Origin of the sequence: Saccharothrix sp. HUAS TT1 (assembly GCF_040744945.1) — a bacterium.
Taxonomy (GTDB): Bacteria; Actinomycetota; Actinomycetes; order Mycobacteriales; family Pseudonocardiaceae; genus Actinosynnema.
Genome location: NZ_CP160453.1, coordinates 7,293,884 through 7,351,554, shown reverse-complemented (window position 1 = coordinate 7,351,554; position 57,671 = coordinate 7,293,884). Strand labels below are relative to the sequence as shown.

General features: G+C 72.4%; 39 protein-coding genes and 1 pseudogene (2 of these 40 running past the window's edge). 24 read left to right on the top strand and 16 right to left on the bottom strand.

The window, feature by feature from the left end; genetic code table 11:
• The 6 genes from AB0F89_RS32195 to AB0F89_RS32170 form a co-directional block, all read right to left on the bottom strand.
• Positions 1–1,260, bottom strand: the 5' portion of a protein-coding gene (locus AB0F89_RS32195; protein ID WP_367129411.1) for an RICIN domain-containing protein. The gene continues 843 nt to the left of window position 1, outside the view; the window shows 1,260 of its 2,103 coding nt (coding positions 1–1,260); it begins with the start codon at positions 1,258–1,260; the stop codon falls past the left edge of the window.
• Between the two features lie 75 nt (positions 1,261–1,335).
• The gene (locus AB0F89_RS32190) at positions 1,336–2,760 is read right to left on the bottom strand and encodes a non-reducing end alpha-L-arabinofuranosidase family hydrolase (protein WP_367139079.1); all 1,425 of its coding nucleotides are present in this window, start codon (positions 2,758–2,760) and stop codon (positions 1,336–1,338) included.
• A gap of 103 nt (positions 2,761–2,863) precedes the next feature.
• A complete protein-coding gene (locus tag AB0F89_RS32185) occupies positions 2,864–4,243 on the bottom strand; it encodes an endo-1,4-beta-xylanase (RefSeq protein ID WP_367139077.1) in 1,380 nt (459 codons plus the stop codon).
• 415 nt (positions 4,244–4,658) lie between these two features.
• The gene (locus tag AB0F89_RS32180) at positions 4,659–5,507 is read right to left on the bottom strand and encodes a carbohydrate ABC transporter permease (RefSeq protein ID WP_367129410.1); all 849 of its coding nucleotides are present in this window, start codon (positions 5,505–5,507) and stop codon (positions 4,659–4,661) included.
• On the bottom strand, positions 5,504–6,346 hold the full coding sequence (locus AB0F89_RS32175; protein ID WP_367129409.1) for a carbohydrate ABC transporter permease: 843 nt from the start codon (positions 6,344–6,346) through the stop codon (positions 5,504–5,506). The genes AB0F89_RS32180 and AB0F89_RS32175 overlap by 4 nt, the downstream gene beginning before the upstream one ends.
• Positions 6,347–6,353: 7 nt before the next feature.
• Positions 6,354–7,700 (bottom strand): ABC transporter substrate-binding protein, encoded by a 1,347-nt coding sequence (locus AB0F89_RS32170; RefSeq protein ID WP_367129408.1) that lies wholly within the window; start codon positions 7,698–7,700, stop codon positions 6,354–6,356.
• A gap of 106 nt (positions 7,701–7,806) precedes the next feature.
• Between AB0F89_RS32170 and AB0F89_RS32165 the strand changes: the two genes are divergently transcribed.
• The 8 genes from AB0F89_RS32165 to AB0F89_RS32130 all read left to right on the top strand — a co-directional run bounded on the left by AB0F89_RS32165 (position 7,807) and on the right by AB0F89_RS32130 (position 18,723).
• The gene (locus AB0F89_RS32165; protein WP_367129407.1) at positions 7,807–8,913 is read left to right on the top strand and encodes a LacI family DNA-binding transcriptional regulator; all 1,107 of its coding nucleotides are present in this window, start codon (positions 7,807–7,809) and stop codon (positions 8,911–8,913) included.
• Between the two features lie 282 nt (positions 8,914–9,195).
• Positions 9,196–10,833 (top strand): ricin-type beta-trefoil lectin domain protein, encoded by a 1,638-nt coding sequence (locus AB0F89_RS32160; protein WP_367139075.1) that lies wholly within the window; start codon positions 9,196–9,198, stop codon positions 10,831–10,833.
• 47 nt (positions 10,834–10,880) lie between these two features.
• The gene (locus tag AB0F89_RS32155) at positions 10,881–12,362 is read left to right on the top strand and encodes a family 43 glycosylhydrolase (RefSeq protein WP_367129406.1); all 1,482 of its coding nucleotides are present in this window, start codon (positions 10,881–10,883) and stop codon (positions 12,360–12,362) included.
• A 52-nt stretch (positions 12,363–12,414) separates the two neighbouring features.
• Entirely contained in the window at positions 12,415–13,791 is a 1,377-nt protein-coding gene (locus tag AB0F89_RS32150) for a glycoside hydrolase family 43 protein (protein WP_367129405.1), read from the top strand.
• Positions 13,792–14,087: 296 nt separating this feature from the next.
• Positions 14,088–15,353, top strand: coding sequence for an ABC transporter substrate-binding protein (locus AB0F89_RS32145; RefSeq protein WP_367129404.1), 1,266 nt, complete (start codon positions 14,088–14,090; stop codon positions 15,351–15,353).
• Complete coding sequence (locus tag AB0F89_RS32140) at positions 15,350–16,309, top strand: carbohydrate ABC transporter permease (RefSeq protein ID WP_367129403.1); 960 nt, start codon at positions 15,350–15,352, stop codon at positions 16,307–16,309. Before AB0F89_RS32145 ends, AB0F89_RS32140 begins: the two co-directional genes overlap by 4 nt.
• The gene (locus tag AB0F89_RS32135; protein WP_367129402.1) at positions 16,306–17,154 is read left to right on the top strand and encodes a carbohydrate ABC transporter permease; all 849 of its coding nucleotides are present in this window, start codon (positions 16,306–16,308) and stop codon (positions 17,152–17,154) included. The genes AB0F89_RS32140 and AB0F89_RS32135 overlap by 4 nt, the downstream gene beginning before the upstream one ends.
• Before the next feature lie 24 nt (positions 17,155–17,178).
• Positions 17,179–18,723 (top strand): glycoside hydrolase family 43 protein, encoded by a 1,545-nt coding sequence (locus AB0F89_RS32130; RefSeq protein WP_367129401.1) that lies wholly within the window; start codon positions 17,179–17,181, stop codon positions 18,721–18,723.
• Between the two features lie 85 nt (positions 18,724–18,808).
• On the opposite strand, the gene AB0F89_RS32125 is transcribed toward AB0F89_RS32130, so the two are convergent.
• The 4 genes from AB0F89_RS32125 to AB0F89_RS32110 form a co-directional block, all read right to left on the bottom strand.
• Positions 18,809–19,471: a hypothetical protein gene (locus AB0F89_RS32125; RefSeq protein WP_367129400.1), complete on the bottom strand. Its 663-nt coding sequence runs from the start codon at positions 19,469–19,471 to the stop codon at positions 18,809–18,811.
• Between the two features lie 68 nt (positions 19,472–19,539).
• Entirely contained in the window at positions 19,540–23,010 is a 3,471-nt protein-coding gene (locus AB0F89_RS32120) for a ThuA domain-containing protein (RefSeq protein WP_367129399.1), read from the bottom strand.
• A gap of 211 nt (positions 23,011–23,221) precedes the next feature.
• On the bottom strand, positions 23,222–24,007 hold the full coding sequence (locus AB0F89_RS32115) for a FadR/GntR family transcriptional regulator (protein WP_367129398.1): 786 nt from the start codon (positions 24,005–24,007) through the stop codon (positions 23,222–23,224).
• Positions 24,008–24,190: 183 nt separating this feature from the next.
• Positions 24,191–27,049, bottom strand: coding sequence for a glycoside hydrolase N-terminal domain-containing protein (locus AB0F89_RS32110; RefSeq protein WP_367129397.1), 2,859 nt, complete (start codon positions 27,047–27,049; stop codon positions 24,191–24,193).
• Positions 27,050–27,400: 351 nt separating this feature from the next.
• Between AB0F89_RS32110 and AB0F89_RS32105 the strand changes: the two genes are divergently transcribed.
• The 8 genes from AB0F89_RS32105 to AB0F89_RS32070 are packed head-to-tail and all read left to right on the top strand — an operon-like array spanning position 27,401 to position 38,988.
• Entirely contained in the window at positions 27,401–30,280 is a 2,880-nt protein-coding gene (locus tag AB0F89_RS32105; RefSeq protein ID WP_367129396.1) for a PQQ-dependent sugar dehydrogenase, read from the top strand.
• A gap of 23 nt (positions 30,281–30,303) precedes the next feature.
• A complete protein-coding gene (locus AB0F89_RS32100) occupies positions 30,304–32,001 on the top strand; it encodes a ThuA domain-containing protein (protein WP_367129395.1) in 1,698 nt (565 codons plus the stop codon).
• A gap of 17 nt (positions 32,002–32,018) precedes the next feature.
• The gene (locus tag AB0F89_RS32095; protein WP_367129394.1) at positions 32,019–33,386 is read left to right on the top strand and encodes an RICIN domain-containing protein; all 1,368 of its coding nucleotides are present in this window, start codon (positions 32,019–32,021) and stop codon (positions 33,384–33,386) included.
• A gap of 49 nt (positions 33,387–33,435) precedes the next feature.
• Positions 33,436–34,914 (top strand): sugar ABC transporter ATP-binding protein, encoded by a 1,479-nt coding sequence (locus tag AB0F89_RS32090; protein ID WP_367129393.1) that lies wholly within the window; start codon positions 33,436–33,438, stop codon positions 34,912–34,914.
• 5 nt (positions 34,915–34,919) lie between these two features.
• Complete coding sequence (locus AB0F89_RS32085; protein WP_367139073.1) at positions 34,920–35,918, top strand: ABC transporter permease; 999 nt, start codon at positions 34,920–34,922, stop codon at positions 35,916–35,918.
• Positions 35,915–36,889, top strand: coding sequence for an ABC transporter permease (locus AB0F89_RS32080; protein ID WP_367129392.1), 975 nt, complete (start codon positions 35,915–35,917; stop codon positions 36,887–36,889). The genes AB0F89_RS32085 and AB0F89_RS32080 overlap by 4 nt, the downstream gene beginning before the upstream one ends.
• 18 nt (positions 36,890–36,907) lie before the next feature.
• A complete protein-coding gene (locus AB0F89_RS32075) occupies positions 36,908–38,092 on the top strand; it encodes a substrate-binding domain-containing protein (RefSeq protein ID WP_367129391.1) in 1,185 nt (394 codons plus the stop codon).
• Positions 38,093–38,094: 2 nt separating this feature from the next.
• Positions 38,095–38,988, top strand: a complete 894-nt coding sequence (locus AB0F89_RS32070; protein ID WP_367129390.1) for a sugar phosphate isomerase/epimerase family protein — start codon at positions 38,095–38,097, stop codon at positions 38,986–38,988.
• Positions 38,989–38,994: 6 nt separating this feature from the next.
• Here AB0F89_RS32070 and AB0F89_RS32065 read toward each other — a convergent pair whose 3' ends face one another.
• Complete coding sequence (locus tag AB0F89_RS32065) at positions 38,995–40,032, bottom strand: LacI family DNA-binding transcriptional regulator (protein ID WP_367129389.1); 1,038 nt, start codon at positions 40,030–40,032, stop codon at positions 38,995–38,997.
• A gap of 483 nt (positions 40,033–40,515) precedes the next feature.
• Here AB0F89_RS32065 and AB0F89_RS32060 point away from each other — a divergent pair, with 483 nt between their 5' ends.
• From AB0F89_RS32060 to AB0F89_RS32050, 3 genes are all read left to right on the top strand, one after another.
• On the top strand, positions 40,516–41,706 hold the full coding sequence (locus tag AB0F89_RS32060; protein WP_367129388.1) for a mandelate racemase/muconate lactonizing enzyme family protein: 1,191 nt from the start codon (positions 40,516–40,518) through the stop codon (positions 41,704–41,706).
• 131 nt (positions 41,707–41,837) lie between these two features.
• Positions 41,838–44,195 (top strand): ricin-type beta-trefoil lectin domain protein, encoded by a 2,358-nt coding sequence (locus tag AB0F89_RS32055; RefSeq protein WP_367129387.1) that lies wholly within the window; start codon positions 41,838–41,840, stop codon positions 44,193–44,195.
• Positions 44,196–44,242: 47 nt separating this feature from the next.
• On the top strand, positions 44,243–45,361 hold the full coding sequence (locus AB0F89_RS32050; protein WP_367129386.1) for an RICIN domain-containing protein: 1,119 nt from the start codon (positions 44,243–44,245) through the stop codon (positions 45,359–45,361).
• Here the strand turns inward: AB0F89_RS32050 and AB0F89_RS32045 are convergent, their stop codons facing one another.
• On the bottom strand, positions 45,362–46,324 hold the full coding sequence (locus AB0F89_RS32045) for a PaaX family transcriptional regulator C-terminal domain-containing protein (RefSeq protein ID WP_367129385.1): 963 nt from the start codon (positions 46,322–46,324) through the stop codon (positions 45,362–45,364).
• A gap of 155 nt (positions 46,325–46,479) precedes the next feature.
• Here AB0F89_RS32045 and AB0F89_RS32040 point away from each other — a divergent pair, with 155 nt between their 5' ends.
• The 3 genes from AB0F89_RS32040 (at position 46,480) to AB0F89_RS32030 (ending at position 50,579) form a co-directional block, all read left to right on the top strand.
• Positions 46,480–47,820, top strand: a complete 1,341-nt coding sequence (locus AB0F89_RS32040) for a PHB depolymerase family esterase (RefSeq protein ID WP_367129384.1) — start codon at positions 46,480–46,482, stop codon at positions 47,818–47,820.
• A gap of 252 nt (positions 47,821–48,072) precedes the next feature.
• Complete coding sequence (locus tag AB0F89_RS32035) at positions 48,073–49,056, top strand: LacI family DNA-binding transcriptional regulator (RefSeq protein WP_367129383.1); 984 nt, start codon at positions 48,073–48,075, stop codon at positions 49,054–49,056.
• Positions 49,057–49,247: 191 nt separating this feature from the next.
• Complete coding sequence (locus AB0F89_RS32030; RefSeq protein WP_367129382.1) at positions 49,248–50,579, top strand: glycoside hydrolase family 6 protein; 1,332 nt, start codon at positions 49,248–49,250, stop codon at positions 50,577–50,579.
• Between the two features lie 126 nt (positions 50,580–50,705).
• On the opposite strand, the gene AB0F89_RS32025 is transcribed toward AB0F89_RS32030, so the two are convergent.
• From AB0F89_RS32025 to AB0F89_RS32010, 4 genes are all read right to left on the bottom strand, one after another.
• Positions 50,706–51,110 (bottom strand): MerR family transcriptional regulator, encoded by a 405-nt coding sequence (locus tag AB0F89_RS32025; RefSeq protein WP_367129381.1) that lies wholly within the window; start codon positions 51,108–51,110, stop codon positions 50,706–50,708.
• Between the two features lie 255 nt (positions 51,111–51,365).
• Positions 51,366–51,785: a hypothetical protein gene (locus AB0F89_RS32020; RefSeq protein ID WP_367129380.1), complete on the bottom strand. Its 420-nt coding sequence runs from the start codon at positions 51,783–51,785 to the stop codon at positions 51,366–51,368.
• Between the two features lie 136 nt (positions 51,786–51,921).
• A complete protein-coding gene (locus AB0F89_RS32015; RefSeq protein ID WP_367129379.1) occupies positions 51,922–52,347 on the bottom strand; it encodes a carboxymuconolactone decarboxylase family protein in 426 nt (141 codons plus the stop codon).
• Between the two features lie 95 nt (positions 52,348–52,442).
• Complete coding sequence (locus tag AB0F89_RS32010) at positions 52,443–54,887, bottom strand: heavy metal translocating P-type ATPase (RefSeq protein ID WP_367129378.1); 2,445 nt, start codon at positions 54,885–54,887, stop codon at positions 52,443–52,445.
• A gap of 180 nt (positions 54,888–55,067) precedes the next feature.
• Between AB0F89_RS32010 and AB0F89_RS32005 the strand changes: the two are divergent.
• A pseudogene (locus tag AB0F89_RS32005) lies at positions 55,068–55,277 on the top strand (ferredoxin); the annotation flags it as partial.
• A 73-nt stretch (positions 55,278–55,350) separates the two neighbouring features.
• Positions 55,351–57,671 carry the 5' portion of an amino acid adenylation domain-containing protein gene (locus tag AB0F89_RS32000; protein ID WP_367129377.1) on the top strand. The gene runs 1,837 nt beyond the window's last position, so only the first 2,321 of its 4,158 coding nucleotides appear in the window; its start codon is at positions 55,351–55,353; its stop codon lies beyond the right edge, outside the window.

Here is a 57,671-nt window from a genome sequence, read left to right as displayed (position 1 = left end):
GAGCAGGACCTGGCGCAGCGTGTACGGGCCGAAGGGGTTGCTGGCCTTGAGCACGTACTGGCCGTTGGCCGGTCGGGTCAACCAGATGTAGTAGCTGCCGTTGCGCTTGTAGAACCGCGCCCCCTCCAGCGTCCCGATGTTCGACGGGGTTTGGAAGACCTGCTGCGCGCGGACCTGGGTGCGGCCGTCGGCGGAGAGCTGGGCGACGCTGATCGTGCCGTTGCCGTAGGCGACGTACATGGTGTCGTTGTCGTCGATGAGCATGCCCGCGTCGTAGTAGCACTGGTCGAGCTGGGCGTGCCGGTTCCACGGCCCTTCGACGCTGGACGCGGTGTAGATGTAGGTGTCGTTGAAGTCGATGCACCCGGCCCAGTAGTAGGTCCGGTTGCTCGGCCGGTACTGCAGCGTCGAGGCCCAGATGCCGTTGACGTACGCGCGTTGGCCGTTGGTCAGGTCGTACTTGGTGCCGAAGTCCAGCGAGGGCACCGAGTGGCCGGCGAACTCCCAGTTGACCAGGTCGTAGGAGCGCAGGATCGGCGCGCCCGGCGAGTAGTGCATGGTCGAGGCGGTCATGTAGTAGGCGTCACCGACCCGGATGACCTCGACGTCGGCGAAGTCCTGCCACACCACCGGGTTGGTGTACTGCCCGCCCGGCTGCTGCGGGGTCGTGGTGGTGGGGTCCGTCCCGCCGCCGACGCGGACCAGCTGCCACTGCTGGTTGGCGCCGCCCCAGTCGGAGTACTGGACGATGTTGGCGCCGTCGTTGGTGGCGGCGTTCTGGACTTCGACCGCTTTGTTGCTGTTGCGGTTGACCAGGCGCACGTAGCCGCTGTCGGAGTCGGCGAGGCGGAACTGCTGGTTGGTCCCGTTGCCGTCGGCCCACTGGACGATGTTGGCGCCGTCGGCGGTGGAGAAGTTGTAGACGTCGAGCACCTTGCCGGAGTGGCGCGACTTGAGCCGGTAGTAGCCGCCGCCGGAGTCGACGAACTGCCACTGCTGCTGGTTGCCGTCGTTGCGGGCCCACTGGGTGATGCGGGCGCCGTCGTTGGTGGCGAGGTTGTAGACGTCCAAAGCCTTGCCGCTGTTGCGGTTCACCAGCACGTACCAGGCGTTGGTGTCGACGGTCGCCGCCGAGCTGGTCGCCGAGCTGAAGACGACCACCACACCTCCGAGCACGACCGCGGCGACCACCGCGGCCAGCCGCGACAACCTGCCACGCCTGCGCACGGTGCGCCGCGTGGGTTGATCGGGGGCAGACATGACAGCTCCTTACCCGCCGCTCCGGGCGGTGTGCGGACCGGCGCCCCGCACGGCTGTGCGGGGCGCCGGGATCGGTCAGCGCTGGAGGGTGAGCACGCCCGGTCGGTAGGGCAGCTTGCCGTAGTCGCCGCCGGAGCTGGGGTTGCGACCCTGGTAGAGCAGCTGCAGGTTGCAGGGGTCGATGGTCTTGGTCTGGTCGGGGTTGGTGCGGATGATGTCGCCGTGGCTGATGTCGTTGGTCCAGGTCGCGCCGCTGTTGGCCTTGCCGGCGAACGGGTTGCTCTCGGTCGCGGCCTGCGGGGTCCAGGAGCCGCTGAGGCTGCTGGAGGTGAACGAGCGGAAGTAGCGGCCGTTCGAGCCGATGGCCTCCACGATCATGAGGTACTGGTTCTGGCCCTGGACCTTGTAGACCTCGGGCGCTTCGAACAGGTTGTTCGTCGTGTCGCTCATGATGGTCGTGTAGGACGAGCCGAAGCTGCCGGGGAAGTTCCCGAGGGGCATGACCTGGCGGTAGATCTTGCCGTTGTCACCGGCGAAGAACAGGTACATGTTCTGGCCGTCGCCGATGAGCGTCTGGTCGATGGGGCCCGTGCCGGAGCCGGTGATGCTCGCCGTGGAGAGCACCTGCGGCGACGACCAGCCGTTGGGGTTGGTGGGGTCGGTCGACGTCCGGTAGGTGAACGCGGTCCCGCCCCACTGGTAGGCGAGCACCCAGATGTTCTTCGGGGCGAAGTAGATCAGCGTGGGCGCGACGGTGCCGGAGTTCATGGCCTGCTGGGGCGCCGAGGCCATGTCGGACCAGTTGGTGAACAGCCCGAAGTTCATCGAGCCCCAGGACGTCCCGGTGTCGTGCGTGGTGGCGTAGACGAGGTGCTTGCCGTTGTGCATGACGTGGGTGAAGTCCTTGAGCGAGACCCAACCCGACCTCGGGTTCGCCAGCACACCGGTCGAGGACCAGCGGTACGTCGAAGGCAGGGAGCACCCGCCACCCGGCTGGCTGGTCGTCGTGGTGGTGGGGTTCGTCCCGCCGCCGACGCGGACGAGCTGCCACTGCTGGTTCGCGCCGCCCCAGTCGCTGTACTGCACGACGTTGCCGCCGTCCGCGGTGGACGCGCCCTGGACCTCGACCGCCTTGTTGCTGTTGCGGTTGACCAGGCGCACGTAGCCGCTGTCGGAGTCGGCGAGGCGGAACTGCTGGTTGGTCCCGTTGCCGTCGGCCCACTGGACGATGTTGGCGCCGTCGGCGGTGGAGAAGTTGTAGACGTCGAGCACCTTGCCGGAGTGGCGCGACTTGAGCCGGTAGTAGCCGCCGCCGGAGTCGACGAACTGCCACTGCTGCTGGTTGCCGTCGTTGCGGGCCCACTGGGTGATGCGGGCGCCGTCGTTGGTGGCGAGGTTGTAGACGTCCAAAGCCTTGCCGCTGTTGCGGTTCACCAACACGTACCACGCGTTCGTGTCCACCGTCGCCGCCGAACTCGGCGTGCCGCCGAGGGCGACCATCACGGCGCTGAGGAACGTGACGATGGCGGCCGCGGCCGCGCCGGTGACCCGGCGTCGTCGCGCGGAGGATCGCTTGTTCACGGATGTGCTCCTTCTCTGCGGGTCAGCCGACGCGGACGAGTTGCCACTGCTGGTTGGCGCCGCCCCAGTCGGTGTACTGCACGACGTTGCCGCCGTCCGCGGTCGAGGCGCCCTGGACCTCCACCGCCTTGCCGCTGTTGCGGTTCACGAGCTTGGCGTAACCGTTCGAGACCGTGACGCTGAACTGCTGGTTGCTGCCGTTGCCGTCGGTCCACTGCACGATCGACGCGCCGTCGGCGGTGGAGAAGTTGTAGACGTCGAGCACCTTGCCCGAGAGGCGCGACTTCACCCGGTAGTAGCCGCCGCCGGAGTCGACGAACTGCCACTGCTGCTGGTTGCCGTCGTTGCGGCTCCACTGGGTGATGCGGGCGCCGTCGTTGGTGGCGAGGTTGTAGACGTCCAAAGCCTTGCCGCTGTTGCGGTTCACCAGCACGTACCAGGCGTTCGTGTCGATGCCGCCGGGCTGGCTGCCGCCCGCGTTGAGCGCGTCGAGGGTGGCCGTGTAGGCGGGCTTCTTGTTGCCGTTGTTGTCGAACAGCAGCGGGTTCTGGCCGGTGCGCCAGGAGTCGCTGTCGCGGATGCCCCAGACCGTGATGCCGGTGCAGCGGGCGACGGCCAGGCACGCGCGGGTGACGGCGGCGTAGGCGTTGGCCTGGTTGGAGCCGGAGATGTCCAGCTCGGTGATCTGCACGTCCACGCCCAGGTCGGCGAAGCGCTGGATGTTGGCCTGGTAGTCCGACGGCGCGGAGTTGGTCAGGTGGGACTGGAGGCCGACGCAGTCGATGGGGACGCCGCGGGCCTTGAAGTCGCGGACCATGTTGTAGATGCCGGTGGACTTGGCGTTGATGCCGTCGGTGTTGTAGTCGTTGTAGCAGAGCTTCGCGCCCGGGTCGGCGGCGCGGGCGGCGCGGAACGCGGCCTCGATCCAGTCGTTGCCGGTGCGCTGCAGGTTGGAGTCACGACGGCCGCCGCTGGAGCCGTCGGCGAACGCCTCGTTCACCACGTCCCACGAGTGGATCTTGCCCCGGTAGTAGGACGCGACCCGGGTGACGTGGTTGAGCAGCGCCTGGCGCAGCGCCGAGCCCTCCATGCGCTGCATCCACCCCGGCTGCTGGGAGTGCCAGGCCAGGGTGTGGCCGCGCACCTTCATGCCGCGGCTGATCGCGTGGTTGACGATCCGGTCGCCGTTGGTGAACGTGAACTGGCCCTGGTTGGGCTCGGTCGCGTCCATCTTCATCTCGTTCTCGGCGGTGACGCTGTTGAACTCGCGGTTCAGGATGGTCGTGTACGTGCTGTCGCCGAGCCTCCCGGCGGCGACGGCGGCGCCGAAGTACCGACCCTTCTCCGCCGCCGCGGCGCCGAGGGTGGTGCCCGCCAGGGCCTGGCCGTTGAGCGCCACCATCAGGGTGGCGACGAGTCCCGCGACGAGCAGCAACGCCGTTGTTCTCGACCGACGCACGGGCGTCGGCCGAATGGCCGCTCGCAGTGAATGGTTCATCACGTGTCCTCACGGATCAGAACACCGCGTGCCTTGGTTTCCGCGGTGGCAGGGGCACCGGCCGGCACCCGTCCGCCAACCGGGGTCTGCTAATTGTTAGCGCTAACAATTTTGAGACCGGGTCGACGCAGTGAAAAGCGGATCGCGGCGGGTGCGATCGTTTCCTCGGTAGGTGCGGCCGTGCTTCTCCGACTGTGAACGATGACACACGCCTGGTCAAGACGTAACGCAAAGGTTTCGGGCAGATGGCCGAAACGGTTCCGTCGGATGTCGCTCCGCGTGGAATAGGTGAGGCGCGCTAAAGTTAACGCAAACATATTTAGCTTCGGGCCGATCCCGGTCGAGGATCGCCGCGGTAGCCGGTCGGCCGGAGGTCGGGCAACCGGCGGTGCAGCAGCGCGAGCACCACCGGCAGGGGTGCGACGAGCAGCAGCGCCCCGGCGCACAGCAGCGGCACGTCGGTGCCCCAGCGACCCTGGAACGCGCCGAGCGCGCCCGCCGCGGTGCGCCGCGCCGGGTCGTCGACCAGCACGATCGCCAGCAGGAAGTGGTTCCACGTCCAGACGGTCAGCAGGACCGCCAGGGACGACGTGGCGGGCCGGGCCAGCGGCAGGTGCACCCGCCGGAACGCCTGCCACGGCCCCGCGCCGTCCAGCCGGGCGCTGTCCGACAGCTCCGGCGGCACGCCCGCGAAGTGCGCCCGCAGCCAGAACACCGCGAACGGCAGGTGCACCGCGACCAGCGCCGCCACCAGGCCCCCGCGCGTGTCGAGCAGGCCGAGGTCCCGCATCTGGTGGTAGAGCGGCGTGACGACGGCCTCCAGCGGCAGCACCAGCCCCACCGCGAACAAGCCGAACACCGCCCGGTGGCCGGTGAACCGCAGGTGCCCCAGCGCGTAGCCGGCCGGGGCGGCGAGCGCCAACGTCAGCGGGACCACGCCGAGCGCGATGAGCGCGCTCGACCCCAGCGCGCCACCGATCCCCGCCGTCCGGAACGCGGCCGCGAAGTTCGACCAGTGCGGGTCCTCCGGCCAGGTCAGCCCCGGTGGGTAGGTCCCGGGCGGGTGCAGCGCGGTGGTGAGCAGGTCGGCGAACGGCACGAGCGTCACGACCACCAGCACGAGCAGCACCAGCCTGCCCGCGACCCGCTCCCGCAGCCCGGTGGTCACCGCGCCCGCCGCAGCACGGGCGCCGCCACCGCGAGGACCAGCACCACGAGCACGACGGCCGCCGCCGACGCCAGCCCCACCTCGCGCCGCGCGAAGGCCAGGGAGAACACCTCCAGGCCGGGCACGGACGTGGCGTCGCCGGGTCCGCCCCGCGTGGTGGCGTAGACGACGTCGAAGCTCGCCAGGGCCGCGATCGTCGTCACCGCCGCGCACACGCCCAGCTCGCGCCGCACACCGGGCAGCGTGACCGCGCGGAACTCCCGCCACGGGCCCGCGCCGTCCAGGCGTGCGGCCTCGTGCAGCGCCGGGTCGATGCGCTCCATCCCCGCCAGCAGCAGCGTGGTGCACAGGCCGAGCAGCACCCACGCCCCGATCAGCCCCACCGCCGCCAGCGCCGTGGACGAGTCGCCCAACCACGCCCGCGTCACCCCGCCGAGCCCCACCGCGTCGAGCAGCCGGTTCACCGCGCCCGTGGACGACAGCAGCAGGCTCCACGCGATGCCCGCCGCCACCAGCGGCACCGCCTGGGGCAGGAGCAGCACCAGGCGCACCGGCCCGCTCGGCGCGGCGCGCCGGACCACCGCGGCGGCCAGCAGGCCCAGCGGCACCGGCACCCCGGTGAACAGCACGACCAGCACCAGCGCGTGACCGAGCGCGCCGCGCAGGTCGGGGTCGCCGACCACCGCGAGGTAGTTGTCCCACCCGACCCAGGTGGCCGGGCCGACCCCGTCCCACCGGTACAGCGAGTACCGGACCGTCGAGGCCAGCGGTCGCAGCACGAACAGCGCGTACACCGCCAGGGCGGGCAGGACGAACAGCCAGCCGACCGACCGGCGCACCGCGGCCTCACCCGCCGATCTGGGCGGTGTAGTCGGCCTGCACCTCGCGCAGCAGGTCCTCCGGCTCGCGCTCGCCCGCCGCCAGCTCCTGCAGGCGCGGCGTCCAGCTCTCGGCCAGGATGGCGCCGGTGGCGTTGGCGATGAAGTCCATGCCCGTGCCGTCCGCGACGACCCGGGCGGCGGCGGCCAGCGTGGCGGCCGTGACCGACCCCGGCTCGACCGGCGGCAGGTGGGCGTCGGCCGGGCCGAGGGGGAGCGACCCGCCCACCCGCACGGTGGTCTCGCGCGCCGCGCGGTCGGTGACGGCCCAGTTCAGGAAGAACGCCGCGCAGTCGGGGTGCGCCGCGCCGGTCGGGATGCCGAAGGTCGGTGGACCGGCCATCGCCGCCACCGGGTCGCCGGCCCGCAGGGGCGGCACGAGGAAGAAGCCGACCCGCCCCGGCATCCGCCGGTCCAGCGCCGCGGCCTCCCAGTCGCCGTCGACCATGAACAGCGCCCGGCCGGAGGCGAACCGGTCGACCATCCGGGCGTAGTCGGTGGCGTTGAGGTCGGCGTCGAAGTACCCGGCGCGCAGCCAGCGCTCCAGGTGCCGCACGCCCTCGGCGTTGGCCGGGGTGTCGATCCTCGCCCCCGGCTGCTGGAAGGTCCAGGCGTCGATGGCGGCGGGGGAGCCGTGGGCGGCCATGAGGGCCTGCAGGGGGAACGCGAGCCCGGCCGTCGCGCCCGCGTTGAACCCCGCCAGCGGCGTGATGCCCGCGTCCTTCGCGCGGGCCAGGGCGTCGTCCCACTCGGCCAGCGTCGAGGGCTCGCGGAACCCGATCCGCGCCGCCAGGTCCTTGTTGTAGAACACGCCGGTCACGCTCGTGGAGAAGCCCATCGCGTACAGCGGGCCCTCGCCGCGCGGCCGCCCGCCCGGACCGACGCGCATCTGCCGCAGCTGCGCCGTAGGCCAGTCGTCCCAGCCGAACCACGCGGCGTAGCCGTCCAGGTCGCGCAGCAGGCCGTCGCCCGCGAGGTCGGACACCTGCGGCAGGCGCGCCAGGTCCGGCGGGTTGTCGGCCAGCAGGCGCGGCGCGTTCTGCGTCAGCACCGCGAACTGCTCCTCGCGCACGTCCCACGTCACGTTCGGGTGCTGCCGGGTGAACTCCTCGGTGAGGGCCTTCGCCAGGGGGAAGCCGGTCTCCAGGCGGGCTCGCAGCACGACCGGCGAGGCGCCGCAGTCCGGTTCGGACACCGCGGTCGCCGGGGCGCCCGCGGGGGCCGGTCGGTCGCCCCCCGGCGGCGCGCAGCCGGCCAGGACCACCGCCGCCAGGGCGGCGGCGGTGATCGCGCGGAACCGTCGTGCACCGGACAACGTCATCTCCCTCGACCTGGCTAAAACGTGTTAGCCTCCCGGAGTTTCGGGTTGGGACGACCCGGTGTCAAGGACAGCGAATGTCCCTTGAGGACGGAAGGTGGCCGTGGGGCGACGACGCATCACGCTGGCCGACGTGGCCGAGGCGGCCGGTGTCTCGACCACCACCGTGTCCCTCGTGCTGGCCGGTCGCGCCCGGGAGCTGCGCATCTCCGAGGAGGTGGAGCGCCGGGTGCGCTCGACCGCGCAGGAGCTGGGGTACCGGCGCAACACCCTGTCGGTCGGCCTGCGCACGGGGCGCACCCGGACGATCGGGTTCGTGTCCGACACCGTGGCGTCCTCGCTGCTGGCCGGGAACATGATCAAAGGCGCGATGGAGGCCGCGCACCGCCGCGGCTTCATGCTGTTCGTCGGCGAGAGCGGCGGCGATCCCGACGTCGAGCGGGCACTGGTCGAGACCATGCACGACCGCCAGGTCGACGGCATCGTCTTCGCGGCGATGTACACCCGGAGGGTCGTCCTGCCCGACGGCTTGGACCACGGCCCGGCCGTCCTGCTCAACGCCCTGCCGGTCGCGCGCTCGTCCGTGCCCGCCGTGCTGCCCGACGAGGTGGAAGCCGGTCGCGCCGCCGCGCGGGTCCTGGTCGACGCGGGCCACCGCGAGGGCGTGCACCTGGTCGGCGCCGGTCCCGGCCTCGACGACGTGCCGCCGAACAGCATCGCCGCCCGGGAGCGCCTGATCGGCATGAGCCAGGTGTTCGACGGCGCGGGCGTCGAGGTGGTGAGCGCGCGCCAGTGCCCGAAGTGGATGCCGGAGAACGGCTACGACACCACCCGGGAGATCCTGCGCCACCACCGCCCGAAGGCCCTGGTCTGCCTGAACGACCGACTCGCCTTCGGCGCCTACCAGGCGCTCGCCGACGCCGCGCTGTCCGTGCCGGACGACGTCTCCGTGGTCTCCTTCGACGACCACCCCATCGCCTCCTGGGTGCGACCGCGCCTCACCACCGTCGCGCTGCCCCACCACGAGCTCGGCGCGAAGGCGGTGGACGTGCTCTTCGCGGTGTCGGAGCAGCGGGGGCGGTCGAAGGCCGCCCCCGCCGTGCACCGGGTGCCCATGCCCGTCATGGTCGGCGAGTCGGTCAGGTCGTTGCGCGCGCCGTCTGGGCGAGGTGTCCGCGGCGACGGTGTTCACGCTCACAAGCCGAAGTGATGATGAGGTGCGGTTCAAGGGGCTGAACGGAGCAATTCTCCGCTTAGGCTCCCTATCTGCGGTTATTCGAATTCGAGCGTCGGTCGCTGCTCAACAAAGCGCTAAAGTTAGCGCTCACAATTTTAGCTTTGACCGCAATCGCGGGGCGTAGTTACATGAGCGTGACACCCAGGCCGCTCCGCTGCGGGCGCGATCCCGCCCCGCCGAGCGCCACCGCGAGCGCCGTCGACGATGACGTGGGGAACTCCGATGCGAAGAATTCCACTGGCGCGGACCGAAGCGATGCCGTCCGCCCGCAACCGGCTCCTCCACCTCGCGGTGGCCGTCGTCGCGGCGCTGGGGGTGGTCACCGCAGCGGGTCCGGTCGCCCAGGCCGCGCCCGGCAGCCCGGCGCTCACCCCGCCGATGGGCTGGAACAGCTGGAACAGCTTCGGTTGCGGCATCACCGAGGCACAGGTCCGGCAGGCCGCCGACGCGATGGTCTCCTCGGGCATGCGCGACGCCGGCTACCAGTACGTGGTGGTGGACGACTGCTGGTTCGACCCGAACCGCGACAGCGCGGGCAACCTGCGCGCCCACCCGACGAAGTTCCCCAGCGGCATGAAGGCGCTGGGGGACTACATCCACGCCCGCGGCCTGAAGTTCGGCATCTACCAGGCGCCCAACGAGAAGACCTGCGCCCAGGGCGTCGGCACGCACCCCGGTTCCACCGGCAGCAAGGGCCACGAGGTCCAGGACGCCCGGTCGTTCGCCTCGTGGGGCGTGGACTACCTGAAGTACGACTGGTGCTCGGGCAGCGGCACCCGCGACGAGCAGGTCGCCCGGTTCACGATCATGCGCGACGCGCTGCGGGCCACCGGCCGCCCGATCGTCTACAGCATCAACTCCAACAGCTTCCACGCGCCCACCGGCGACAAGTACGACTGGGGCGAGGTCGCCGACCTGTGGCGGACGACCGAGGACCTGCTGGACATCTGGCAGAACGGCAACACCAACAGCTACCCCATGGGCGTCGGCAACGTCCTGGACGTCACCGCGCCCCTGGCCGCCCAGACCGGTCCGGGCAACTGGAACGACCCCGACATGCTGGTCGTCGGCCGTCCCGGGCTGACCCTCACCGAGTCCCGCACGCACTTCGCGCTGTGGGCGCTGATGGCCGCACCCCTCATGGCGGGCAACGACATCCGCACCATGTCCGGCGACATCAGCGCCGTCCTGCGCAACCCGAGGCTGATCGCGGTCAACCAGGACCGGCTCGGCGCGGGCGGGCGGCGGGTGCGCGACGACGGCAACACCGAGGTCTTCGCCAAGTCGCTGAGCGACGGCTCGGTGGCGGTCGGCCTGATCAACCGGGGCGGCGCGACCGCCACCGTCACCACCACGGCCGCGCAGGTCGGCCTGTCCGGCGGCTCGTTCACCCTGACCGACCTGTGGACCGGCGGCACGGCCACCACCTCGGGCTCGATCTCGGCGAGCGTCCCGGCGCACGGCTCGGCCGTCTTCCGGGTCTCCGGCGGCACGCCGTCGGCCGCCACCACCGCACGCCTGCGCGGCACCGGCTCGGGCCGCTGCGCGGACGTGGACAACGCCTCCACCGCTTCGGGAGCGGCCACCCTGATCTGGGACTGCCACACCGCGGCCAACCAGCTGTGGACGACGTGGGCGAACGGTGAGATCCGCGTCTTCGGCGACAAGTGCCTCGACGCCTACAACGGGGGCACCGCCAACGGCACCAGGGTGATCACCTGGCCGTGCAACGGCCAGGACAACCAGAGGTGGACCTCCGAGTCCGACGGCTCCATCCGCAACGCGCGCTCCGGGCTCTGCCTGGACGTCAACCAGGCGGGCACCGCCAACGGGTCCACCCTGATCCTCTGGACCTGCAACGGGCAGTCCAACCAGAAGTGGACCCGGGTCTGAACGGCCCGCGCGAACCGGCCCGCCACCCGACACCGCGAAGGAACACCGTGCCCACCCACCCCGGTCCCGCGATCGGAGGTCCCCTCCCCGACCCCGGCGTGTGCCGGGTCGGTGGGGACTACTACCTGGTGTGCTCCAGCTTCGAGTACTTCCCGGGCGTGCCGCTCTTCCACAGCCGCGACCTGGTGCGGTGGCGGCAGGTCGGCAACGTCCTGGTCCGGCCGGAGCAGGTGCGGCTGCCCGCCGACGCCCCCGCGTCGCGCGGGATCCGCGCGCCGGCGATCCGCCACCACGACGGGCGCTTCCACGTGGTCGCGACCAACGCGTCGGCGGGGCGCGACTTCGTCGTCACAGCGGACGACCCCCTCGGCCCGTGGTCGGACCCGATGTGGCTCGACCTGCCGGGCGAGGCGCCCGACCTGGCGTGGGACGAGGACGGCGGGTGCTGGTGCGTCACGTCCGACGGGCAGGTGGCCCGGGTCGACGTGGGCACCGGCGAGGTGGTGGAAGGCCCGTGGCGGGTGTGGCCCGGCGACGGGCCGGACGGTCCGGGTGCGTCGCGCCTGCACCGCGTCGGCGACTGGTGGTACCTGTTGTCCGCACGCCGCCACGGGCTCGTCGTCGCCCGCGCGCGCACCCCGCGCGGGCCGTTCGAACGCGCGCCGGGCGACCGGGGCGGGTCCTCCCGGTTGATCCGCAGCACCGGCGGCGTCGACCTCGTCGACACCCCGGACGGGGCCTGGTGGCTGGTGCTGCCCGGACCGCGCTCGCACCACCGGGGTCCCACCGCGCCGGCGCAGGAGGCGGAACTGGTGCCCGTGCGCTGGGAGGACGGGTGGCCCGTGGTGGCGGAGAGCGGGGGAACGGCCTCACCGCAGGCGCGGCACCCGCTGCCGTCGCTCCCGGTGCGCGAGAACTTCGACGGGTGCGCGCTCGCCCCGGGGTGGATCTCCCCGCGCGAGCGCCCGGACGAGTCGTGGTCGCTGTCCGAGCGCCCCGGCTGGTTGACGCTGCGCGCCACCGGCGACACCCTCGACCGGCCCGGCTGCACGTTCTTCGGGCGTCGCCTGCGGCACCCGGACTCGCGCGTCTCGGTCCGGCTGGAGCCGGGCGCGGCACGGGCGGGCCTGAGCATCCGGTGCGACGAGGCGCACCACTACGACTTCGAGGTCGTGCGGGGCAGGGTCGACGTGGTCGCGCGGATCGGCCCGGTGCGCCAGGTCGTGGCGAGCCGGACCGTCGGTCCCGGGCCGATCACCCTCACCATCGTCACCCGCACGACCGACCTCGTGCCGCCGTCGTTCGTGCGACCGACCGACGAGCACGCGGGCGTCGAGCCCGCCGGACCCGACACCATCGCGTTCCACGTGGACGACGACCCCGGCCCCCTGGCCGAGCTGAACGGGCGCTACCTGTCGCCCGAGCTCACCGGTGGGCTCGCCGGGAGGGTCGTCGGCATGTACGTCACCCGCGGCGTCGCGGCGTTCGACTGGTTCGACCACCGCGACCGGCTCTCCCCGACCGGTTGAGCGGGGACGCCCCCGCCCACCGGCCCACCGACGTCCCCCGGAGGTCCTGCCCATGACACCGAAGTTCCCGGCGTTCCGGCGGCGCGCCGGCGCCCTGCTCGTCGCCATCACCTGCGCCCTGGCGCTCGCGCCCGCGGTGGCCAGGGCCGACAACCCCATCGTGCAGCACATCTACACGGCGGACCCGGCGCCGCTGGTCCACAACGGACGCGTGTACCTCTACACCGGCCACGACGAGGACGGCTCGACCTGGTTCACCATGAAGGAGTGGCGGGTCTGGTCCTCCGACGACATGGTGAACTGGACCGACCACGGCGCGCCGATGAACGTGGGCACGTTCGCGTGGGCCAGCAAGGACGCCTGGGCGGGGCAGGCGATCCAGCGCAACGGCAAGTTCTACTGGTACGTGCCCGTCGTCAACCGGGCCACCGGCCGGATGGCCATCGGCGTGGGCGTCGCCGACAGCCCCACCGGCCCGTTCCGCGACGCGATCGGCCGCCCGCTGGTGGAGAACGGCGAGATCGACCCCAGCGTCTTCATCGACGATGACGGCCAGGCGTACCTGTACTGGGGCAACCCCAACCTGTGGTACGTGCGGCTCAACGCGGACATGACGTCGTTCTCCGGCAGCCCGACCCGCATCCCGCTCACCACGGCGGGCTTCGGCTCCCGCAGCGGTGACGCCGCCAGGCCCACGCTCTACGAGGAAGGGCCCTGGGTCTACAAGCGCAACGGCCTGTACTACAACGTGTTCGCGGCGAAGTGCTGCTCGGAGTTCATCGCCTACTCGACCGCGCCGAGCCCGACCGGGCCCTGGACCTACCGCGGCACGGTCATGCCCACCCAGGGCAGCAGCTTCACCAACCACGCCGGGATCGTCGACTTCAAGGGCGGTTCCTACTTCTTCTACCACAACGGCGCCTTGCCGGGCGGCGGCGGTTTCACCCGGTCGGTGGCGGTGGAGAAGTTCGGCTACAACGCCGACGGCACCATCCCGACCATCAACATGACCACGGGCGGCGCACCGCAGGCGGGCACCCTCAACCCCTACGTCCGCCAGGAGGCCGAGACGATCGCCTGGGGTTCGGGCATCGAGACCGAACCGGCCTCGGAGGGTGGCATGAACGTCGGCTGGATCGAGAACGGCGACTACGTCAAGGTGAAGGGCGCCGCGTTCGGCTCGGGCGCGAGGTCGTTCAGCGCGCGGGTCGCCTCCGCGGGTTCGGGTGGCGCCGTCGAAGTCCGGTTGGACAGCCCGAGCGGTGCGCTCGTGGGGCGCTGCGGCGTCTCGGGCACCGGCGGCTGGCAGAGCTGGACCACCGTTTCCTGCCCGATCAGCGGCGCGACCGGCACCAGGGACCTCTACCTCCGGTTCACCGGCGGCAGCGGCTACCTGTTCAACGTCGACTGGTGGCGGTTCACGGCGTGAGGCGCGTGGCGGGAGTTCGTTACCTCGTCAACCTTAGAAAGTTCGCGCTCACAAAGTGAGGTGGTGAACTCACCCCGACGACGCTTTTCCGCAGGAGAAACCGGGTCGTGCAACGGTTCTTGACGACGGTTGTGACACAGCTTACTGTCGTGAGCGCTAACAATCGGAGTTTGGATCGAAACTTTCGACCCGACGTGCCGTCGGGCGCGCGACCCGGTTTCCGCACTCGCCGACCCGCGGTGGTCAGCGGTTCGGCGGCGGAGCCTCCTGTCCTCGCACAACCTTGGAGAAGCGTCGTGACACTTCGCCTGCCCCTGCTCTGCGCCACCGCGGTCCTGGCCCTGGTCGCCGCCTGCACACCCGGCGGCGGGGGAGGCGGGGGAGGGGACGGTAAGTCGTTCGACTTCTGGTCGTTCTCCGCGATCAACCAGAAGCTGACGGTGGACGCGTACCAGGCGAAGCACCCGGACATCAAGATCAACCTGACCGAGGTGGGCACCTCGACGGAGACCGCCCAGTCGCTGACCACGGCGTTGGCGGGCGGCAAGGTGCCGGACCTGGTGCTCATCCAGGGCGACAACCTGCCGCAGTTCGTGCAGCAGCCGCAGAACTTCGTCGACCTGCGGACGCTGGGCGCCGACGACATCGAGGGCGACTACCTGGACTGGGTCTGGGGGCAGAGCGTCGCCGAGGGCGGCGAGGTGCTGGGCGTCCCCACCGACGTGGGCGGCATGGCGGTGGCCTACCGGACCGACCTCTTCGCCGCCGCCGGGCTGCCCACGGACCGGGACGCGGTGAGCGCGCTGTGGCCCACGTGGGACGCGTTCATCGAAACCGGGAAGCGCTACAAGGCGGCCACCGGCAAGGCGTTCACCGACAACGCGGCGACGAGCGTGTTCTACCAGGCGGTCAACCAGGTCTCCGAGAAGTACTACAGCGCGGACCGCAAGCTGATCTACAGCACCAACCCGCAGGTGAAGGCGGCGTTCGACCTCGGCATCAAGGCGGCCACGGCCGGGATCACCTCGGGGCAGTCCTCGTTCGAGAGCGCGTGGAGCGCGGGCATGGCGCAGGGCCAGTACGCGGCGGTGTCCGCGCCGTCCTGGATGCTCAACAGCATCCGCAGCACCGCTCCCGACACCAAGGGCAAGTGGGACATCGCGAAGATCCCCGGCGCCTCCGGCAACTGGGGCGGCAGCTACCTGGCCATCCCCAAGCGCGCGAAGAACCCCGAGGCCGCCTGGAACTACATCAAGGAGATGCAGTCGCCCCAGGGTCAGTTGGAGCACTTCGCCCGCGTCGGCGCCCTGCCTTCGACCCCCTCGGTCTACACGGACGACCAGCTCACCGGGGAGAAGGACCCGTTCTTCTCCGACGCGCCGACCGGCAGGATCTACACCGACTCGCTGCTCGGGCTGAAGCCGTTCTACATCGGTCCCGACAGCGCGGCCATCGGCCAGGAGTTCCTCAACGCCATCACCAACGTCGAGCAGAGCGGCGGCGACCCGACCACCGCGTGGGACGACGCCGTGCGCAACATCAAGACCGCCATCGGCGAGTGACCGCCGTGACCGCCACGCTCACCCCGGCGCCGTCGGCCGCACTACCACCTCCCGCCGCACCCAAGGCGCGGGGGCTGGCCGAACGCCTGTCGCCGTACGCCTACATCGCACCGTTCTTCGTCATCTTCGGGGTGTTCGGGCTGCTCCCGTTCGCCTTCACGTTCTACGTGGCGCTGTTCGACTGGAACCCCATCGGCGACCAGGTCTTCATCGGCGTCGACAACTTCACCCGCATGTTCGCCGACCCCCGGTTCTGGAACGCCACCGGGAACACGGTGAGCATCTGGGCGCTGTCCACCGTCCCGCAGCTGCTGCTGGCCCTGGTGCTGGCGCACGTGCTCAACCACGCCCGCCTGCGGTTCGCGCTGTTCTTCCGGATGTCGGTCCTGGTCCCGTACGTCACCTCGGTGGCGGCCACGGCGATCGTGTTCGCGCAGCTGTTCGACCGCGACTACGGCCTGCTCAACTGGCTGCTCGGACTGGTCGGGGTCGAGCCGGTGGACTTCGTCCAGTCCACCTGGGGCAGTCACGTGCTGATCGCGACCATGGTGACCTGGCGGTGGTTCGGCTACACCACGCTGCTGTACCTCGCCTCGCTGCAATCGGTGCCCCGCGCGGTGTTCGAGGCCGCGGCGATCGACGGCGCGGGCCCGTGGCAGCGGTTCCGCCACATCACCGTCCCCTCGCTGCGCCCGGTGATCATCTTCACCGTGGTCACCTCGACCATCGGCGGCCTGCAGATCTTCACCGAACCGCTGCTGATCGCCTCGGGCGCGCCGCTGACCTGCGGCGCGGTCCGGCAGTGCCAGACGTTGACCCTGTTCCTCTACGAGCAGGGCTTCGGGCAGTTCGAATTCGGCTACGGCTCGGCGATCGGGGTCGCCCTGTTCGTCATGGTCGTGGTGATCGCCGCGATCAACTACCTGCTGTCCACCCGGATCAAGGCGGACCGATGACGACCACCGCACCGCGCCGCCGACACCCCGGCCGGGTCCGCTGGTGGACCTACCTGCTGCTGGCCGCGGCCACGGCGGTGTGCCTGTTCCCGCTGTACTGGATGTTCATCGTCGCCACGACCGACACCGCCACCGCGACGGAGATGCCGCCCGAGATCGTGCCCGGCGGCAACTTCTTCCACCTCCTGGGCCTGGTCCTGGAGACGGTGCCGTTCGTGCAGGCGCTGCTCAACAGCCTGGCCGTGGCCACCGCCATCGGCGCCGGCCAGGCGGTGCTGTGCTCGCTGGCCGGGTTCGCCTTCGCCAAGCTGCGCTTCCCCGGCCGCAACACCCTGTTCCTGGTCGTCGTGCTCACCATGACCGTGCCCACGCAGCTCTCGGTCATCCCGCAGTACCTGATCATGTCCGAGCTGGGCTGGGTGGACACCCTCCAGGCGCTGATCGTGCCCGGCCTGGCGAGCGCCTTCGGCATCTTCTGGATGCGCCAGCACATCACCGCCACCATCAGCGACGAGCTGATGCAGGCCGCCCGCATCGACGGCGCCTCGACGTGGCAGGTGTTCTGGCGCATCGCGTTCCCGATCGTGCGGCCGGCCGCGTTCGTGCTGGGCCTGTTCGGCTTCGTCACCGCGTGGAACGACTTCCTGTGGCCGTTCATCGTGCTCAAGTCACCCGAGCGCTACACCGCCCAGATCGCCATCAAAGCGCTCCAGAACAGCTACGACGTCGACCTCGGCCTGGCCATGTCCGGCTCGTTCCTGGCCACGATCCCGCTGGTCGTGCTGTTCGTCCTGGTCGGCAGGCGCATGGTCGCCGGAATCCTCGAAGGCGCCTTCAAGGGCTGAAGCCCTCGCACAACAAGGAAACCCATGACTCCACCGAAGCCGAGGGTGTCGCACTACGACAACCCCGTCATCCCCGGGTTCCACCCCGACCCCAGCGTGTGCCGGGTGGGCGAGGACTACTACCTGGTCTGCTCCAGCTTCGAGTACTTCCCGGGCGTGCCCCTCTTCCACAGCCGCGACCTGGTGAGCTGGCGGCAGATCGGCAACGTCCTGGACCGCCCGTCGCAGCTGCCGCTGCCGGCCGACGCGATGGCCTCGGACGGCATCTACGCCCCCACGATCCGGCACCACGACGGCCGGTTCTGGGTGATCACCACGAACGTCTCGCACGGCGGCAACTTCACCGTCACCGCCGAGCGGCCCGAGGGACCGTGGTCGGACCCGGTGTGGATCGACCTGCCCGGCATCGACCCCGACCTGGCGTGGGACGCCGAGGGCAACTGCTGGTGCGCCTTCGCCGGCGCCCACGGGCCCAGCTTCTCCGGCGTGCAGGTCGCCCGCGTCGACCCGGTGGCCGGTGCGGTGCTGGAGGGCCCGTTCCCCGCCTGGGCCGGCACCGGGCTGCAGTGGCCGGAAGCACCCCACCTGTACCGCGTCGGCGAGTGGTGGTACCTGCTCATCGCCGAGGGCGGCACCGAACGCGGCCACACCGTGGCCGTGGCGCGGGCCCGGTCGCCGCGCGGACCGTGGGAACCGGCGCCGGTCAACCCGGTCCTGTCGCACCGCAGCACGAACCACCCGGTCCAGAGCACCGGCCACGCCGACCTCGTCACCACCCCGGACGGCGAGTGGTGGATGGTCCTGCTGGCCACCCGCCCGGTCGGGTACAGCCCCAAGTTCCACGTCCTGGGCCGGGAAACCTTCCTCACCCCCGTGCGCTGGGAGGACGGCTGGCCGCGCGTCGGCCCCGTCGACCTCAGGGAGCGGGCGCCGAGCGGCGGGCAGCGGCTGGAGGCCGAGCCCCGGCGGGACGACTTCGACGCCCCCGGGCTCGGACCGCGGTGGATCTCGCCGCGCTCGCGCCCGGACGGCTCCTGGTCGCTGACCGAACGGCCGGGGTGGCTCGCGCTGCACGCCACCGGTTCCACCCTGGACCTGCCGGGCTGCACCTTCGTCGGCCGCCGCCAGCAGCACCCCGAGAGCCGGACCGCCGTGCTGCTGGACCACGGACCCGGTCGAGCGGGCGTCTCGGTCCGCCTGGACGAGGGCCACCACTACGACCTGGAGGTGGCCGACGGGCAGGCCGCCGTCATCGCCCGCATCGGCCCCCTGCGCCACGCCGTCGCCACGCGTGCCGTGCCACCCGGCCCGGTGACCCTCGTGATCACCACCAGGTCGGCCCGGAAGTGGTCGGCGGAGTCGCCGGGCGTGCACGTCGCCGCGCCCGACTACATCGCCTTCCACGTCGGCGACGACCCGGAACCGCTGGCGGAGCTGGACGGCAGGTACCTGTCCACGGAGGTCGCCACCGGCTTCACCGGCCGGGTGATCGGCATGTACGCCACCGAGGGCACCGCGTGGTTCGACTGGTTCGACCACGGCCCCCTCGACGACCCCGAGGAGCCCTGACGGGAACACCGGCGGGATCGGGTGCGGGACGGTCGCGACACCGTCCCGCACCCGCCCGTCCGGCGTCGTCGCGGCGATCGTCCGCTCACCGGGTGCCCTCCGGCGCGGTGTCGGGCGGGATCGCGCCGGGATCGCGTCCGGACGGCAGCTGGACGTGCACGTGCCCCTTGCCCGCGTCGACGCTGATCACGTCCAGCTGGAGCGCGGCGACCGACCAGGTCCGCACCGCCAGCGCGCGCTGCGCGTCGGCCAGGGCCAAGAGGTCGCGAGCCGTCGGTCCCGTCGCGGTGACCGCCGCGGCGAAGCCGTCGACCGCGGCGGCGAGCTGCTGGACGGCGACCCGCATCCCGGTGCGGGCGACGTTGACCCCGTTGCCCGCCGACGGCGTCTCCTCGTAGCGCCGCACCTCGGCGGCCACCACCTCCCGCCAGCCGCGCACGTCCTCGGCCGACGGCGCGGCCGGCGGCACGGCGTCGCCCGGGGGAGACGCCTGCGCCATGGCCCGCAGCACCGGCGTCAGGCGCTCCCGGCCGCCCCGGGCCAACTCCACCAACGCCTCGACCTGCGCGACGTCGCGCAGCACCTCCTCGTGCTGCAGCTCGGCGATCCGGCGCTGCGTCGCGTCCGGCCCGGTCACCCACGAGCCGAGCACGAGCGCGGCGGCGATCCCGAGCGCGAACGCGGCGACCAGGGCAGCCGCCGACGTCCACCGGAACCCCGCCCGAGCCGCGGGCGTGGTCCTGCCCATGGTGTTCCTCCTCGTCAGGTGGTGCGGGTCCGCGGCCCCGGCGCCGGCCGGGGCCGCGGACCCACCGGTCAGGACAGCGCCCACCGCTGGTTGGCGCCGCCGTTGCAGGTCCAGATGATCAGCTGGGTGCCGTCGGCGGAGCTGCCGCCGTTGGCGTCCAGGCACTTGGAGCCGTTGCGGATCGTGCCGTCCGACTGGACCGCCCAGCTCTGGGCGGCGGAGCCGTTGCAGGTCCACAGCTGCGCCAGTGCGCCGTCCGCGGTGCTGCCGCCGTTGACGTTCAGGCACTTGCCCAGGGCCCGCAGCGACTGCCCGGACCGCGTCCACGCCTGGTTGGCGCCGCCGTTGCAGGTCCACAGCTGGACCTTGGCGCCGTCGGCGGTGCTGCTGCCGTTGACGTCGACGCACTTGCCGCCGACCCCGACGATGCGGGTCGAGCCACCGCTGCCCGGCGTGCCGACCCCGGGTCCGACCAACGTCATCGAGTCGACGTCGTAGGAGTTGGCCGTACCCGTCTTGAACACCATGAACAGCTCCGTGGTGCCACTGGGAGCGGTGATGCCGACCGCGGGCGTGCTCGCGTAGTTGTCCCAGCCGCCGGTGCTCGGGACCGGGACGGTGGCGATCAACGCGCCCGTCGGCGAACCGGCGCGCAGCTCGACCGACCCGCCGCCGCTCGGCGAGGACAACCGCAGGGACACCTGGTCGACACCGCCGAAGTGGTACGGGGTGAACGACACCCAGTCGTTGTTGCCGATGTCGCCGATCCGGCCGCCCGACTCGGCCCCGGACTGGGCCACGACCCGGACGCCGGAGGAGCCGGTGAAGTGCTCGGCCTGCTTGCGCTTGGGTTGCAGCAGGACCTTCCGGCTGCCCTCCAGCGCGGGCACGCCGGTCGTGCCGTTGTCGGTGTACCTGCTCGCGGCCACCCAGAACGAGTTCAGGTCGGCGTGCGCGGTGTCGGTCTCGGCCCGGAACGAGCCCGAGCAGCCGGGGATCGGCGACAGGTCGTGCCCGTGCTGGTCGTGCCCCAGCGCGGGCGTGGTGCTCACCCTGGCGCAGTCGATCGCGCCGTCCTCCGGGTCGGTGACCGCGACCGTGTACGGGATCGTGTCGCCCCAGCCGAAGACGCCGCCGTCCGGGATGCTCAGGGCGACCGTGGGCGCGGTGTTGCCGGACGTCACGACCACGGTGGTCACGCCGGACTTCCCGCCCGCGTCGGTGACGGTCAGCTTGGCGTTGAACTGCCCCTTGGCGGTGTAGGTGTGCGAGGGGTTGGCCTCGGTGGACGTGCCGCCGTCGCCGAACTCCCACCGGTAGCCCACCGGCCCGCCTTCCGGGTCGTGGGAGCCCGCGCTGGAGAACCGCACCGCCAGCGGCGAGGAGCCCGAGGTGGGCGTCGCCGTCGCGGTCGCCACCGGGCTGCGGTCGCCGCTGCGGTAGTCGATGCGGTAGAGCCCGGAGTCGGGGTTGTCCCGACCGTAACCGGAGCCCCATTCGAGCAGGTACATCGAGCCGTCCGGGCCGAACTTCATGTCCATGGGCGACTTGAAGCTCAGGTTGGACAGGAAGTCGTTGATCTTCAACAGCTTCCCGTCCTGGCCGAGCCGGAACTCCCACATCCGGTTGCGCGCCCACTCGCCGAAGAACGGCGTCTGGTCGAAGTAGGCCGGGAACTTGGTCGGCGACGGGTTGTTCTCGTCGTACCGGTAGATCGGGAACGCGCCGGGCGCCTCGCCGCCCGCGGAGCTGCCCAGCTCGGGGAACTTGCTGCCGTTCGCGCCGTTGCCGTACCAGACCTCGGCCTTGCGCGCGGCGGGCAGCTGGGTCAGGCCGGTGTTGTTGGGCGAGTTGTTCACCGGCCGGTCGCAGTCGAACTTCGCGCCGGACTGCCCGGTGGCGAAGTTGTAGTCGTTGAACGGGATGTTGTCGCCGACGCAGTACGGCCAGCCGTAGAAGCCGGGCGAGGTGATCACGTTCCACTCCACGGTGCCGCCGGGGCCGCGGTTCGCGTTGTCGTTGGCGGCGTCCGGGCCGTAGTCGGCCGCGTAGATCGCGCCCGTGGTCGGGTGCACCGAGAACCGGAACGGGTTGCGGAAGCCCATCGCGTAGATCTCGGGCTTCGTCCTCGCGGTGCCCGGCGCGAACATGTTGCCCGACGGGACGGTGTAGGTCCCGTCGGCCTCCGGGTGGATGCGCAGGATCTTGCCCCGCAGGTCGTTGGTGTTGGCCGCGGTCGCCTGGACGTCGTTGCTCGCCCAGCCCGGCCGCTCGTCGATCGGCGCGTAGCCGTCGGAGCGGTGCGGCTGCACGTCGTCGCCGGTGCCGATGTAGAGGTTGCCGTTCGGGCCGAACGCGAGGTAGCCGCCGGTGTGGCCGGGCTCGGGCGCCTGCCGCGACGACGGCACCTTCAGCAGGACCCGCTCGCTGGACGGGTCCAGCGCGTCGCCGTTCACGGTGAACCGGGAGACCCGGGCGATGTCCTCGCTGCCGCCCGCGGGCGAGTACATGAGGTAGATCCACCTGGTGGTGGCGAAGTTCGGGTCGAGCGCGAGCCCGGTCAGGCCGTCCTCACCGCCGCTGTAGACGGCCAGGGTGGCCGCCGTGACGGTGGTGCGGGTGCTCGGCTTGTAGACCTTCACCCTGCCGCCGTACTCCGCGTAGAACACGCGGCCGTCCGCGGCGACGTCGAGCTCCGCCGGTCCGACGGTGTTGTCGTCCAGCGCCACCTTCTCGAAGCTGCTCCACGAGGTGGGGCCGCAGTCGGCCCGCACCTTGCCGCCCGCCGACTCGACGCCGCCCTTGACGTGCTCGCGGAACAGCGCCTCGGAGTAGCTGGACGCCTGGTGGCCCATGGCGGTGGCCCACAGCCGACCGCCCTCGAAGTTGCGGCACCACGAGATCGGGTGGTCGTGGCCCATCCGGCTGGAGCCGGGGTCGTAGGTCGTCTCGTCGGCGGTCACCAGCACGTGCGCGTTGCCGCGGACCGACCGGGTGAAGTTGTACCACTCCTCGGTGCGCGTCCACCGGTCCGGCAGCGCCGCGCCGGACGGGTGCTCGTGGTCGGCGACCTTGGCGGTGCCGGACACGGTGGCCGAGTGCGCCGTCATGGTCGCGCCGAGCGCCTGGTCCCACCACGGGAACTGCTGCTCGATGTTCATGTCCGTCGCGTTGTGGATCGCGACGAAGCCGCCACCGCCGCGCATGTACCTCTGCGCCGCCGTGCGCTGCGCGTCGGTGTCCCACACCATGCCGGAGGTCTGGAGCATGACGACCACGTCGAACGTGGCGAGCGCGGCGTCGTTGAAGACCGACGAGTCCTCGCTCCTGGTCAGCTCCCAGTCGTTCTGGGCGGCCAGCTGCTCGAACATCGCGATCCCGGCCGGGATCGAGTCGTGCCGGTAGGCGCCGGCGGCGGTCTTGCTGAACAGCAGGACGTGGAACCCTTCCGGGTGCGCGGGCGCGGGCGGCGAGGCCAAGCCCACCATCACCAGCACGCAACCTGCGATCGAGAACAGGCGCGCGAATCTGTGTCGCATGGCCACTCCTCCGGGGCACTTGAGGCGACTGATCGGATTACGCGGCGGCGGTGTGCTCACGTGGGAGAGCCGGCGTGGCACTGAAGACCGGCGAGCGACGCACCTCCCGGCCGAAGCTGAGAGTCATACTCATATCGCATCGTTGTCGTGATTTGTAGCACACATCCGCGCGCCCGGTCCAGCGGTGGCCGGTGCCCGGGACCGGTCGCGGTCAGCCGAAGAGGCGGCGCTGGATCTCGCTGCGGTAGTCCTGCAGGGTGTTGTCGAGGTGGAGGCCGGCGGCCCGCGCGGCGGCCTCGGGGTCGCCGTCGCGGATCGCCTGGTAGATCGCGAGGTGCTCCTCGACGGCCTCGGCCGCGTGGCCCCCGATGGCGCCGAGCAGCCCGATGGTGCTGGACTGGCGCTGCAGGCGGCGGGCCTCGCGCACGGCGGCGACGAGGAACTGGTTGTGGGACGCCGCGGCGACGGCCAGGTGGAAGTCGTCGTCGCCGCGGTCGAACAGCGCGACCTGCCCGGTCAGGTGGCCCTCCCGGCAGGTCTCGGCGGCGGCGCCGATGGCGCGCAGCTCGGCCGGGGTGGCGTGGGTCGCGGCCAACCTGCTGGCCGCGGTCTCCTGGACCCGGCGGAACTCGAAGAGCATGTAGACGTGGTCGAGGTCGGTAGGCAGGAAGAAGCCGCCCCAGCGGGAGGAGCCGAGCATGCCCTCGTCGTCGGCCACGTAGAGCCCCCGGCCCTTGTGCGCGCGCACCCGCCCGATCGCGGAGAGGATCTTGACGGCTTCCCGGACCACCGTCCGGCTGGTGCCCATCCGCGCGGCCAGCTCGTTCTCGGTCGGCATCCGGTCGCCCGGCCGCAGCTCCAGCTCGGCGATCAGCTGGAGGAGCTGCTCGGCCACCAGCTCGTAGCCCGGTCGGTACGGGCCGGTCGGCTGGGCGGTGTCCGGCTGCCCGGCCGACGCGTCCGCCCCGGTCCCCGGCGCCACTGCCCCATCCGTCAACGCCCGCTCCTTCGCACCGGGTCGACTGAGGAGTGCGACGGTCGACGCCGTCCGGACAGCTTACATCCGAGCGGGACCTCCGCAGGAGCGGGACGCCGATGATGTGTCGTACTCATCGGCGGCGTTATTCGGTTGGTCGGTGGTCGGTGCGCACCTCCTCGGGGTCGTGGGCGACAGCGGCGGTCAGGCGCGCTGGAGCTGGAAGCGCTGGTTGGAGCTGCCGGTGGCGGTCCACTGCGAGATGCGGGCGCCGTCGGCGGTGGAGGCGGACCACACGTCCATCGCGAGGCCGCTCTGCTGGTTGACCAGGCTCACCACGCCGCCGCCGTGGTCCACCAGCCGCCACAGCTGGTTCGGCGTCCCCGCGTCACGCTGCTGGGTGATGTCGACCCCGGTGCCGGTCCCCGAGACCTGGAGCACCAGGCCGCTGTGCCGGGCCCGCACGCGGTAGTGGTCGCCGGAGGGCAGGAACTCGAACCGCTGGTTCGCGCCGCCGGTGCCCGGCCACTGGACCAGGGCGGCCCCGACCGCCGTCGACGCCCCGTTGACGTCGGCCCGCTTGCCGCTGTGCTGCGCCACCAGGTGGTAGTCCACCCCCGGCTCGACCAGCGGGGGCTGTCCCTGCGAGGTCACGCGGTAGGTGTGGCCCGCCTGCCCGGTGAACCGGACCAGGTCGGCCTCGACCCGCTCCGGCTGCACCACGGCGCCCGCGGTGAGGTCGCGCAGCTCGTAGGGCGCGGTGAACACCCGGCTGCGGACCTTCACCACGCCGTCGCGGTCCGGGGTGACGGACAGCTCCGTGGCCCAGCCACCGCTCCACGCGGCCCCGACCGTGTGCCCACCCCGGCCGCGCAGCCCGTCCACCCTCCCGGCCGGCCAGGCGGGCGGCAGCGCGGGCAGCAGGTGCAGCTCGCCGTTGTGGCTGTGCAGCAGCATCTCGGCGATGCCGGACGTGGCGCCGAAGTTGCCGTCGATCTGGAACGGCGGGTGCAGGTCGAACATGTTCGGCGCGAGCCGGTCCGGCGTCACCAGGGAGCGGACGAGGTCGTGCGCCCGGCCGCCCTCCTCCAGCCGCGCCCAGTAGTTGATCTTCCAGGCCAGCGACCAGCCGGTGCCGGCGTCACCGCGCAGCTGGAGGGTCCGGCGGGCGGCCTCGAACAGCTGGGGCGTCCCGCGCTTGGTGATCTGGTTGCTCGGGTGCAGCCCGTACAGGTGCGAGACGTGCCGGTGGTTCGGCTCGGTCTCGACCCAGTCGTGCAGCCACTCCATGACGTTGCCGCGCGACCCGATCCGCGTCGGGGCCAGCTGCCGGCTCGTCGCGCGCACCCGCGTCCGGAAGTCGGCGTCCACGTCCAGCACCTCCGAGGCGCGGGCGCAGCCCTCGAACAGGTCGCGCAGGACCTGCATGTCCATCGTGGGACCGGCGCACACGCTCGCGTTGGCGTGGTGGGCGAGTTCCGGCGAGTTCGACGGGTTGGTCACCAGCCACTTCAGGTTCGGCTCCACCACCAGGGTGTCCAGGAAGAACTGGGCGGCGCCCTTCATCGCGGGGTAGTAGGAGCGCAGGAACCCGACGTCGCCGGTGAACAGGTAGTGGTCCCAGATCATGGTGGCGAGCCACGCGCCACCGGTCTGCCACATGCCCCAGAACGCGCCGTCGACCACCGAGGAACCCCGCCACCCGTCGGTGTTGTGGTGGGTGACCCAGCCGCCCGCGCCGTACTGGGCCCGCGCGGTGCGGGCGCCGGTCACGGCGAGGTCGTCGATCATGCGGAACACCGGCTCGTGGCACTCGGCCAGGTTGGTCGTGTCGGCCGGCCAGTAGTTCATCGGCAGGTTGGCGTTGAGGGTGTACTTGGAGTCCCACGACGGGGCGAGCTGGTCGTTCCAGATGCCCTGGAGGTTGGCCGGCTGGGTGCCCGGCCGCGACGAGGAGATCAGCAGGTACCGGCCGTACTGGAACAGCAGGGCGGAGAACTGCGGGTCGGCCGCGGCGCCGTGCCGGGCGATCCGGACGTCGGTCGGCTGGTCCGCCGCCGCTGTCCGGCCGAGGTCGAGGGTGACGCGCCCGAACAGCCTCCGGTAGTCCGCGACGTGCCGGCTGCGCAGCACGTCGTACGCCGTGCCCTGCGCGCCGCTGAGGCGGCCTCGGGCGATGCCCTGGTAGTCGCCGGCGACGTTGCGGTAGTCGACGTAGCTGGTGCCGATCGAGATGAGCAGGGTGACGCTGTCGGCGTTGGACACCCGCAGCGCGCCGCCGGAGCTGCTGGTGCTCCCACCGGTGGCGACGGCCTTGGCCAGCACGAGGAACCGGACCGCGCCCGCGATGCCCCGCTGGTCGCCGGACCGGCCGTCCAGCCCGATCGTCGTGCCGTCCGGGCTCGACGCCGTCGCGCGCTGCGGTGTGCTGAAGGAGGCCGTGAACGAGACCGCGCCCGGCGTCTCGGCCGTCAGGCGCACGGCGATCACCTGGTCGGCGGCGCTGGCGATCACCTCGCGCCGGTGCCGCACGCCGTTCGCCACGTAGGTCGTGACGGTCGTGGCGGTCGTCAGGTCGAGCCGGCGCTGGTAGTCCGACACCGCGCCGGGGGCGGGGAAGGCGAGCCTGAGGTCGCCGACGGTCTGGTAGGCCAGCTGGCCGGCGGGGTTGCCGAGCATCGCCTGGTCGATGAGGGACTGCGCCTGCGCCCACTGGTCGGCGAAGACCAGCCGCCTGATCTCCGCCAGGGCGCCCGCCCCGCGCGTGTTGGTGTAGTCGTGCGGGCCGCCCGCCCAGACGGTGTCCTCGTTGAGCTGCAACCGCTCGGTGTCGACGTTGCCGAAGACCATCGCGCCGAGGCGGCCGTTGCCGACCGGCAGCGCGCGGAGCCAGTCGCTCCCGGCCGGCTCGTCGTACCACAGCGCCAGGTCGTCGGCCGCGCGCACCTCCGGTGGCGCGGTCGAGCCGGGGCGGGCCGCCGCCGTCCACCCGCCCGGCGCCAGCGCGGCCCCGGCGCCGGCCGCGCCGAGCTTCATCAGTCGCCTTCGTGGCAAGTCCGACATGCCGAATCCTCCCGAGCGGACGGTGGCCGATGCGCCGGGAGCCTGCGCGAACGCGCTCGACCGGAGCCTCAGGGCAACGTAGCCACCGGCGGTCCTGACCGTCAATCGTCGGGGACAGCTAATGTGAACGCTAACATCTTTAGCAACGGCCTGACCTCATCGAATCACCATTCGACGGCTGAAACGGCACCACAAAAGGCAAAACCGCCGGTCCGGTTTCTAGTTAGCGTTCACAACTTTAGCAACTTTGAGCGTTGACGCTCGCCGCCGCCGGTGGCTACCGTGCCGACAGGCTCCGATCGCCGCGCACTTCCAGGTCCGCCCGTCGACGATGACGAGGGAGACTTCTCCATGCGACGCAACCCCTTTCCGATCGGGCGGACCACCACCGGGCGACGCTCCACTCAGGACTCCGCGATCGGCCGGTTCCGCGCCGCGTCGACGGCGGCCCTCCTGGTGGCCGCCGGTGTGGTGGCCGCAGTGGTGGGCTCCTCGCCGCCGGCCGCCGCGCACGCGGTCGACCCGGCCGACTTCCAGCAGGTCGAGCTGGCCCGCGGGGTCGGCGAGATGGGCGAGCCGATGACGCTCGCCGTGCTGCCGGACCGCTCGGTGCTGCACACCTCCCGCAACGGCACGGTCCGCCGCACCACGGCCGCGGGCGTCACCGGCGTGATCGGCACGGTGCCGGTCTACACGCACGACGAGGAGGGCCTGCAGGGCATCGGGGTCGACCCCGGCTTCGCCTCCAACCGGTTCATCTACCTGTTCCACGCGCCGCCGCTGTCCACGCCGGGCGGCGACGCGCCGGCCACCGGAACGGACTTCTCGGCGTGGAAGGGGGTCAACCGGCTGTCCCGGTTCACCCTGAACGCCGACTACACGCTGAACACGGCCAGCCAGGTGACCGTACTGGAGGTCGCGACCGACCGGGGCATGTGCTGCCACGTCGGCGGCGACATCGACTTCGACGCGGCGGGCAACCTGTACCTGTCGACGGGCGACGACTCGAACCCGTTCGACTCCGCCGGCTACACCCCGATCGACGAGCGGACCAACCGCAACCCCGCCTACGACGCGCAGCGCAGTGCCGGCAACGCGAACGACCTGCGCGGCAAGGTGTTGCGGATCAAGGTCAACGCCGACGGCTCGTACTCGATCCCGGCGGGCAACCTGTTCCCGCCCGGCACCGCGGGCACCCGGCCCGAGATCTACGCCATGGGGCTGCGCAACCCGTTCCGCTTCAACGTGGACAAGCCGACCGGCGCGATCTACCTCGGCGAGTACGGGCCGGACGCGGGCACCAGCAGCAGCGCGCGCGGCCCGGCCGGCCTGGTGGAGTTCAACCGGATCACCTCGGCGGGCAACTTCGGCTGGCCCTACTGCGTCGGCTCGAACACGACGGCGGAGGCGTACGTGGACTACGCGTTCCCCTCCGGGCCGTCCGGGAGCCGGTTCAACTGCGCCGCGCCGGTCAACAACTCGCCGCGCAACACCGGCCTGGGCACGCTGCCCGCCGCGCGGTCGGCGTGGATCAAGTACGACAACTGCTCCCTCGCCGCGTTCGGCTGCGGTTCGGAATCGCCCATGGCCGCGCCGGTGTACCGGTACGACGCGGCCAACCCGTCCTCGGTCAAGTTCCCGCCCTCGCTCGACGGGCACGTGTTCGCCACCGAGTTCGGCCGCCGCTGGATCAAGGCCGTCGACGTCAACGCCGACGGGTCGGCGGGGCAGATCAGCGACTTCCCGTGGCGCGGCACGCAGATCATGGACGCCGCCTTCGGCCCGGACGGCGCGCTGTACGTGCTGGACTACGGCACCGGCTGGGGCAGCGGCGACGCCAGCTCCGCGCTGTACCGCATCGAGTACAACCCGGCCGGGAACCGGGCGCCGACCGCGCGGGCGGGCGCGGACCGCACGTCCGGCGCCGCGCCGCTGGCGGTCGCCTTCTCGTCGGCGGGCTCCTCGGACCCCGAGGGCGGCGCGCTGACCTACTCGTGGAACTTCGGCGACGGCACGACGTCCTCGGCGGCCAACCCGACCCACACCTACACCGCCAACGGCCAGTACTCGGCGACCCTCACGGTGACCGACACCGGCGGTCGCTCCGGGGCCGCCACCGTGGCGATCTCGGTCGGGAACACCGCGCCGACGGTCAAGCTGGACTCGCCGGCCAACGGCGCCCTGTTCAGCTTCGGCGACGCCGTGCCGTACACGATCACGGCGTCGGACGCGGAGGACGGCGCGATCGACTGCGCCCGGGTGAAGCTCAGCTACGTGCTCGGCCACGACAGCCACGGGCACCCGATCACCACCCGGACCGGCTGCTCGGGGACGTTGCAGATCCCGGTCGACGGCGAGCACGACACGGCGGCGAACCTGTTCGCGGTGTTCGACGCCGAGTACACCGACCTGGGGGCGAACGGCCAGCCGCCGGTGACCACGCACACCCAGCACGTGCTGCAGCTGCGGCACCGCCAGGCCGAGCACTTCTCGGCGCAGTCCGGCACCGGGCTCTACGACAAGGCCGCCGCCGAGGGCGGGCGGACCGTCGGCGACATCCAGAACGGCGACTGGATCGCGTTCGAGCCGTACGCGCTCGCCGGGGCCACGAGGTTCACCGCGCGGGTGTCGTCCGCCGGCTCGGGCGGCACGCTGTCGGTGCGGACCGGCTCGCCGACGGGCCCGGTGCTGGGCACGGTGACCGTGCCGGTGACCGGCGGGTGGGAGACGTTCACCGACGTGTCCACCGCCCTGGCCACCCCGCCCGCCGGGACCGTGACGCTGTACCTGACGTTCGCGGGCGGCTCCGGCACCCTCTTCGACGTCGACGCCTACACGTTCGGCACGTCCTCGGGCGTCCGGACCGGGCCGATCGTCGGCGCCGCGGGCAAGTGCGTGGACGTCAACGCCGGCAGCACGGCCGACGGCGCGAAGGTGCAGCTGTGGACGTGCAACAGCGGCGCGAACCAGCGCTGGACGTTCAGCGGCTCCACCCTGCGCGCGCTGGACAAGTGCCTGGACGCGGCCGGTTCCGCCGACGGCAGCGTGGTCCGGTTGTGGACCTGCACCGGCGGCGGCGCGCAGAACTGGACCGCCGGGACCAACGGCTCCCTGGTCAACGCCCAGTCCGGCAAGTGCCTGGACGCCAACGGCGGCAGCTCCGCGGACGGCACCCAGTTGATCGTCTGGAGCTGCCACGGCGGCGCCAACCAGCGGTGGACCCTGCCCTGACGAGCACGCGAGGACGGTCAGCGATGAAACGCCCCTTCACCCGACGAGCGATCGGCGTGGCCTCGGCCGCCATCACCGCCGTCGCGCTCACCTCCGGTCCGCCGGCCGTCGCGGCCGACGCGCCCTACGACGTGCTGGTGTTCTCCAAGACCGCGGGCTTCCGCCACGACGCGATCCCGGAGGGCGTCCAGCTCGTCCGGGACCTGGGCGCGGCCAACAGCTTCACCGTGACCGCCACCGAGGACTCGACCCAGTTCACCACCGCCAACCTCGCGCGGTACGAGGCCGTGGTGTTCCTCAACACGACCGGGGACGTGCTCAACGCGACCCAGCAGACCGCGTTCGAGTCCTACGTCCGGGGCGGCGGCGGGTACGTCGGCGTCCACTCGGCCACCGACACCGAGCACGACTGGCCGTTCTACGGCGAGCTGGTCGGCGCCTACTTCACCTCGCACCCCGCCATCCAGCAGGCGACCGTCCGGGTGGAGAACCGGGCGCACGCGGCCACCGCGCACCTCGCCCCGGCGTGGACCCGGACCGATGAGTGGTACAACTTCCGCGGCGACGTCCGGTCCGGCGCCAGGGTCCTGGCCACGCTGGACGAGTCGACCTACAGCGGCGGCTCGATGGGCGCCGACCACCCGCACACCTGGTGCAAGACCATGGGAGGCGGGCGCTCCTTCTACACCGGCAGCGGCCACACCCGGTCCAGCTACGCCGAGGCCGGCTTCCGCGCGATGCTCCTCGGCGGCATCCGCTACGCGGCCGGCCGGACCAGGGCCGACTGCCGGCCGGAGAACGGCTACACCGCGCTGTACAACGGCTCCACCGCCGGGTGGTCGCAGGCCGGTCCGGGCGGGTTCACCGACAGCGACGGCACGCTGACCTCGTTCGGCGGCCAGGGCCTGCTCTGGCACAGCGCGCGCGAGCAGCGCTCGTACTCGCTCAAGCTGGACTGGCGGCTGGCCGGCGACGACAACTCCGGGGTGTTCGTGGGCTTCCCACCCAGCGCGGACCCGAACTCGGCGATGGCCAACGGCTACGAGGTCCAGATCGACGCCACCGACACCGCGGACCGGACCACCGGCGCCATCTACGGGTTCAAGGGCGCCGACCAGGCCGCCCGCGACGCCGCGCTCAACCCGCCCGGCGAGTGGAACACCTTCGAGCTGCTGGTCGAGGGCGAGCGGCTGCGGGTGTTCCTCAACGGCATGGCGATCAACGACTTCACCAACACCGACCCGGCCCGGTCGCTGGCGTCCGGGCACGTCGGCCTCCAGAACCACGGCGCGGGCGACGACGTGTCGTTCCGCAACGTCCGGATCAAGGAGCTGGGCGGGACGACCCCGCGCACCGGGCCGGTCGTCGGCGCGTCCGGCAAGTGCGTCGACGTCGCCGGCGGCAGCGCCGCGGACGGCGCGAAGGTCCAGCTGTGGACCTGCAACAGCGGTGCGAACCAGCGCTGGACGGCCGACGGCTCCACCCTGCGGTCGCTGGGCAAGTGCCTGGACGTGGCCGGCACGGCCAACGGCAGCGCGGTCCGGTTGTGGACCTGCACCGGCGGCGGCGCGCAGAACTGGACCGCCGGGGCCAACGGCTCGCTGGTGAACCCGCAGTCGGGCAAGTGCCTGGACGCCAACGGCGGCAGTGCCGCGGACGGCACCCAGTTGATCGTCTGGAGCTGCCACGGCGGCGCCAACCAGCGCTGGACCCTGCCCTGAACCGAAGGAGAGCCCGGATGAAGATCAGCGGTGAGGCGACCGCCTCCCCACACACGCGCCGACGGCCGGTGACGGCCGCCGCGGCGGCGGTGGTCCTCGCGGCCGGCGCGCTCACCGCGGTCGCCGCGACGCCGGCAGCGGCGGCGACGATCGACACGAGCGCGTGGTACGTGCTGGTGAACCGCAACAGCGGCAAGGCGTTGGACCTCTACAACTCCGCCACGAACGACGGCGCGCGCATCACCCAGTGGACCCGCAACGACGGCGCCAACCAGCAGTGGCAGTTCCTGGACTCCGGCGGCGGCTACTACCGGCTCAAGTCCCGGCACTCCGGCAAGGTGCTCGACGTGCCCGGCTCGTCGACCGCCGACGGCGCCGCGATCCAGCAGTGGGCCGACCACGGCGGGACCAACCAGCAGTTCCGGGCGGCCGACTCGGACGGCGGCCACGTGCGGCTGATCGCCCGGCACAGCAACAAAGCGGTCGAGGTGCAGGGCGCGTCCACCGCGGACAACGGCAACGTCGTCCAGTACTCCGACCACGGCGGCGCCAACCAGCAGTGGCTGCTGACCAAGGTGTCGGGCGGCGGCGACCCCGGCGGGAGCGGGTGCGGCAAGGCGCCGACGCTGCGCAGCGGCACGCACACCATCCAGAGCGGCGGCAAGAGCCGCAGCTTCGTCCTGCGGGTGCCCGACGGCTACGACAACACCCGCCCCTACCGGTTGATCTTCGGGTTCCACTGGCGCGGCGGCACCATGAACGACGTCTCCTCCGGCGGGACCAGCGGGACCGCGTGGTCCTACTACGGGATGCAGGAGCAGTCGAACAACAGCGCGATCCTGGTCGCGCCCCAGGGCCTGGGCAACGGGTGGGCGAACTCGGGCGGCGAGGACGTCACGTTCACCGACGACATGATCAGGCGGATCGAGGGCGACCTCTGCGTCGACCCGAAGCTGCGCTTCGCGATGGGCTTCAGCTACGGCGGCGGCATGAGCTACGCGCTCGCGTGCGCCAGGGCGACCGTGTTCCGGGCGGTGGTGGTCTACGCCGGCGCCCAGCTGAGCGGGTGCAGCGGCGGCAGCCAGCCGATCGCCTACTTCGGCCTGCACGGCATCTCGGACAACGTGCTCAACATCTCCATGGGGCGTCAGCTGAGGGACCGGTTCGTCGCCAACAACGGCTGCGCGCCGCAGAGCCCGCGCGAGCCGGGCGCGGGCAGCATGACCCACGTGACCACGGCGTACTCGTGCCGCGCGGGCTACCCGGTGCAGTGGGCGGCGTTCGACAACGGCCACATGCCCGGTCCGGTCGACGGGACCTACGCCGAGAGCGGCGTGCGGACCTGGACCAAGGGCGAGGCGTGGCGGTTCATCGCGCAGTTCTGACCGACCGGGGTCCGATCCCGCCCGCAGGAGATCCGATGGAGGTTCACGCGTGGACGTGCGGCTGGAGGGCATCACCAAGAGCTTCCTCGGCGTCACCGCGCTGCGCGGCGTGGACCTCGACCTGCGGGCGGGCGAGGTCCACGCGCTGGTGGGCGAGAACGGCGCGGGCAAGTCGACGCTGCTGAAGGTGCTCGCGGGCGTCCACCGGCCGGACTCCGGGCGCGTCCTGCTCGGCGGGTCGGAGGTGTCCTTCGGCTCGCCGCGCGACGCCCGGGCGGCCGGGATCGCGATCATCCACCAGGAGCTCGCCCTCCTCGAACACCGCTCGGTGGCCGAGAACGTGTTCCTCGGCCGGGAACCCGTGCGCCGCGGCCGGGTCGACCGCCGGGCGATGGAAGCCGGCGCCCGGCGGCTGCTCGACGAGCTGGGGGTGCGCGACGTCGACCCGGCGACCACCGTCGCGCGGCTGCCGGTCGCGCAGCGGCAGGTGGTGGAGGTCGTCAAGGCGCTGTCCGCCGACGCCGGGGTGCTCGCCATGGACGAGCCGACCGCCGCGCTGGCCGACCACGAGGTCGAACTGCTGTACCGGCTGGTGCGGCGGCTGCGCGACCGGGGCGTGGCGATCCTCTACGTCTCGCACCGGATGCGGGAGGTGTTCGACCTCGGCGAGCGGATCACGGTGCTGAAGGACGGCGCCTTCGTGGCGACCGCGGCCACCGGCGACGTCACCCCCGACGAGGTGGTGCGGCTCATGGTCGGCCGACCGCTCGGGTCGTGGTACCCCGAGCGCGGCGGCCGGCGGGGCGAGGTCCGGCTGGCGCTGCGCGGCGCGGGCAACGACCGGGTGCGCGACCTGACCTTCGACGTCCACGCCGGTGAGGTCGTCGGCCTGGCCGGGTTGCAGGGTTCGGGCAGGTCCGCGACGGCGCGGGCGATCTGCGGCGCCGAGCCGTTCACCGCGGGGTCCCTGGCGGTGGACGGCGTGCCGACCCGCGTCGACCGGCCGCGCGCCGCGGTCCGCGCGGGCATCGGCCACGTCACCGAGGACCGCAAGGGCGAGGGGCTGGCCCTGCGGCAGTCGGTGGCGGACAACGTCCTGCTGGTGCGGCGGGCGGCGTTGCGGGGCGCGGCGGCGCGGCGCTCGGCGGACCTCGCCGACCTGCTCCGGGCGGTCACCGCGACCACCCGGGGGCTGCGCCGGGAGGTGCGCCACCTGTCGGGCGGCAACCAGCAGAAGGTGGTGCTCGCCAAGTGGCTCGCGGTCGAGCCGCGGGTGCTGGTGGTCGACGAGCCGACGCGCGGCGTCGACGTGGGCGCGAAGCACACCGTCCACCGGCTGCTGCGCGACCTCGCGGGCAGCGGGGTCGCCGTCCTCCTGATCTCGTCGGAGCTGCCCGAGCTGATCGGCTTGAGCGACCGGGTCCTCGTGGTGCGCGAGGGGACCGTGGTCGGCGAGCTGCCCGCGGGCGCCTCGGAGGAGGCCGTGATGAGGCTGGCCACCGGGCGCGGGGCCGGTGGGGCGGCGTGAGCGCCGTGCCGGACAGCGCCACGCGGGACGCGGTCGCCGTGCGGGCTCGCCGATCCGCGCCGAGCCCCGTCGTGACCGTGTACGCCGCGCTGGCCGCGCTGCTCGTGGTCGGCAGTGTCCTGGTGGCGCTCGACGGCGGTGTGCTGCTCGACCAGGGCGGCATCCTCAACATCCTCACCCGCGGCACCGCGCTCGGCCTGGTCGCGGTCGGGCAGTCGCTGGTGGTCGTCACCGGGTCGCTCGACCTGTCCGTCGCCCACCTGGTCGGGCTGTGCTCGCTGGTGGCGGCCGAGACCATGGCGGGCAGCGGGGCGATGGTGGTGCCCGGCGTGCTGCTCGCGCTGGCGGTCGCCGCCGCCGTCGGGCTCGTCAACGGGCTCGTGATCACGGGCCTGCGGGTGAACGCGTTCATCGCCACGCTCGGCGTCGCGCTGGTCCTGCGCGGGTACCTGGAGCACGGCTACACCGGGCCGGCGGGCAGCGTGCCGCGCTCGTTCCAGCAGCTCGGGTACGCCCGGATCGGCCCGATCCCGGTGGCGGCGCTGCTGGCGCTGCTCGTCGCGGCGGGCGCGTGGTGGTACCTGCGGCGGACCCGCGGCGGCTACCACATGTACGCGGTCGGCGGTGACGTCGACGTGGCGCGGCTGTCCGGCGTGCGGACCGGCCGGACGATCGTCACCGCGCACGTGCTGTGCTCGCTCGCGGCGGGCCTCGCGGGCGTGTTCCTGGCCGCCAGGCTCGGTTCCGGCGCGCCGCACGTCGGCGTCGACGCCGGGTACGACCTGGAGTCCATCGCGGCCGTGGTGCTCGGCGGGACGGCTCTCGCCGGTGGCCGCGGCGGTGTCGCCGGCACGGTGGGCGGCGTGCTCGTCCTCGCGACCCTGGACACCGTGTTCGACGACCTCGCGGTCGACCCGTTCTTCAAGGACGTGGTCCGCGGGGTCGTGCTCGTCGTCGCGGTGGCGCTGTACGCCCGCCGCAGGCCGCTCCGGAGGTCGGCGTGACGTGGCGACCCCGCCTGGCCGACGGGACCGCGCCGGTGCTGGCCGTGCTGGCGGTCCTGCTGGTCGCGCTGGCCTGCACCGGCCCCGCGTACACCGAGCCGGCCGGCTACCTCGCGCTGCTCAAGCGCGCCGCGCCGCTGGTGGTCCTGGCGATCGGCCAGTACTTCGTGGTGGTGTCCGGCGGGTTCGACCTGTCCGTGGGCTCGCTGGTGACCGCGGAGGTGGTGGTCGCCGCGCGGCTGGTCGCCGGGGACGACGCGAACACCGGGTGGGTGATCGCGCTGCTGCTCGGCTGCGGCGTCCTGGTCGGCCTCGTCAACGGCCTGATCACGACGAAGCTGCTGGTGCCGTCGTTCATCGTGACGCTCGGGATGCTGCTGGTGCTGGACGGCGCGGTGTTCCTGTGGACCGGCGGCGCGCCGCGCGGCGCCCTGTCGCCGTCGTTCCGGGCGTTCGGCCGGGACGGGTTCGACGTGCCGGTCCTGGGCCGGGCGCCGTGGTCGGTGGTCGTCCTGCTGGTCGTGCTGGTCCTCGCGGTGCTGTTCATGCGCGGTCGCGCCGGGCGCACGCTGCTCGCGGTGGGCGACAACGACACGGCCGTCCGGCTGGCGGGCGGCCGGGTGGACCGGTTGCGGGTGCTGGCGTTCGTGCTCTCGGGCCTGCTGGCCGCCGTCGCCGCCATCCTGCTCGCCGGGTTCGCCGGGGTGTCCGCGCAGGTCGGCGCGGGCCTGGAGTTCCGGGCCATCACCGCGGTCGTGCTCGGCGGCGTCCTGCTCGGCGGCGGTCGGGGCTCGGTGGTGGCCGCGGCCGCCGGTGCGCTGTCGCTGGAAGCCCTGTTCTCGCTGTTGAACCTGCTCGGCGTCGCGGGCGCGCTCGAATCCGCCGTGCAGGGCCTGATCATCATCGCCGCGGTCGCCTACGCCGCCCGCTCGCGGCGGGTGCTCCGCCCCCGCGAACCGGCCGTCCCCTGAACACCGAGGAGCAGCACCATGCCCAGGAAGTGGTTCGCACTCGCCCTCGTGGGCGCCCTCGTCACCGCCGGGTGTTCGAGCGACCTGCCCACCGACGGCCCGGGCGCCGCGACGCCCTCGGGGCGGGCCGGGTCGGGGTTCTTCGACCGGGCCGAGTACGAGCGCCAGCTGGGGCTGCGCACCGGCACGCCGGTCGGCTTCGAGGGCGGCGCCCCGCCCGCCGGGCCGTGGGAGCAGATGCTCGACCCGGAGCTGGTCGACACCACCGGGTACGCCAAGCCCGGCGGCGATCACCACCTGTGCTTCTCCAACGCCTCGGTGGACAACCCGTGGCGGCAGGTCGGGTTCAAGACCATGACGGAGGAGGTGGCGCTGCACCCGGAGATCACCAGGTTCACCGTGCTCGACGCGGAGGCCAAGGACGACAAGCAGATCAGCGACATCCAGTCGTTCGCCTCCCAGGGGTGCAGCGCGCTGATCGTGTCGCCGAACACGACCGCCACGCTGACACCGGCCGTCGAGGCGGCGTGCGCGACCGGTGTGCCGGTGATCGTGTTCGACCGCGGCGTCGACTCCGACTGCCCGGTCACGTTCATCCACCCGATCGGCGGGTTCGCGTTCGGCGCGGACGGCGCCGAGTTCCTGGCGGAGGAGGTGGAGCCGGGCGGCAAGGTGCTGGCGCTGCGCATCCTGCCGGGCGTGGACGTGCTGGAGCAGCGGTGGGCCGCGGCGAACGAGGTCTTCGCCGGCAGCGGGCTGGACGTCGTCGGCGTCGAGTTCACCGACGGCGACGCGGCCAGGACCAAGACCATCGTCGGCGACTACCTCCAGCGCGAGGGCCGGATCGACGGCGTGTGGATGGACGCCGGCGCGACCGCCGTGGCCGCGGTGGAGGCGTTCCAGGACGCGGGCGCGCCGATCCCGCCGTTCGTCGGCGAGGACCAGCAGGACTTCCTGCGCACGTGGGTCGCGGAGGGGATGACCGCGGTCGCGCCCACCTACCCGACCTTCCAGTGGCGCACGCCGATCATCGCCGCGCTGCGGGTCCTGGCGGGCGAGCCGGTCCCCGAGGAGTGGGTGCTGCCCCAGCCGAAGGTGACGGAGGACGACGTCCGGGACTTCATCGAGCAGGACATGCCGCCGCTGCACTACGCGATGTGCGGCTGCGAGGGCATGCCGGGTTACCCCGGTCCGTGGAAGTAGCCGTGGACGCCGCGGGGCGGGACCACCGGGACGGGGGCGCGCGGATGTGGGACATCGGGATCAGCACCTGGGTCTGGGCGTCACCGCTCACCGACGAGGTGCTGGCGGCGCTCGCGCCGCGCATCCGCCGGTGGGGCTTCGACGTCGTCGAACTGCCGGTGGAGCAGCCCGGCGACTGGGACCCGCACCGGGCGGCCGACCTGCTGGCCGGCCTCGGCCTGAAGGCCGCGGTCTGCCTCGTCATGCCGCCCGGTCGGGACCTGGTCGAGCCGGACGCCGTCGCCGACACCCAGGAGTACCTGCGGCACGTCGTGGACGTGGCGGCGGTCGTCGGCAGCGGCGTGGCGGCCGGTCCGGCGTACAGCGCGGTGGGCCGCACGTGGCGGATCGGGAACCGGCCGGAGGTCTACGCCCGGCTGCGCGACAACCTCGCCCCGGTGGTCGAGCACGCGGCGTCGAAGGGCGTCCGGATCGCGGTGGAACCGCTGAACCGCTACGAGACGAGCCTGCTCAACACGGTCGGGCAGGCGCTGGAGGCGCTGGACGGGCTGCCCGACGAGGGCTGCGGGCTGGCGCTGGACACCTACCACCTGAACATCGAGGAGTCCGCGCCCGCCGAGGCCATCCGGGCGGCGGGCGCGCGGATCGCGCACGTGCAGGTGTGCGCCAACGACCGCGGCACGCCGGGGAACGACCACCAGGACTGGCCCGCGCTGCTGGGGGCGCTGGCCGACACCGGTTACCGGGGTCCGCTCTGCGTCGAGTCGTTCACCCCGGACAACGCCGCCATCGCGACGGCCGCTTCGATCTGGCGACCGCTGGCGGAGTCCCCGGACGCCCTCGCCACCGGCGGGTTGGCGTTCCTGCGCGGCGCCACCGCGCCGTTCACGCGATGACCGCCGTCAGCGCGGCGGCGCCACGGACCGCCGGTCGCGGACGGGCATGGTGACGTAGTGGGCGCCGTTCCCGCCCGACCGGCCCGGCGCGGACCCGGCCAGCAGGAGGTCGACGGCCCTCGCCCCGAGGTCGTGGTGCGGGAAGGCGACCGTGGTGAGGCCCGGTCGCAGCCACGAGGCGATGGGGTGGTCGCAGAAGGAGACCACGGAGACGTCGTCGGGCACGGTGAGGCCGGCTTCCTGCAGCGCCTGGTAGGCGCCCAGCGCCAGCCGGTCGTCGAGGCAGATCAGCGCGCGGGGGAGCGCCGAGCCCAGCAGGTCCCGCGTCGCGGCGAAGCCGGACTCCGGCAGCCACCACCGGCACGGGCGCGCGCTCTCCACCGCCACCCCCGCCTCGCCCAGCGCCTGGCGGATGCCGGTGAGCCGGTCGGTCGCGGCGGTCCGCCCGGGAGGCGCGCCGCCGTCCGGGTCGGCGCCGATGAGGTGGATGCCCCGGGTGTGGCCCGCGTCCAGGAGCACGCGCGCGGCGGCGTGGCCGCCCCGGACCTCGTCGGGCAGGACGGAGGGCAGCGCCGACGGCTCCCGGGGCAGCGCGTTGAGCAGCACCGCGGGGCGCTCGGCGAGTCCCGCCGGGACGCTGATCGCCCTGGTGTGCACCGCGGCCAGGACGATGCCGTCGACCTGGTGGTCGTGCATCGCCTCGATCAGCGCGCGTTCGAGGCCCGCGTCGCCCTCGGTCTCGCCGAGCAGCAGCGTCACGCCGTGCCTGCGCGCCGCGCCGAGCGCACCGCTGATCATGTCGCCGGCGAGGCGGGAGCCGGCGACCGAGTCGGACACCAGCGCGATCGTCCGCGTCCTGGCGCCGCGGCCCGCGGCCCGGTTGCGGCGGTACTCCATCTCCGCCGCCGCCTCGCGGACCCGCCGCTGCATCTCCTCGGAGATCCGCAGGTCCGTGCCGCGCCCCGACAGCACCAGGGAGACGGTGGTCTGCGAGACGCCGACGGCCTTGGCCACGTCGGCCAACGTGACCCGTCGTGCGCCCACCGCGACCTCCCGTCGATGAGTCGGACTCATCCTGTTTCCGACTCCGACTACTCATGACAACCGCAGGATGCCCACATCGTCAAGAGAACATGCGCAGTTTCTTGAGGCACAACCACAGTCTTCTGAAGCACCCGACATCCCCGGTGTCCACCAACAGTCCTCGATGGCTTCGGTAAGTACTACTCATCCTTCCCTGCGGAAGAGGAGATCGGTATGCTCAGCACCGCCGAGCGGCTTGACCACCGTCGACGGGGCCGTGACGCGGTCGGCCGCCCCCGGCGCCGCGAGCCGAGCCGTGCGGCCCGGACCCCGTCCCTCCTCCACCCGTCCGGCGCCGCCCCGGGCCGACCCGCACGATCCGGTTCGTCCTCGCGACCGCCACGATCGGCACGCCGATCGCCGCGGCGCCCGTCCTGGTCGTCTACCCGCTCCCGCGGCGCCGGATCGCCGACGGCGTCACCGCCGGGGCCACGAAGGGCTGACATGCGCATCACCGGTTATCAGACCCTCACCACCGTCCAGGACTGGGGACGGCCGATCGGCGACGCCAACGGCGTCCTCGCCGGCGGTGTCGTCCCGGTGCCGATCGTCGTCGTGGAGACGGACGCGGGTGTCACCGGTGTCGGGTTCGGGCCGCACGTGCAGATCGAGGCGGTCTTCGCCGCGATCGAGGGCGAGGACCCCCGCGGCGTCACCGCCCTCTACGACCGGATGCTGCGCCGGGTGTTCAAGGCGGGCCACGCGGGTGCGGTGTTCGGCACCATCGGCGCCCTCGACACCGCGCTGTGGGACATCAAGGCGCAGGTCGCCGGGGAACCGCTGTGGCGGCTGCTCGGCGGGCGCGACCGCCGCGTGCCCGCGTACGCCTCCGGCCTGGACATCGGACTGGGCGACGACGAGCTCGTGGCGGCGTACGGGGCCTACGCCGACCGCGGGCTGCGCGCGGCGAAGATCAAGGGCGGCCTGGACGTCGACCGGGACCGGGACCGCCTGATCCTGGTGCGCGACGTGCTGACCGCCGCCGGCCGCGGGACGCGACCCGGTCTGATGCTCGACGTCAACGAGTCCCTGACCCGCAAGCAGGCGGTCCGCCACGTCGGCGAGCTGGAGCGGGTGCTCGACCTGACCTGGGTCGAGGAGCCCGTCCGGCGCTGGGACGCGGAGGGGCACGCCGCCGTCAGCCGCGGTGTCCGGGCGTCGGTCGCCAGCGGGGAGAACCTGAGCGGGCTGGAGCAGTACCGGCCGCTGATCTCGGCGGGCGCGGTCGACGTCGTGCAGGCCGCGGCGGTCTGGGGCGTCACGCACTTCCTGCGCGTCTCGGCCCTCGCGCACGCCCACGACCTGCCCGTGAGCCCGATCGGCACCACCCCGTTCGGGCTGCTGCACGCCGCGACGTCGGTGCCGAACCACCTGGTCAGCGAGTTGCAGGAGCTGTGCCCGCCGGTCGGCGTCTCGGTCGACCTGCACGTGGAGGACGGCGCGTTCGTGCTGGGGGACAGCCCGGGGCTGGGCCTGCGCGTCGACGAGGAAGCGGTCGCCGCCGCACGCCACCCGGTTCCCGCCCCGGCGTCGGAGGGGCCGCACGTCCGGCCGGAACGCGCCGGGCAGCGCCTGCTCGCCGTCGCGCCGCGCACCGCCGTCCCACCCGACCAGCTGAACCCGCTGCCGTCCTGACCCGCTGCCGCCCTGACCCGCTGTGGCACCGAACCGCTGCGGCACCGAAACCGTTGCCGCCCCGACCGATCGCCGCACCACGCACCCCCCGATGCCAGGAGGTCCCCTTGTTCGCGTCCTCGTCCCCCGCGGTGCGAAGGTCGTTGTCGGCCGCCACCGCTGCCGCGGTGCTGGCGGCGGTGGTGGCCCTCGCCCCGCCCGCGCAGGCCGCCACCACGACCCTCCACGCCTCGCCCTCCGGCGCCGGGACCAGCTGCTCGGCCACCCAGCCGTGCTCGTTGTCCGCCGCCCAGGCCGCGGTGCGGTCGCAGAGCGCCGGCATGTCCGGCGACATCGTCGTGCAGCTCGCCGACGGCGTGTACCGGCTCACCGAACCGCTGCGGCTGACCGCGGCGGACTCCGGGAACAACGGCTACCGCGTGCGGTGGCAGGCCGCCCCGTCGGCGCGTCCCGTCATCAGCGGCGCCCGCGCCGTCACCGGGTGGTCGGTGGTCGACGCCGGCCGGAACGTCTGGCGCGCCACCGTCCCCACCGGGATCGACTCGCGGCAGCTGTACGTCGACGGCGCGATCGCGACGCGGGCGCGCACGCAGGTCAACCGGGCCGACTTCACCTTCACCGGCACGGGCATGAGGTTCGCCAACTCCGCGCTCGGCTACCTGAACACCCTGGCCGACCAGGGCCGGGTCGAGGTGGAGAGCGTCAACTCGTTCACCGACCGGTACTCGCCGGTGCAGGCCATCAGCGGGAACTTCCTCACGATGCGGCAACCCGCGTGGAACAACAACACCTTCGGGTACGACACGCTGGCCGCCCCGCACCGGGCGGGCCCCCTCTACCTGGTCAACTCCCACCGGTTCCTGGACTCGCCGGGGGAGTGGCACCTCGACCCCGCGACGGGAGCGCTGTCCTACATCCCGTTGGCCGGGCAGGACATGAGCGCCGTCAGCGTGGAACTGCCCGTGCTGCAGTCCCTGGTGAACATCGGCGGCACCTACGACGCGCCCGCGCACCACATCTCGTTCAGCGGCATCACGTTCACCGGCACCAGCTGGCTCGGCCCCAGCGGCGACCAGGGTTACGCGGACCAGCAGACCGGCGCCTACCTGGCGGGCAACTGGAACTGGCCCGCCGACCGGATCACCTCGTGCCAGAACGGGTGCGCCCAGTTCGAGGCCGCCCGCCCGCACTGGAGCCAGATGCCCGCCGCCGTGCAGGTGTCCGCCGCCGCCGACATCGCGTTCAGCGAGTCGCGGTTCGTCAACCTCGGCCAGACCGCCATCGGCATCGGCAACGACGCCAACGCCCACGCGAGCGGGGTCGGCCTCGGCGCGCGCGACATCACGGTCACCCGGTCGGAGATCGCTCGCAGCTCGGCCGGCGGCGTCGTGGTCGGCGGCGTGCGCGCCGACGCGCACCACCCGAGCGACCAGCGGATGGTCAACCGGAACATCACCGTCAGCTACAACCGCATCCACGACCTCGGCGTCGAGTACCGGGGCAACGTCTCGGTGCTGAACACCTACGTGAGCACCGCGACCGTGTCCCACAACGAGATCTACAACATGCCGTACTCCGGCATGTCGATCGGCTACGGCTGGGGCGCCAACGACGCGGGCGGCAGCAACCACTACGCCAACCGCGGCCTGTACAACTACCAGCCGCGCTACACGACGCCCACCACGGCGTCGGACAACCGGCTCGTCAACAACTACGTCCACGACGTCATGCAGCAGATGAACGACGGCGGGTGCGTCTACACGCTGGCGGCGAACCCGAACGCGGTGATCAGCGGGAACCACTGCCTGCGGACCAACGGCCACTTCGGGCTCTACTTCGACGAGGGCTCGCGCTACTACACCGCGACCAACAACGTGTTCTCCAACACCGGCACGTGGGCGACCGCGAACTACTGGGGCGGCGAGAACATGGGCAACTGGAGGGTCACCGACAACTGGTCGACCAACGGCAGCACGAACGTGACCAACGGCGACCGCGGCAACGTGGTGTCCGGCAACGTCATCGTCACCAACGGCAACTGGCCCGCGGGCGCCCAGGCGGTGATGGCCGCGGCCGGGCCGGGTGGCAGCAGCGGCGGCGGCCCGCGGAACGCGATGCTCGTGGGCGGCCAGTCGGGTCGTTGCGCCGAGGTCGCGAGCGGCGCCGCCAACGGCGCGCAGGCCCGGCTCTGGGACTGCAACGGCGGCGCCAACCAGCGGTGGACCCTCACCTCGGGCAAGCAGCTCACGGTGTCCGGCAAGTGCTTGGACGCCAGCGGCCGGGGAACCGCGAACGGCACCGCGGCGATCGTCTGGGACTGCAACGGCCAGGCGAACCAGCAGTGGAACGTCAACGCCGACGGCACCATCACCGGCGTGCAGTCCGGGCTGTGCCTCGACGCCAGCGGCAACGGGACCGCGAACGGCACGCTCCTCCACCTCTGGTCGTGCCACGGCGGCGCGAACCAGCAGTGGAGCGCGCGCGACTGACAGCGACGGCACAACGCCCGACCGAACCCGATCCCCCAGGAGAAGACGTGCGACCGAGACTCCGAGCACTGGCCGCCCGCGCCGCGGCCCTGATCACCACCGCCTTGATCACCACCACCCTGCTGCCGGTCGGCCAGGCCGCCGCCGAGTCCAACGGCGGGGTGCGGGTGATGCCGCTGGGCGACTCGATCACCGAGGGGACGCAGGTGCCCGGCGGCTACCGCATCGGGCTGTGGCAGCGCTTCGGCGCGGGCAACCACCGGGTCGACTTCGTCGGCTCCCAGTTCAACGGCCCGGCGTCGCTGGGCGACCACGACCACCAGGGCCACCCGGGCTGGCGCATCGACCAGATCGACGCGAACGTGGTCACCTGGCTGCGGAACACCAACCCGCGCACGGTGCTGCTGCACATCGGCACCAACGACATCCTGCAGAACCACAACGTGTCGAGCGCGCCGTCCCGGCTGTCGGCGCTCGTCGACCGCATCACCGCGACCGCGCCGAACGCCGACGTGTTCGTCGCGACGATCATCCCGCTGGCCAACTCCGGGCAGAACGCCGCGGCCCGGACCTTCAACGCCACGATCCCCGGCATGGTGCGGGGCAAGGTGGACGCGGGCAAGCGGGTGCACCTGGTGGACATGCACGCCGCCCTGACGACGGCCGACCTGATCGACGGCGTCCACCCCACCGCCACCGGCTACGACAAGATGGCCGCGACCTGGCACGCCGCGCTGCGCGCCGTGCCCGGCAGCATCGGGGACCCGGTCACGTCGTCCGGCAGGCAGGTCGTCGGCGTGCCCTCGGGCCGCTGCCTGGACGTGCCGGGCTCGTCCACCGCCAACGGCACCCGGCTCCAGCTGTGGGACTGCCACGGCCAACCCAACCAGTCGTGGACGCACAACTCGTCCAGGCAGCTGGTGGTCTTCGGCACGAAGTGCCTGGACGCCTACGGCCGGGGCACGACCAACGGCACCCGGGCCGTGATCTGGGACTGCCACGGCGACGCGAACCAGCAGTGGAACGTCAACGCCGACGGCACGATCACCAGCGCGCAGTCCGGCCTGTGCCTGGACGCGTACAACCTGGGCACCGGCAACGGCACCGAGCTGGTCCTGTGGACCTGCAGCGGGCAGGCCAACCAGCGGTGGACCCTGCGCGCCTGATCAGCGGGCGCCGGTCCCGCCCGGCACGCCGGCGAGCAGGTCGGCGACGGTGTGGGCGCGCACGTCGGCGAGCGGGTCGGTGGTGAACCGGCGCGCGACGTCGCGCACGTGCTCCTGGGCGGGGCCGGCGAGGCCGTCGTAGACGGCGGCGAACAGGTCGCGGGCGCGACCCCGCGGCCAGCCCGGCGGGAGCAGGTCGAGGGGCAGCCCCGGGTCGAGGATGGGGAGGCGGCGGTAGGTGTCCATGACCTCGGTGCGGGCCCGGACCGCTTCGACCCCGGTGACCCGGGAGTCCCGGATTCCGGCCTCCAGCGGGCTCCAGCGCTCGATGAACTCCTCGTACCGGCGGGCGATGGCCGCCGTGTCCCAGGCGTCCAGGGGAGCGCGGCCGGTCGTCGCGCCGAGGTCGACGTGGCGCGCGCGGAACACGGTCATGGCGCCGAGGGCGAGGTCGACCAGCTGCGCCCTGAGCTTGTCGGTGAGGTCGTGGGGTGAGATCCACAGGCCGTCGTAGAGGGGCGCGTGGCCGAGCCAGCGCAGCAGGCCGCGCAGCTCCCGCCGCCGGGTGACCTCTTCCTGGGGCAGCGAGAAGGCGATGAGCGTCCACCACCGGTCCCAGGCCCGGTCGCCGACGGCCGCGGCGGCGATGGACCGCCCGCCGGCGGCGAGGTTGTGGGCGGCGGCCGCGGTGAGCCGGTAGGAGCTGTTGCGGCCGTGCCTGCTGGCCTCCAGCACGCCGCGGCGGGCGAGCCTGCTGGTGGTGGCGCGGGCTCCGGCGTGGCTCACGCCCGCCTCGGCGAGCAGCGCCACGATCGCCGCCGACGGCAGCCAGGCGCGGGCGCCGAGGGTGTAGTCGGCCATCAGGGTCACGGTCAGGCCCTGCGGCGAGCTGCCGGCCTGCCGCCGGGGCAGCCGGACCCCGTCGCCCGGAAAGATCTCCTCGATGTCGTACGGGCTGGTCACGGCGGCTCCGCTGCGGCTCTGGGATCGGTCGGCACCGACTGTAACGGGCTCCGAGTGGCGCAAGGCGGGCTGTCGAGACGGTCGATTGACAGTTTGGTTTACGGTCGGGACTCTAAGTGTCATCTATCCGTGCGCGAACCGAGGGAGTCGAGCGCATGAGGACCGGACCAAGCCTGTTGTCGGCCGCCGTGGCTTCGCTGCTCGTGGCGGGTCTCGTCGCCGCGTCGCCCGCCCCCGCCGTCGCGGCGTCGTTGACCGAGGTGACCAGCTTCGGCAGCAACCCCGGCGGGATGCGGATGCACGTCTACGCGCCGGACTCGCGGCCGGCGAACCCCGGGGTCGTGGTGGCCATGCACGGCTGCGGCGGCTCGGGTCCCGGGTTCTACTCCGGCAGCGAGTTCGCCTCGCTGGCCGACCGGCACGGGTTCGTCGTGATCTACCCCAGCGCCCAGCAGGAGGCGGGGTTCGGCAAGTGCTTCGACACGTGGTCCGACGCGGCCAAGCGCCGCGGCGGCGGCAGCGACCCGGTGTCGATCGCGTCGATGGTGGCGTACGCGCAGCAGCGCTACGGCGGTGACCCGAACCGGGTGTTCGTCACCGGTTCGTCGTCGGGCGGCATGATGACCAACCACATGCTCGCCCTGTACCCGGACCTGTTCAAGGCGGGCGCGGCGTTCATGGGCGTGCCGTACAACTGCTTCGCCAACGCCGCCGACTACCCGCCCGGCAGCTCCCGGTGCACCGGCAACGGCGGCGCCAACCGCACCCCGCAGCAGTGGGGCGACGCCGTCCGGCAGGCGTACCCCGGCTACACCGGCACGCGACCGCGCGTGCAGCTCTGGCACGGCACCAACGACACCCTCGTGCCGTACGCGCTGCTCCAGGAGTCGATCGAGCAGTGGACCGACGTGTTCGGCCTGAGCCAGACCCCGACGTCCACCGACACGCCGCAGACCAACTGGAACCGCCGCCGCTACGGCGACAAGGTCGAGGCGTACAGCGTCCAGGGCGCCGGGCACAGCCTGCCGTCGTCCGGCATGGCCGCACGGGCCATCGCGTTCTTCGGCCTCGACGGCTCGGGCGACCCGACCACCACCACGACAACCACGACAACCACGACCACCACCACCACCACGACCACCACCACGACGACGACCACCACGACCACGCAGCCGCCCGGCACGTGCCGCGTCACCAGCACCGTGAACGCCTGGAACACGGGCCTGACCGAGACCATCACCATCACCAACACCGGCGCCGCGGCGATCAACGGCTGGTCCCTGGCCTTCACCCTGCCCGGCGGCCAGACCATCACCTCCGGCTGGAGCGCCACCTACTCGCCCACGTCCGGGCAGGTGACCGCGCGCAACGTCGCCTACAACGCCTCGATCCCGCCGAACGCCTCCATCGGCATCGGCTTCCAGGCCACCCACAACGGCAACACCGCCAAGCCCGCGTCCTTCACCCTCAACGGGATGGCTTGCGCCACCGCCTGACGGGAGGGCGGATCTCATCGACATCCGGGTCCGAGCAGCGTTGGTGATCGCGCATTCGATTGTCAAGGCCAGGCGGGGCGAAACATTTTCGCCCCGCTAAACACCAAGCGCGAACATTTAGCGCGGGCTCGCGTTGACTGCCCGAATGGGGCGTGGCTACATTGATCATCGACTTTCACGACCAGCAGGCCGGTCCAGTGCGAGCGCCGCGCAGATTGGACGGTAGTGGGGAAGACCTCCGGTGTGCCCGCGATGGCGGATGTCGCTCGGCTGGCCGGTGTCTCGCACCAGACGGTGTCGCGGGTGCTCAACGGGCACCCGTACGTGCAGGAGCAGACGCGCCTGCGGGTCCGCGCGGCGATCGACGAGTTGGGCTACCGCCCGAACCGGGTGGCCCGCGCGCTGGTGACGGGCCGCTCGCAGCTGATCGGGGTGGTCGCCCAGAACACGACCCTGTGCGGACCCGCCTCGCTGCTGGCGGCGTTCGAGCAGGTGGCGTCGGCGGCCGGGTTCGTGGTGACCACGCACCGGGTGAACGTGCTGGACCGCGAGTCGATCACCAAGGCCCTGGAGCGGCACCGCGACCAGTGGGTGGCGGGCATCGTGGTCATCGCGCCGACGGCCTCGGCCCACGACGCGGTCGACGCCGCCCCTCCCGGCGTGCCGCTGGTGATGGTCGACGGCGACCCCGAGCGCTCGACCCCGCTGGTGACCGTGGACCAGGAGGCGGGCGCCGCGGCGGCGACCCGCCACCTGCTGGAGGCGGGTCACCGCACGGTGTGGCACGTCTCGGGGCCGCCGGACTGGTTCGACAGCGCGGGCCGGATCAAGGGCTGGCGGTCGGCGCTGGAGGCGGCGGGCGCGGAGGTGCCGCCGGTGGTGCCCGCCGACTGGAGCGCCGCGTCCGGGTACCGGGCGGGCCAGGTGCTGGCCCGGATGCCCGACGTGACCGCGATCTTCGCGGCCAACGACCACCTGGCGCTGGGCATCCTGCGGGCGATGGGGGAGCGCGGCAGGCGGGTCCCGGACGACGTGAGCCTGGTCGGGTTCGACGACGTGCCCGAGGCCGCGTACTTCATCCCGCCGCTGACCACCGTCCGGCCGGACTTCGGCGCCGTCGCCCGGGACGCCCTGGACCTGCTGCTGGCGCAGTTCGCCGGCACCGCGCTCGACGACGTCCGGCGCACCGCGAACCCGGCGCTCGTGCCGCGGGACAGCGTCCGGCCGCCACGATAATGCCTCGGCCGCTGGTGCTCCGAAGGTCCACCGCTAAAGTTGGAGATAGCACTTTTAGCTTTGGCGCTAATTGACCGGCTCGGTGCGCCTGGCTAGATTTAGCCGAAGTCGAACTCTCTCCCACGTCGCCGGACAATTCTCTGGGAGCGCTCCCAGTACGCGACCCGGCCGGCTCTGTGTCAGGAGGAACGGTGAAGCACAAGAAGCAGGCCGCGGCCGCGTGCGCCCTTTCGAGCGCGCTCGTGGCGGGGGTCGTGGCCTTGGCGGTGGGCGGCGGCGCGACCGCCCAGGCCGCCGAGTCCGAGTTCTACGTCGACCCGTCCAGCTCCAGCGCGCGCTGGGTCGCCGCCAACCCGGGCGACTCGCGAGCGCAGCTCATCCGCGACCGGATCGCCTCGGTCCCGCAGGCGCGGTGGTTCACCACCACCAACACCTCGTCGGTGCGCTCGGAGGTCAGCTCGTTCGTCGGCGCGGCGGCCTCGGCGGGGAAGATCCCGATCCTGGTGGTCTACAACATCCCCAACCGCGACTGCGGCGGGGCCAGCGGCGGCGGTGCGCCGTCGCACCAGGCGTACCGGGCGTGGGTGGACGAGGTCGCGGCCGGGCTGGCCGGTCGGCCGGCGGCGATCGTGCTCGAACCCGACGTGCTGCCGATCATGAGCAACTGCCAGAGCGCGGACCAGCAGAGCCAGACCAGGGCGTCCATGGCCTACGCGGGCAAGAAGCTCAAGTCCGGCTCCGGGCAGGCCAAGGTCTACTTCGACATCGGCAACTCCGCGTGGCTGAGCCCGTCGGAGGCCGCCAACAGGCTGCGCGCCGCCGACGTCTCCAACAGCGCCGACGGCATCGCCTCGAACGTGTCGAACTACCGCAGCACGTCCGACGAGGTGGCCTACACCAAGAACATCCTCAACGCCCTCGGCGACAGCAGGCTCAAGGCGGTGATCGACACCAGCCGCAACGGCAACGGCCCGCTGGGCTCCGAGTGGTGCGACCCGTCCGGGCGCGCGATCGGCAGGCCCAGCACGACCGGCACGGGCGACTCCCAGATCGCCGCCTTCCTGTGGGTCAAGCTGCCGGGCGAGTCGGACGGCTGCATCGCGCCCGCGGGCCAGTTCGTGCCGCAGCGCGCGTACGACCTGGCACTCGCCGCAGGCCCGACTTCAACCACGACGACGACCACCACCACGACCACGACGGGCAACAACCCCGGCAGCGGCTGCACGGTCACCCACCGCGTGGTCAGCCAGTGGACGGGCGGTTACACCGGCGAGATCGTCATCGGGAACCGGGGACCCGCCATCAACGGCTGGACCCTCGCCTTCTCGGCGCCGGGCGTGACCGTCGTGCAGGGCTGGAACGGGACGTGGACCGACTCGGGAGACGCGGTCCGGGTCACCAACACGTCCTGGAACGGATCGCTCGCCTCCGGTGGCACGACGACCATCGGGTACAACGCGAACTACAACGGGAGCACGCCGCCGTTCAGCGCACCGACGTTGAACGGCACCGCCTGCTCCTGATCCCGTGATCCGGCCCTGACGGCGTTCCCCGCCCGGCCACCGCCTCTACCGGGCGGGGAACCGCCGCTCCGCCCCGTTCGCGCCCGGCCGGACGTGTCCACACCGGGCGCGTCCACATCGGACCGCTCAGGGGTTCGACGCGACCATCAAGGGACACCCCGCGACCTGCGGGCACTTGACCAGCTGCGGGCAGCCGCACGCCAGGGTCGAGTTCAGCGTGTCCAACCAGGCTTGCCGCTCCTCGATCTCGCGCTGGATGCAGGCGCGCCGCCGGGCCGCGATCTCCTGCCACGAGCCGCCGGACTCCTCGGCCTCGTCCAGCAGCGAGGAGATCTCGGTGAGGCTGAACCCGATGTTCTGGCACGTGCGGATCATGGACAGGCGGTCGAGCACGTCGTGCGGGTAGTGCCTCTTCCCGCGAATCTTCGGACCCTCCTCGATCAGGCCCACCCGCTCGTAGTAGCGCAGTGCCGACGACGCGACACCCGATGCCTTGGCCACTTGGTCGATCGGCAGAAGGTCTCCTGTCATGGACTTCCCCCAGGTCGGTCCGCCCGGCAGCCCTGCCGCGCGGATCGGCAGCGTTGATCTGTCGGTGCGAGGTGCATCTTGGACGGCGGGAGTGCGGACCGGAAGTCGGCTTGAACCGCTGATGACCCCTACGGCACGGTAGATGCCCTGTCGAGGATGCCCACGATCCGCCCAACGGCGGGTTCGGGGATCCGAACCCGCTGAGCCGGGTGGCGGCACCGCGTCGACCGGTGGGGCCACGGCGCGCGCGGGCGGTCAGCGCAGGGGCGTGGGACCGCTGCCCGCCGGAGCGCCGAACACCTGGTGGAACAGGTCCGCGGCCTGCTCGGGGGCGCGGGCTTCGAGGACCAGCCCACCCGCCGCCAGGTGGAGGCTGAAGTCGAAGAAGGCGCAGCAGCGCTGCTCCGCCGCGGCCAGCTCCGCCGCCTGCCCCGCCCGCGCGCTCGGCAGCCACCACCGGAGCCCGCCCGCGATGCCCTCGGACCGGGCGCCGGCCAGCAGGTCGCGCCACTGCGCGATCCGCTCGCCCTGCTCGTCGCCGGTCAGGGAGCAGGCGATCGGGGCCCCGGCCGACGGCTGGAGGTCCAGCAGGCGCGCCGAGGGCAGCGGCGTCGGCGCGCGGCGGTCCCGCGACTCGCTCGACCGCCGCGCCGTCCGGCTCGCGTCACTGGTCATGCGTCCACGATAAACCTTGGAGCGGACTCCGAGGCGAGCGCGATGACCCGTTGGGATGAGCCCTTCCGGGCTGTTCAGGCCGCTGGGCGCCCCGGTCGGGAGGCGCCCGGCGGCCGGTGCCGGTCGATGTGGGCGGCTAGTCGATGCGGGCGCTGATGGCCAGCCGGTTGAAGGCGTTGATCACGGCGACCACCCAGACGACCTGCTGGGTGAGCGCCGGGCCGAGCTCGGCGATGGCGGCGTCGAGGACCCCCTCGTCGACGTGCGTGTCGGCGACGAGGGTGACGGACTCGGCCAGGGCGAGGATCGTGCGCTCCCGGTCGGTGAACGCGGTGTGCGTGCGCCACTCGGCGACGTTGTCCACGCGCTCCTGGGTCTCACCCGCGTGCAGTGCCTTCTCGACGTGCGTGCGGACGCAGTAGGTGCAGCCGTTGACCTGCGAGCAGCGGAGCTTGATCAGCTCCACCAGGCCGAGGTCGAGTTCGGCGTCGTCCTCGACGGCCTTGGACAGCGCGCTCATCGCGGCGAAGCCGGGGCCCGCGAACGGGTCGAGCTTGGGCATCGTTCCTCCATCATCGGGAATGGGACGGCGGCGGTGTCGCCCGGGTGGGGGAGGCCGGGTGACACCGCCGCCAAGCGGAGCCGGGTGCGCCGGGGTCAGTCGCTGCCGCGCCGCCCGAGGTCGACCTGCTGGACCGCCTCGCCGGAGGAGCCGCAGCCGCAGTCGTCCCCGCAGCCGCCGGAGGCCGCGGGCCGCGCCAGCGGGATGATCTTCGGCGCGGGCTCCGGGACCTCGACCTCGGCCTTGGAGCCGCAACCGCAGTCGTCGCCGCAGCCGCCGCCACCGGCGGACACCGCCTCGACCACCGGCAGTGCGAACGCGGGCTTCGGCAACGTCGCCGAGTGGGCGACGCGGGCCTTGGTGGGAGCCGTCACGGTTGTCCTCTCCTTCTTGCCGCCGCGCAGCAGGCGGAGGCCGTTGGCGATGATGACCAGGGCGAAGGCTTCGTTGATCAGGACGCCCTGGGTGAGGTTGAACGCGCCGATCAGGGCGGCGACGACGAGGCCCGCGATGACGGTGAGCGACACCGCGACGTTCTGCGCGATGATCCGGTTCGCCCGCCGCGCCAGCCGCACGGTGTAGGGCAGCTTGGTCAGGTCGTCGGACATCAGCGCGACGTCGGCGGTCTCCATGGCCACGTCCGTGCCCGCCGCGCCCATGACCACCGCGACGTTCGACGTGGCGAGGGCGGGCGCGTCGTTGACGCCGTCGCCGACCATGGCGACGGTGCCGTGCTCCGCCCGCAGCGCGGTGATCGCGGCGCTCTTGTCGGCGGGCATCAGCTGCGCGCGGACGCTCTCGATGCCGAGCTGGTCGGCGATCGACCGGGCGACGCGCTCGCGGTCGCCGGTGAGCATCGTGGTGTGGGCGACGCCGAGCGAGCGCAGCTCGGTGATGGCGGCCTTCGCCTCGGGGCGCAGCTCGTCGGCCACGCCCAGCAGGCCGATCAGGGCGCCGTCGGCGGTGACGGCGACCGGGGTGGCGCCCGCCCGCTCGATCTCGGCCAGCGCGGCGGCGGCCGACGGGTCCCGGCTGTAGTCCGCGACGCGGCCGACGGCGATCCGGCGGCCGTCGACGGTCGCCTCCGCCCCCTGGCCCGCCACGATCGTCACGTCGGCCGCGGGCCGGACCTCGACGTCGCGGTCACGGGCGGCGTGGACGATCGCCTCGGCGATCGGGTGGGTCGCGGCGGCCTCGACCGCAGCGGCCAGGCGCAGCAGCTCGCCGTCGTCGTCGCCGTCCAGCGTGTGCACGGCCACCAGCGCGGGCCGCCCGAGGGTGAGGGTGCCGGTCTTGTCGAACGCCACCGCCTTGAGCCGGCCCAGTTCCTCCAGGTACGCGCCGCCCTTGATCAGCACGCCGTCGCGCGCGGCGCGCGCCACCGCGGACACCACGCTCACCGGCACGGACAGCACGAGCGCGCAGGAGCAGGACACGATCAGCACGACCAGCGCCCGGTAGAACGCCTCGGCGAAGGTCAGGTCGAACAGCAGCGGCCCGAGGGCGACCATGAGGACCGCGACGCCGATCATCGCCGGGGTGTAGATCGCGCCGAACCGGTCGGCGAACCGCTGGGCGCGGCCGCGGTTCTGCTGCGCCTCCTCCACCTCGCGGATGACCCTGGCCAGCACGGTGTCCTGGTAGCGCTTGGCGACCTCGACGCGCAGCGCGCCGTCGCCGTTGAGGGTGCCGCCGTAGACGGCCTCGCCGGGCACGACCTCGACCGGCATCGACTCGCCGGTGATGGCGGAGGTGTCGACCCAGGACGCGCCCTGGGTGACCTCGCCGTCGGTGGGCAGCCGGGCGCCGGGGCGCACCAGCACCAGGTCGCCGACCTCCAGCTCCTCGACCGGCACGGTCTCCACGGCGCCGCCGAAGGTGAACCGCTCGGCCCGGCGCGGCGCCAGGTCCATCAGCTTCTGGATGGACTTGCGGGCGCGGTCGGCGACGAACGTCTCCAGGATGATGCCGAGGGAGAAGATCACCACGACGCAGGCGGCCTCGACGAACTTGCCGAGCGGTATCGCGCCGATGACCGCCACGACCAGCAGCACGTTGATCGTGAACCGCTTGTTGCGCAGCATCGTCAGGGCGTTGCGGCCGGGGTAGATGATGCCGAACGCGATCGAGACCATCGCCAGCCCGTTGGCCAGGGCGGACTCCGGCGCGCGCCGGGTGACGATGTCGGCGGCGACCATGAACAGCGCCGCGATGCCCAGCAGGACCATCTCGGGGCGCAGCCACCAGCGCGCCTTCTTCTGCGGTGCTTCGTCCACGACCGCGGGCTTCTCCGGCTCCAGGGTCAGGCCGGAGGCGGCGGCGGTGCGCAGCAGCACGGTGTCGCTGAGCGTCTTGGGGGCTTGGACGGCGAGCACGCCGGACGCGGAGAGCATCCTGACGTCGCGGACGCCCTCGACCCGCCGCAACGGCGTGAGGTCGCTGGCGCACTCGACGCAGCCCGCGAGGACGCGGTACCGCCGCACCTCCAGGCCGTCCTCAGCCGGAGCGTCCGCCCCGCTGGTCGGAGGTTGTGTGGTCACTGCAGGTCACCCGCCTGTTCGCATAGGGAAGACCACCTAGCGGGACAGACGGTATGGGTTGGACCGCACTCCAAGGTCAAGCCCCGTTCCCCGAGCTTGACTTGAAGCCGAGTTCAACTCCGAGACTGGCCGCGCCACCGTGTGAGGAGGAGATCGGTGACTCACGTGATCGCGGAACCCTGCGTCGACTCCGGCGCGTGCGAGCCGGTCTGCCCGGTCGAGGCCACCCACTACGAGGACGACGTGCCCGAGCAGTGGGCGCACTACACCAAGGCCAACGCCGACTTCTTCGCGGAGCTGGGGTCGCCGGGCGGCGCCTCGGAGGTCGGCCGGGTCCCGGCGGACCCGGCCGTGGTCAGGGACCTGCCCCCGCGGGGCGACCCGGCCTGACCCGCCTCACCGGCACCACCCGCAGCCCACCTCGCGACGGCTCCGACGCGCACCCGCAAGACGAGGGGACACCATGACCACCACCGATCCCATGCCGCCCATCCTCGGCGAACTGGCACGCGCGGAGATCAGGGTCCGGCTCGTCGGGAACGACGAGCTGGAGGTCAGCGCGCCGCGCGGCGCGCTCTCGGCCCAGCTGCGCGACCGCATCGTCGCCGACAAGCCCGCGATCATCCGCTGGCTGTCCGGCGCCGCGCGCACCGCGCACGCCCTGTCGCGGGTCGTGCCGGACCCGGCGGCGGCCGACGAGCCGTTCCCGCTGTCCGACCTGCAGACGTCGTTCCTGGTGGGCGCCGCCGAGGGGCTGGAGTACCACGTCCGGCCGCACCAGTACATGGAGTTCGACCTGGTCGACCTGGACGTGCGGCGGTTCACCGACGCGGTGAACCACAACCTCCGCCGGCAGCGGGACAACCTGGTCGTGGTCACCGAGGACATGAGGCTGCGCCGCGTCGCCGACTTCACGCCGCTGGAGCCGGTGGTCCACGACTTCCGCGGCCTGTCCGAGGAGCGGGCGCGGGAGGAGCTGCTGCGCATCCGCGAACGCGTCCGCCGCAGGCAGCTGCCCCTGGACCGGTGGCCGTGGCTGGACGTCCAGATCAGCCTGCACGGCGAGCGCGACGCCCGCGTCCACTACAACAACAACAACTTCTTCAGCGACGGCATGGGCACCAGCCGGTTCCTGGACGCCGTCTTCGGGCGCTACCGGGACCCCTCGCTCGCGCTGCCCGAGCTGGAGGTCAGCTTCCGGGACTGCGTCGTCGCGCTGGCCGGGATCGAGCGGTCGCCCCTGGGGCGGGAGTCGGAGGCGTACTGGCGCGACCGCATCCCGGAGTGGCCCGACGCGCCGTCGATCCCGCTGGCGACCGGGGCCCAGGCCCAGGGGAGGTCCGAGCTCAACCGCCGCGAGCTCGTGCTGCCCGCCGAGCAGTGGACCGCGCTCAAGCGGCGCGCCCGGTCGCACGGCCTGACCGACAGCAACGTCGTGTACGCGGCCTACGCCGAGGTCGTCGCCACCTGGAGCGGCGCCAAGCACTTCCTGCTCAACAACATGGTCACCCACCGGCTGCCGCTGCACCCGCAGATCGGCGAGGTCATGGGCAACTTCGCGTCGCTGTACCCGCTGGAGGTCGACTGGCGGGGGGACGAGCCGTTCGAGGCCAAGGCGCGCAGGCTGCGCGCCCAGGTGCTGCAGGACGTGCAGCACACGCACTGGAGCGGTGTGAAGGTGCTGCAGGCCCTCAACCGGCACCGCCGCACGCCCGGCCGGGCGGCCTGCCCGTTCGTCATCAGCTCCGGCCTGTTCATGGGCAAGTTCGACCGGCCCGCCTACTCGACCCTCGAAACGCCGCAGGTGCTGCTCGACTGCCAGTTCTGGGAGCAGGACGACGGCACGATGTGGATCGCCTGGGACGTCATCGAGTCCATGTTCCCCGACGGGGTGGTCGACGCGATGCTCAGCGCGTTCCACGACCTCGTGGTCGGCCTGGCGCACGACGACTCGTGGTGGCGGCGCACCCGTTTCGACCTCGTCCCCGACAGCGACCTGGCCGCGCGCCGCGCGCTCAACGAAGCGCCGCACCACGTGCCCGGGGGGCTCCTGCACGACGCGCTCGCCGACCGCGCCGCGGACTCGGCGGACCGGGTCGCGGTGCGCACGCCGACGACCGCGCTCACCTATCGCGAGCTGCACCGGCGCAGCGCGCGCGTCGCGGCCTCGCTGCTCGACGCGGGCCTGACCGGGGGCGAACTCGTGCCCGTCGTGCTCGCCAAGGACTGGCGGCAACCCGCCGCCGTGCAGGGCGTGCTGTCGGCCGGCGGCGCCTACGTGCCCATCGACCCGGAGTGGCCCGCCGACCGGATCGAGCACCTGTTCAAGGCCACCGACGCGCGGCACGTCGTGACCTCCGAGGAGCTGCGCGACCGGCTCGCCGGCCTCGGCGACGTGACCGTGCACGTGGTGGACGACGCGGCGGACGGGCGCCCGCCCCGGCAGGCGGTCCGGCGGTCCCCGCTCGACATCGCCTACGTCATCTACACCTCCGGCTCGACCGGCACGCCCAAGGGCGCCGCCCTCGACCACCGGGGACCGCTGAACACGGTCGTGGACATCAACGAGCGCTTCGGCATCGGCGCGGACGACGTCGTCTTCGGCATCTCGTCGCTGTGCTTCGACCTGTCGGTGTACGACGTGTTCGGCGCCGCGGCGGCGGGCGCGACCCTCGTCCTGCCCGACCCGTCGGAATCGCACGACCCCCGCGCCTGGGTGTCCACCGTCCGGGCGACCGGTGTCACGGTCTGGAACTCCGTCCCGGCGCTGATGCAGCTCGCCGT

Excerpts from the sequence above, each read along its gene's own strand:
- AB0F89_RS32095 (WP_367129394.1), top strand. The coding sequence starts at position 32,019 with ATGAAGATCAGCGGTGAGGCGACCGCCTCCCCACACACGCGCCGACGG.
- AB0F89_RS32185 (WP_367139077.1), bottom strand. The coding sequence starts at position 4,243 with ATGGTGGCGCTCAACGGCCAGGCCCTGGCGGGCACCACCCTCGGCGCC.
- AB0F89_RS32160 (WP_367139075.1), top strand. The coding sequence starts at position 9,196 with ATGCCGTCCGCCCGCAACCGGCTCCTCCACCTCGCGGTGGCCGTCGTC.
- AB0F89_RS32105 (WP_367129396.1), top strand. The coding sequence starts at position 27,401 with ATGCGACGCAACCCCTTTCCGATCGGGCGGACCACCACCGGGCGACGC.
- AB0F89_RS32100 (WP_367129395.1), top strand. The coding sequence starts at position 30,304 with ATGAAACGCCCCTTCACCCGACGAGCGATCGGCGTGGCCTCGGCCGCC.
- AB0F89_RS32150 (WP_367129405.1), top strand. The coding sequence starts at position 12,415 with ATGACACCGAAGTTCCCGGCGTTCCGGCGGCGCGCCGGCGCCCTGCTC.
- AB0F89_RS32025 (WP_367129381.1), bottom strand. The coding sequence starts at position 51,110 with ATGACAGGAGACCTTCTGCCGATCGACCAAGTGGCCAAGGCATCGGGT.
- AB0F89_RS32075 (WP_367129391.1), top strand. The coding sequence starts at position 36,908 with ATGCCCAGGAAGTGGTTCGCACTCGCCCTCGTGGGCGCCCTCGTCACC.
- AB0F89_RS32125 (WP_367129400.1), bottom strand. The coding sequence starts at position 19,471 with ATGGGCAGGACCACGCCCGCGGCTCGGGCGGGGTTCCGGTGGACGTCG.
- AB0F89_RS32130 (WP_367129401.1), top strand. The coding sequence starts at position 17,179 with ATGACTCCACCGAAGCCGAGGGTGTCGCACTACGACAACCCCGTCATC.
- AB0F89_RS32040 (WP_367129384.1), top strand. The coding sequence starts at position 46,480 with ATGAGGACCGGACCAAGCCTGTTGTCGGCCGCCGTGGCTTCGCTGCTC.
- AB0F89_RS32120 (WP_367129399.1), bottom strand. The coding sequence starts at position 23,010 with ATGCGACACAGATTCGCGCGCCTGTTCTCGATCGCAGGTTGCGTGCTG.
- AB0F89_RS32135 (WP_367129402.1), top strand. The coding sequence starts at position 16,306 with ATGACGACCACCGCACCGCGCCGCCGACACCCCGGCCGGGTCCGCTGG.
- AB0F89_RS32110 (WP_367129397.1), bottom strand. The coding sequence starts at position 27,049 with ATGTCGGACTTGCCACGAAGGCGACTGATGAAGCTCGGCGCGGCCGGC.
- AB0F89_RS32190 (WP_367139079.1), bottom strand. The coding sequence starts at position 2,760 with ATGGTCGCCCTCGGCGGCACGCCGAGTTCGGCGGCGACGGTGGACACG.
- AB0F89_RS32035 (WP_367129383.1), top strand. The coding sequence starts at position 48,073 with ATGGCGGATGTCGCTCGGCTGGCCGGTGTCTCGCACCAGACGGTGTCG.
- AB0F89_RS32060 (WP_367129388.1), top strand. The coding sequence starts at position 40,516 with ATGCGCATCACCGGTTATCAGACCCTCACCACCGTCCAGGACTGGGGA.
- AB0F89_RS32020 (WP_367129380.1), bottom strand. The coding sequence starts at position 51,785 with ATGACCAGTGACGCGAGCCGGACGGCGCGGCGGTCGAGCGAGTCGCGG.
- AB0F89_RS32015 (WP_367129379.1), bottom strand. The coding sequence starts at position 52,347 with ATGCCCAAGCTCGACCCGTTCGCGGGCCCCGGCTTCGCCGCGATGAGC.